The following is a 55,998-nucleotide window of genomic DNA, read 5'->3' as shown; positions in this document are numbered from 1 at the left end:
CTCTTTTTATTGTTGCAGGTACGATGGCGCAGAGTGTAGGGAGTGCATTAAGGCTTGTGAAACGCTAATATTTGTCAGGTGAATTCAAAAATTTTGCAGGCAGAAAATGTGGTCCGAATACTCGCTTGAAGTTGTCGATGCTGTCGCCCGTAACGGCAGCTTTAGCGCCGCAGCGCAGGAACTGCACCGCGTACCCTCGGCCGTCAGCTATACCGTGCGTCAGCTGGAGGAGTGGCTGGCGGTACCGCTGTTCGAACGCCGTCATCGTGATGTGGAATTAACGCCGGCCGGCGTCTGGTTTTTACAGGAGGGGCGCTCTGTTATCAAAAAAATGCAGATCACCCGCCAGCAGTGCCAGCAGATAGCCAACGGCTGGCGCGGGCAGCTCTCTATTGCGGTGGATAATATCGTTAAACCCACGCGCATGCGGCAGATGATCGTTGATTTCTATCGTCATTTTGATGACGTCGAACTGATTGTTTTTCAGGAGGTGTTCAACGGCGTCTGGGATGCGCTCGCCGACGGTCGCGTGGAGCTGGCCATCGGCGCGACGCGCTCAATTCCGGTAGGGGGCCGCTACGCCTTTCGCGATATGGGAATGCTGAGCTGGGACTGCGTCGTCGCGAGCCACCATCCGCTGGCCAAAATGGCCGGGCCTCTGAGCGATGACGTCCTGCGCAACTGGCCGTCGCTGGTCAGGGAGGATACCTCGCGCTCGCTGCCGAAGCGGACCACCTGGCTGCTGGATAACCAGAAGAGGGTGGTGGTGCCGGACTGGGATGCCTCAGAAACCTGTCTCTCCGCCGGACTGTGCGTCGGTATGGTACCCGGGCATTTAGCGCGCCCGTGGCTTGATAGCGGCGCATGGACGGCGCTGGAGCTGGAGAACCCCTTCCCGGACGCCGCATGCTGCCTGACGTGGCAGCAAAGCGATGCCTCGCCGGCGCTGCTATGGCTGCTGGATTACCTTGGCGATAGCGAAACGCTAAACCGGGAGTGGCTGCGGGCGCCGGAATGACCGACGCCGCGGGAAAGGTTAACGGCGATAATCAACAAACGGGCCATCGGCCACGGAACGGCGCTCGACCAGGCGAGGGTGGACTTCAATCGACTGCGAGATTTCACGCTTATTAACGATGCGGTCCAGCAGCATGTTAAACGCCGCTTCGCCAAGAGAGTCTTTAGGCTGATGAATGGTGGTCAGCGCCGGGCTAAAGTAGCGGGCGTTGCGCACGTTATCATAACCGATCAGCGAAATATCCTGCGGCACGCGCAGACCCATTTCATCCGCCGCGCAGATGGCGCCCATCGCCATAATATCCCCGCCGCAGAAGATGGCCGTTGGGCGAGGATGCTGGCCGAGAATCTGCTGCATGGCGCGGTAGCCGGATTCCGGCTCAAAATCGCCCTGCACAATCCAGTTTTCCGGAACGCTAATCTGCGCCTCTTCCATCGCTTTCATAAAACCTGCCAGCCGGCCTGCGCCGGTGTTACGCTCCAGCGGGCCGGGGATCACGCCGATATCGCGATGCCCGCGTTCAATAAGGTAGCGCCCGGCGATATAGCCTCCTTCAAAGGCGTTATCGACAACCGAGTCGGTGAAGTCGGCTTTTGCCTCGCCCCAGTCCATTACTACCATCGGAATATGACGATACTCTTCCAGCATGCTTAACACCGACTCCGGATACTCGGAGCACATCACCAGCAGGCCGTCTACGCGTTTCTGCGCCATCATTGACAGATAGGCGCGCTGTTTCTCAGGGTCGTTCCACGCGTTGCCGAGGATCAGGGTGTAGCCCTTCTGGAAGCAGCTCTTCTCGACGGCTTCGATAATCTCAGCGAAATAGGCCGCTTCGCTGCTGGTTGCCAGCAGACCAATAGATTTGGTGTGATTGACCTTCAGGCTGCGGGCAACGGCGCTGGGGGAGTAATGCAGTTCTTTTATTGCCGCCCACACCGCATTGCGCGTCTCTTCCGCAACGAATCGGGTTTTGTTAATCACATGTGACACTGTTGTAGTGGAAACGTTTGCGCGCTTCGCTACATCTTTAATAGTTGCCATTACTTCTCACTCCAGACCTTGACCTGATCGTCTGTTTATCGGTACGTAAACGTTTGCCTGTACACACCCTGGCGCCAAAATTGAGCATGGCATCACGTCGGGAAAACGACACAGAACGACAGGAAGGGGTCAATGGCCGATACGCTTTCAAATTAGCGTGGGATTTTGTCCGATCTTGGGGCAAAGGGGAAGAGCAAAAATGTGCATCACTCTAAATCTCGGAAGATTTTTACGCTATTCTGTGTAAAAATGAGCAAGCTCACTTTTCATGTGGGGATAATCAGGGGGAAAAATTGATGGATACAAATTTAAAGTTTTCGCTGACGACGACGATTATTGTTCTTGGTTTGATTGTTGCCGCAGGTTTGACTGCAGTACTGCACTAATTATGCGATAAGGGAGGGGCCGCTCTCCCTTTCTCTCCGCCATTATTATCATTTTCGCAAAAATCTTTTGCCATTTCGTTCACTTTTGTTTTTCTGTGATTGATGTCATGCTTTTGACTTCTGATGAGATGCCGTCGCGGAAGGCGGCCTGATGGAGTCCCTGCATGAAAATCAATTTTCCCCTGCTCGCGCTGGCGATCGGTGCCTTTGGTATCGGCACAACCGAGTTCTCCCCGATGGGGCTATTACCGGTTATCGCTAAAGGCGTGGACGTTTCGATTCCGGCGGCGGGAATGCTGATTAGCGCCTATGCCATCGGCGTGATGGTCGGCGCGCCGCTGATGACTCTGCTGCTCTCCCACCGCGCGCGCAGAAATGCGCTGATCTTTCTGATGGCGATTTTTACCCTCGGTAACGTACTCTCTTCCATTGCTCCGGATTACACCACGCTGCTGCTGTCGCGCATTATTACCAGCCTTAACCACGGCGCCTTCTTCGGCCTGGGTTCGGTGGTGGCGGCGAGCGTTGTGCCAAAACACAAACAGGCCAGCGCCGTGGCGACGATGTTTATGGGGCTGACGATCGCGAATATCGGCGGCGTTCCCGCGGCGACCTGGCTGGGCGAAACCATCGGCTGGCGGATGTCGTTTCTTGCCACGGCGGGGCTGGGCGTGATTGCGATTATCGGTCTGTGGTTTTCTCTACCGAAGGGCAGCGCCGGCGAGCGCCCTGACGTCAAGCAGGAGCTTTCCGTGCTGATGCGTCCGCAGGTGCTGTCGGCGCTGCTGACGACGGTACTGGGGGCAGGGGCGATGTTCACGCTTTATACCTATATTTCTCCCGTTTTGCATACCATCACCCACGCCTCTCCGCTGTTTGTGACCGCCATGCTGGTGCTGATTGGCGTCGGCTTCTCGCTGGGTAACTACCTTGGCGGTAAGTTTGCCGACCGTTCCGTTAGCGGGACGCTGAAGGGCTTTCTGCTGCTGCTGATGGTTATCATGCTGGCGATCCCGCTGCTGGCGCAATCGCAGGTGGGCGCGGCAATCAGTATGGTGGTCTGGGGCGCGGCGACCTTTGCGGTGGTGCCGCCTTTGCAGATGCGCGTGATGCGCGTCGCCCACGAAGCGCCGGGGCTGTCATCATCGGTCAATATTGGGGCTTTTAACCTCGGAAACGCGCTGGGCGCGGCGGCGGGCGGCGCGGTGATCTCTGGCGGCCTGGGCTATGCCTTTGTCCCGGCGATGGGGGCGATTATCGCAGGCGTGGCGCTACTGCTGGTGCTGTTCAGCGGCCGGGCGCAGCCGGAAGAGGCGTTCGCCAACCGTTAATATTGCGTGAAGTCATACAATAACCGCAGAAGCTGCAAGGCTTCTGCGGTTTGCTTTTATGCAGCCAGATTAGCAGCAACAAACTTCCAGTTTACCAGCGCCCAGAAGTGCTCCAGATAGTTCGGACGGGCGTTACGGTAGTCGATGTAATAAGCGTGTTCCCAGACATCCACGGTCAGCAGCGGAGTTGCGTCGCTGGTCAGCGGCGTACCGGCGTTGCTGGTGGAGACAATAGCCAGGCTACCGTCGGCGTTTTTCACCAGCCAGGTCCAGCCTGCGCCGAAGTTTTTTACCGCTGCGTCGGTGAATTTGGCTTTGAAATCAGCGAAGCTGCCGAAGGACTTAGCAATAGCCGCCGCCAGTTCGCCTTGCGGTTCGCCGCCGGCGTTCGGCGCGAGGCAGTTCCAGTAGAAGGTGTGGTTCCAGACCTGAGCTGCGTTGTTAAAAACGCCGCCATCGGAAGAGCGCACGATCTCTTCCAGGGTTTTGCCTTCAAACGGGGTGCCTTTGATTAGGTTATTCAGGTTGGTGACGTAGGCCTGGTGGTGTTTACCGTAGTGGTATTCCAGGGTTTCTGCGGAAATGTGCGGCGCCAGGGCGTCTTTTGCATATGGTAATGCAGGTAATTCGAACGACATTGCTACTCTCCTTTTTATAGTTTGCCTGCGTAATAACCATGTATTACGCAGGGTAATAATAGTAGCAAATTAAAAGATGTGGCAAAAGAGAGAGTTACCCTGCCGCCGCAGCGACAAGGCACAATTAGCGAATGGTTTTCGGCGTCATGACGCGACGCGCGCCAACGTAGTGGCGTACCCAGTAATCGTCGCTTAATGAGGTGATCTGAATATCGCGGCCGGTACGCGGAGACTGGATAAATTTGCCGTTGCCAACGTAAACCCCGACGTGATCGGCAGTGCCGCGCCCGCGGGTGCGGAAGAAGACGAGATCCCCGCTTTGCAGCTCGCCGCGATCCACCGGACGGGCGTCGCGCAGGTGATACATCTCATTGGCGGTGCGCGGAATGTGAATTTTAACCAGGTCCTTATAGGCGTAATAGACCAGACCGCTACAATCAAACCCGGTACGCGGAGAGGTGCCGCCCCAGCGATAGGGTTTGCCAATCTGATCCATCAGCTTGGACATGGCGGTGCTTTGCGCCTTTTGTACCCGAGCTTTATGCGCGTCGGCGATGGTCAGCTGCGGCTCGTCGGCAACCGGTTTGCAGCGGGTTTTATAGCCTTTACGCACCGCGCACTTTTTCTGCACGCTTGCGGTTGCCAGCTTGCTTTCCGCTATCGACCTTGTCGAGCTGGCGCACAGTTTTTTATAGCCTTTGCGCAGAACGCATTTTTTTGTGGCGCTGGCAGTCTGGCGTGACGCGGTTGATTTGCTGCGGCTGGCGGTCGACGTTTTCTTGCTGGGGGTTTTGGCGGTGGTTTTACTTTTAGAACTGGCTGCTTTTTTCTTACGCTCTGCGGTCGTGCCCTTGGCCGGATGCGCTTTTGGCGTGGCCGAAGCGTGCGTATGCCCGGAAGCATGCGCCAGCGGCGTAAGTGAAATAGATGTGAAAAGTAATGCACAGAGCGAAATCGCGATTTTGTTAAGACGCGCCACTGAGCAATCCCCTGATTAAATTACAGACATATACAGATGCCTGACGATGAATGACAAACCGCATCGATTCTAAAGCATAAAATCGTGGAGAGTTACTACTCTTTTGTATCTAACGTCTCGTTTGGTTAACATTTGCAAAAAAATGCTTCCGTCAGCGGTACCCGCGCGTGAAAAACGCGCAACGCGTTGCCGCGTATAGCAATAAAATGATATTTTTAAGGCAACTTATGCCGACAGAAGATAAAATGTGGCAAGTGAAAAAAATGTTATTATCGGTCCTGCGCCCAGGGCGCTACAATGACAAATTACTGCCGTAAAGAAGTTTAAGGAAGCACGACAATGAGCACGACTTTAGAAAAAATCCAACGTCAAATCGCTGAAAACCCGATCCTGCTGTACATGAAAGGGTCGCCGAAGCTGCCAAGCTGCGGTTTCTCCGCTCAGGCCGTTCAGGCGCTCTCCGCCTGTGGCGAACGTTTTGCCTACGTCGATATCCTGCAAAATCCGGACATCCGCGCAGAGCTGCCGAAATACGCTAACTGGCCGACCTTCCCGCAGCTGTGGGTTGACGGTGAACTGGTCGGCGGCTGTGACATCGTGATTGAAATGTATCAGCGCGGCGAACTGCAGCAGTTGATCAAAGAAACGGCCGCGAAGTACAAGACTGACGAACCGAAAGCAGAGTAATTCGGCTGCCAATAAAAAAGCGACTTCCGGTGAAGTCGCTTTTTTTATCGCTTACTCTTCGGCCATGGGTAATGGCCAGCCGCCAAGGCGCTTCCAGCGGTTGACGATTTCGCAGAACAGTTGGGCGGTTTGCTGGGTATCGTAAAGCGCCGAGTGTGCCTGGGTACCATCAAATGCCATTCCCGCGGCAATGCAGGCTTTCGACAGCACCGTTTGACCCAGCGCCAGGCCGCTCAGAGCCGCGGTATCGAAGGTCACGAACGGATGAAAGGGGTTACGTTTCAGGCCAGCCCGCTCTGCCGCCGCCATGGTAAAGCTGTGATCGAAGGTGGCGTTATGCGCGACCATAATCGCGCGGCTGCAGTCGCTCTCTTTCATTCCCTTGCGGACCATTTTAAAAATCGCGTGCAGCGCATCGTATTCGCTCACCGCGCCGCGCTCGGGATCGTTAGGGTTAATACCGTTAAAAGCCAGCGCTTCGGGCTGCAGGTTGGCGCCTTCAAAAGGCTCAACATGAAAATGCAGCGTTTCGTCCGGCATCAGCCAGCCTTCCTCATCCATTTTCAACGTAATAGCGGCGATCTCCAGCAGGGCGTCGGTTTTGGCATTAAACCCGGCGGTTTCAACATCGATTACCACAGGATAAAAACCGCGAAAACGGTCGCACAGACCATTAAGTTGAACGTTCTCGGACATCAGATTCTCTTAGCTGGAAAAAAGTAGCGCGCATTATGGCAAATTTTGCCGCGGCTTGCAGCAGGAAGGGGATAAAACAGCAGGCACCGCGGGTGCCCGCAGCCGATTAGTTGCCGAGGCCTTTTCCGGCGTCTTTCTCTTCAATCAGTTCAATTTTATAGCCATCCGGATCTTCGACGAAGGCGATGACGGTGGTGCCGCCTTTGACCGGGCCGGCTTCACGGGTCACGTTGCCGCCGTTCTGGCGGATACGCTCGCAGGCTTCGGCCGCGTTTTCAACGCTGAGCGCGATATGGCCATAAGCGCTGCCGAGATCGTACTTATCAACGCCCCAGTTATAGGTCAGCTCAATCACGGCGGTATCGCTCTCTTCGCCGTAACCCACGAATGCCAGCGAGTATTTATACTCAGTGTTTTCGCTGGTGCGCAGCAGTTTCATGCCCAGCACGTTGGTGTAAAACTCAATAGAACGTTGCAGGTCGCCAACGCGCAGCATGGTGTGAAGTAAGCGCATAATGTCCCCTATGCAGTTTATTTTGATACATCAGAGCGTTGAGTATAGCGGCGATAACCCGCCGCTATCAATGGAGGGATTACAGGGTAGGGTAATCGGTATAACCTTCCGCGCCGCCGCCGTAGAAGCTTTCCGGACGCTGCGGATTCAGCGCGGCCTTCTTCTGCAGGCGCGCGACCAGATCCGGGTTGGCAATATAGTCGCGACCGAAGGCCACGGCATCGATCAGGCCTTTACCGATCAGATCGTTTGCCTTTTCCACCGTGTAGGCGCCAGCGCCGATAATAGCGCCCGGGAAGCGGTCGCGGACTTTCTGACGGAATTCATCGCTGTACGGTTGGCCGCCAGCCCAGTCCGGCTCGGACATATGCAGGTAAGCAATACCGCGTTTGGCCAGCGCTTCGATGAGATAGAGCGCGTCGGCTTCTTCATTCGGGCCATTATCGACGTTCTGGAAGCTGCCGATAGGCGAGACGCGAATCCCGATACGGTCGGCGCTCCACTCTTTACTCGCCGCATCAACCACTTCCAGCACCAGGCGAGCGCGATTTTCCACGCTGCCGCCGTACTGGTCAGTACGATGGTTGGAAGAAGGGGAAAGGAACTGGTGCAGCAGGTAGCCGTGCGCGGAGTGCAGTTCGACAAGGTCAAAGCCGGCATCGCGGGCGTTGCCTACCGCCTGGCGGAAATCATCAACGATCCCCGGGATCTCGGCGGTTTCGAGCGCGCGCGGCATCGAGGTGTCTACGCGAATAGCGTGGCCGTTTTCATCACGCAGCGAGGTACGGGTGCCCGCGCTAATGGCCGATGGCGCAACCGGCGCGGCGCCACCCGGCTGGATGCTGCTGTGCGAAATGCGCCCGGTGTGCCACAGCTGAACGGCAATACGCCCGTTTTCCGCGTGTACGCCGGCGGTAATTTTTTTCCATGCGGCAATCTGCTCCGGGCTGTGCAGGCCCGGTGCGCCCGCGTAGCCTTTAGCCTGAGCGGAGATCTGGGTGGCTTCGGAAATAATCAGGCCGGAGCTGGCGCGCTGGCGATAGTATTCGCCCATCAGCGGGGTAGGAATATCGCCCGGTTCAATGCTGCGCAGACGCGTCAGCGGAGCCATAAACACGCGATTCGGTACGGTTACCGCACCCACTTTCAACGGGGTAAACAACTTTGATTCTGACATAATGACTCCTGAGTAGACCGGTCGTCTTGAAACGGGGTAAATAAAAACGCCTGTTAAACGGCAGGCGCAGCAATAATACGTTTGGCGTGGGCAAGGGCGCTTTCCAGCGGCGTTGCGCTACGCGTAATTTTAGCCTGCAGATTCGCCCCCAGCCACAGGGAGTAAAGCACCTGCGAAAGCGTTAAGGCGTCGCCCTCAAACGCAAGGCTGCCCTCCTGACGGCCTTTCTCCAGCGCATCGCCGAGGAGAACGATGATCTGGCTGGCGCCTTTATCCATCGCGGTGCGCATATCTTCCGACAGATCGCAGACCTCTGCCGACAGCTTCACCGTCAGACAGCCGCTGATGATGCCCTGCTGGCAAAACTGCGTCAGCGTATGCTGATAGTAGGCCAGGAGGCGGTCGCGATAGTTCCCCTCGCCGTGGTCAAAATGATCGACCAGGCGCTGAAGATATCCGGCGTAGTGATGGTCGAGCAGCGCAACGCCAAAGGCTTCTTTAGAGCGAAAATAGTGATAGAAAGAGCCTTTCGGCACCTCCGCTGTTTTCAGCAGTTCGCTCAGACCCATACCGGTAAACCCCCGATGCATGCAGAGCTGCTCGCCGGTGGCCAGGATATGTTCGCGGGTGTTACATTCACTGTGCTTGTTCATGGCGCTCACTGTAATAGACCGATTGGTCTAATGCAAGTCATAATTAAAAATGCCGCCTGGCGCAGAGGCTGATGAACAAAATTTGCGTACGGCGGATGAAACGTCTTCAATAAAGAAAGAGATGAGCGGCAGGAGAGGCGAAGTGGCTGAACAACTGGAATTCTTCCCGGTACAGAGTCCGTGCCGGGGGATTTGTCAGTCTGATGAACGCGGCTACTGTCGGGGGTGTATGCGTAGCCGCGACGAGCGTTTCAACTGGCAGAAAATGAGCGATGCGCAAAAGCAGGATGTTTTGCGTCTGTGCCGTCAGCGGCTACTGCGCAAATTACGCGCAGCTAAGCAGGATAGTGCGGAAGAACCGCAGCAACCCTCACTGTTTTAAGCCTAAAATTGCGTATACTCAGGGCACTTTTTTATTGAGGAAGCTGTTATGGTTCAGCGTATTGCTATGGCTCCGCAGGGGCCGGAATTCTCTCGTTTTGTGATGGGCTACTGGCGTCTGATGGACTGGAATATGTCCGCTCAGGCGCTGGTGGGCTTTGTTGAGCAACACCTGGATCTGGGCATTACCACCATCGATCATGCCGATATTTACGGTGACTATCGCTGCGAGGCTGCGTTTGGCGAAGCGCTAAAGCTGGCGCCGCATCTGCGCAGCAGGATGGAAATTGTCACCAAGTGCGGGATTGCCACGAAAGCGCGGGCGGAAAACACCATCGGCCACTATATTACCGACCGCGACCATATTGTTCTCAGCGCGGAGCAGTCGCTGCGTAACCTTGCCACCGACCATATTGACCTGCTGCTGATTCATCGTCCGGACCCGCTGATGGATGCGGATGAAGTGGCGGAAGCCTTCCTGGCCCTTCACCATAGCGGCAAGGTTCGTCACTTCGGCGTATCGAACTTTACCCCCGCCCAGTTTACCCTGCTGCAGTCGCGCCTGCCGTTTACCCTGGCGACCAACCAGGTGGAAATTTCTCCGGTTCATCAGCCGCTGCTGCTTGACGGTACGCTGGATCAGCTTCAGCAACTGCGTATTCGCCCGATGGCATGGTCCTGCCTCGGCGGCGGTCGTTTGTTTAACGACGACAGCTTCCAGCCGCTGCGCGATGAGCTGGCGCGCGTTGCTCAGGAGCTGAATGCGGAGAGCATTGAGCAGGTGGTGTATGCCTGGATCCTGCGCCTGCCGTCGCAGCCGTTGCCGATTATTGGCTCAGGGAAAATGGAGCGCGTGCGTTCCGCGGTGGTGGCCGAAAAGCTGAAGATGTCCCGCCAGCAGTGGTTCCGTATCCGCAAAGCGGCGTTAGGCTACGACGTTCCGTAAACCCCATCACCTCCGCAATGGCCTACACTTAGTAGCGACAGAGCCATTAAGGAGGTGTTATGCAACGATGTATTCTCGCCATACTTACCCTGGCCGCGTGCGCAGGCGCGCAGGCGGCCAGTGAAAGCGTCGATATCAATCTTGTCACCAGCCAGAGCGTCGGTCAGGCTATCGGTAGCGTTAAAATCAGCGAAACCGCGAAAGGCCTGGAATTTACGCCAGACCTGAAGGCGCTGCCTCCCGGCGAGCACGGCTTCCATATCCACGCCAACGGCAGCTGCCAGCCCGCGATTAAAGAGGGTAAAGCCGTCGCCGCTGGCGCGGCAGGCGGGCACTACGATCCGCAAAAAACCGGTAAGCATGAAGGTCCCGACGGCGCCGGTCACCTCGGCGATCTGCCGTTCCTGGTGGTCAATAACGATGGTAAAGCAACCCAGCCGGTGGTCGCGCCACGCTTAAAAACGCTGGATGAGGTTAAAGGGAAGGCGCTGATGATTCACGTGGGGGGCGACAATATGTCCGATAGCCCGCAGCCCCTTGGCGGCGGCGGCGAGCGGTTCGCCTGCGGCGTGATTAAGTAGTTCTTTCCGTTAAGGAGCCGGCAATGGGCGCCTGTTCCAGCTGCGACAGCGCGCACCACAGTCGCCAGATAACCGCCGCCAGCTCTTTGGCTGCCGGCTGGTGGTGGTGATTAAGCGCGTCGCAGATGCGCTGCAGCTCCTGCAGCGTCGAGGCGAGTGGCCGCTGCTGTACCCCGCGCTCGCTCATCACATCCCGCAGCAGGCTGATGCATAAATCGCGCACCTGCGATAGCGGGTCGGAACGGGTTTCCCACTCGCGAAGCTGCCACACCACGTGGGAACAGTTGAGCAAAACCACGCCCCAGCGCAGCAGCCAGCGGCGCGCCAGCGCATCCTGGCTATTGCTGAGCTGGCTGATGTGGTGATAAACCAGCGATTCAAATTCATGCTCGCTATGCTGCGGGCGGCGGCTTAGCTGGTCGACAAAGTGACGCCGTAACGCACGGATATGACGGCGGCTTTTACGCGCGTCTGAACCCGGGCTGATGATGGCGAACGCCAGCCAGGCAAGGCCGACGCCGATGATTTTGCCCAGATTATCGTTAAGAAACGATGCGTAGTCGTAGACCGGCGGGTTGGTCACCGAAATAAACGACCCCATAAATACAATCAGCTGCCCCCACAGTCCGGCGAGCTTAGGCATCTGGAGTTTCAGCAGCTGCATGGTGGTCAGCAGGGGAAACAGAAACAGCAGGAACTGCCATAAATCGGTTATCTGCACCATCAGGCCAAACTTCACCACAAAGCTAAAGAGTGAAAGCAGGATCAGGGTACGCATCAGCAGCGTTAGTGACTTAAACGGCGAAGGAGAGACCGAATAGAGCACGCAGCAGATCGCCGCCAGGGTCAGAGCTGCGGCGCAGGCCTGCCATTGGGTGCTAATTCCCCAGGCGCCGACCATCACCAGCGCGCAAAAAGTGCGTACGCCGTTCCATAAGGCTTCGGCCTGATCGGTATGGCGAGCCAGCGCTGGCGCGGAAGGTACGTTAAATTCGGTTATCGCGCTGGCGTTTTCGATGCGCCTGAGCCAGCGGCTGCTCTCCAGATAGAGACGACAGAAGTAGCGCAGACGCTTCCAGAAGGCGATATGCCGGTAGTCAGCGTCCGCGGGGGGCGCCAGCGGAGCGATGATGCGGGCAACGCTCAGGGCGTCGGCGTTGGCATGAGATAACTCGTTGAGCAACGACTCCAGTATCTCGCGGGTGCGGGCGGGCGCGGTGGGCCAGTTGAGCAGCATTCGCCGCAGGCTCGAAATCACGCTGGTCATTCGCAGCTGTTGATGCAGCAGGTAGTTCAGCAGCGGGTTTTGCCGACGAAAGCGATAGTGGCTCCAGAAGGCCTGAATGCGCAGCAGATTCATGGTCAGGATTTGCCCGATCACGCTCTCGTGCGCGGTGCGAATGGCATCGGTCGTTTCCGGCACCCACAGCAGGCTGGCGTGTTCCAGCAGGCGCGCATGCATGTTTTTCAGCGCCGTCAGCAGCGTAGCGCCATCGGAGGTGCTCGGTAAGATCATCATCATCAGCCCGCCGCACAAAATACCGACGATGACTTCGCAGACGCGCGACTGGGCGATGGTCCACAGTTCGTTCGCGTCGGTGATATTGATAACCGGGAACGCGATAATCGCGCAGGTATAGCCCGCAAGCTGGAAAGCGTAGGCGACGTTATTGGTAAACATCGCGCAGGCCCACGTGCAGAGGGCTATCCACGCCGAAATGCTGAACAGAAACAGCCACGGATCGTTGAGCGTATGCCCGGCCAGCAGCAGCGCCGCGCAGGCGCCGAGCAGGCTGCCGGCAATACGCCCGAAGCTTTTGCTGATCACCCCGCCGACGGTGGGAAAACTGACCACCGCGGCGGAGGTCATCGCCCAGTAGGGTTCGTCAAGATTCAGCCAGTAGGCGACGCTCAGCGCCAGGCACATGGCAATCCCGTTACGCAAGGCATAGCGCCACTGCGGACGGCTGGCCTTAATCCACGGGAGCGAGCGCCACGTCAGAGCCTGCAGCTTCATTATTGCGCGCCGATGGCTACGGTGCAGGTGGTACCGGAGACCAGGATGGTATCCGGCGGCAAATGATCAAACTCAATACGCACCGGCACGCGCTGGGCAAGTCGGACCCACGGAATATTCGGTTTAATGTTCGCCACCAGATCGCCGCCGCTCTCCACGCTCTGGTCGACGATGGCGCGTCCGATGCTGCTCACGTGACCCTGTAACTTCTGCTTGCTGCTATAAAGAATGATCTGCGCGCTGTCGCCGGGACGGATATTGCGCAGTTTCGTTTCTTCAAAATAACCCACCACGTAGAAGGAGCGGCTGTCCACGAGGGCGAAAACCGGGTGGCCAACGGCGGCGTAGTCGCCAACCCGGGTTGAGAGATTGGTGACCCAGCCGTCAACCGGCGCTTTTATTTCCGTCTGCGTGAGCTGCCATTGGGCGTGATCGAGGGTTGCCTGCGCCACGCCAACCACGGCCTTAGCGGCTTCGAGGTTGGTCGTGGCGGTATTCAGCGCGGTGTTGGCGTTTTCTAAATCTTCTGCCGAGATAAAGTTCTGTGAAAGATGACGCCGACGGCTGGCATCGCTGGCGGCTTTTTTCTGTTCTGCCTGCGCGCGGGCGACTTCCGCTTTGGCTTTAGCAAGCTGCGCCCGGGCGTTGAGCAGGGCGATTTTATAAGGCGTGTCATCGATTCTGAACAGCACGTCTCCCGCTTTAACCAGCTGGTTGTCGCGCACGTTGAGCTGCAGGATGCTGCCGGAAACCTGGGGCGTGACGCCAACCTGCTCGGCGCGGACCTTGCCGTCGCGGGTCCACGGGGATTGCGTGTAGTAATTCCAGACCAGCCAGGCGGCAATAATAGCCAGCGCGGCGACCAGCAGCGTGGATAAGTATTTTAGTTTCTTCATGTAATGAACATTACCAGATAGTCAGTAAAACCAGCGCCAGACAGACGGAGAGCGCAAAGAAGGAGAGGTCCATTAGCAGGGGATGCCAAATCTCGCCTGCATACATCCAGTCCCGCAGCTGGCGGTGGATAATCAACCAGATAAAAAAGCCCAGCAAAACGGCTTTAAAGACGGGAGGGAAATAGACAGAAGCGCCGAACACCAGGTCCTGGAGCGACAATCCGGCAGTGTTAAGACTCAGTTTCACAAGCAAAAATCCTTTGCCGTTGCAGGAAGAATGTTCAGGTTATGCGATTATTCACATTGTAAATCATTGTTCTGATTTTAGTGAATCGGGTAATTCATTTGTTTTGGTAATTTAAATGCTGCACACTATTCTAAAATCAGTATAATAACTTAGCAAGCTAATTATAAGGAGATGAAATTGGAATCGCCACTTGGTTCTGATCTGGCACGTTTGGTGCGCGTCTGGCGCGCGCTAATCGACCATCGCCTGAAACCTCTGGAGTTAACGCAGACGCACTGGGTCACGCTGCATAACATTCACCAGCTGCCGCCTGAACAGTCGCAGATTCAGCTGGCGAAAGCCATTGGTATTGAGCAGCCGTCGCTGGTTCGCACGCTCGACCAGCTGGAGGAGAAAGGGCTTATTTCTCGCCAGACCTGTGCTAACGATCGGCGGGCAAAACGTATCAAGCTTACCGAAAAAGCCGAGCCTCTGATCAACGAAATGGAAGAGGTTATCGGCAAAACGCGTGATGAGATTCTGGCCGGCGTATCTAAGGAAGAGGTGGAAACGCTGCTTAATTTGATTCGTAAACTTGAACACAATATTCTCGATCTCCAGGCAAAAGATTGACCTTAGCGAGGCCTTGAGGACTCTCAAGGCCTCTTTTTTATTTATTCACGCCAGACCACTACGCGGTTACGCCCGCTGTTTTTCGCTTCATACATCGCGGTATCCGCGCGCTTAACGCACTCTTCTGCCGAAACGTGCGCATCCTGCGTGGTGAACACGCCCATACTGATGGTCATTCTCTCCGGTAATCCCTCCTGCTTCTCGCTGACCGACAGGCGGATACGTTCGGCGATTGCCAGCGCTTCGTTGGCGCCGATATTCACCAGCAGCACGGCAAACTCTTCCCCGCCGATACGCGCGGCAGCGTCGTCCTGGCGCACGTTGTTCTGCAACACGCTGGCAGCAAACTGAATCACCTTATCTCCCTGCACGTGACCGTAGGTGTCGTTGATGCGCTTAAAGCGATCGAGGTCGCAGACGATGACCGACAGCGGCTGTGAAGCGGAAGCCTTCGACAACCGCTGGGTCAGGGTGTCATAGAAATAGCTGCGGTTATACAGCCGGGTCAGGGGATCGCGAATCGAGTTCTGGTAAGAGCGGACGTATCTTTCGTTTGATTCACGATAGAGTATAAAAACGTCACCAAGCAGAATTAAAATCAGAAACAGGGTGCTCAGCGTTTCAAAAAGCCGCGCCTGGTTCCAGGAGTGAGCGTTACCGCTAACCGTGGAGAGCAGCACCAGCAGCGTAAAGATATAGGCGGTACAAAAAAAAGCGCCGCTGTACCAGAATATATTACGCAGCCGAGTCAGGCCGATCAGTAAAATCAGCGTTAATGACCATATGATAATTAATAGCCAGCCAATTCGATTATGCCATAGTGGCGTAAAGGTGTAGGTTAGATTGTCAATGAATTCAATGCTTAGCAACGGCGAGTTGCTTGAATGAACCCACGATAATATGAGCGTTGCGGTGATAAAAATAAAACAACTACTGAGCACCGCGCCGTGAATTTTTCTTGAGTGGCCGGTAATATGTCGGATGCGATATAAAATAATTGAGGTTATAAATAAAACAGCCATCATTACGTTGCGGAAAAAATAAAAAATCAGCGCGTCATTTTGATTGATCTCGCGCCCCTGAGCGCAGACCAGCCAGTCGGGATAGCTGCCTATCGTTCCCAGCATCAGCAGGGCCGAGCAGGTAAACGCGAAGGCTATCGGGGCCAGGTACAGCTGTTTTTTATCACACAGATATTTCATGCCCATAAAGCAGGCAATCATAATATGAAAACCCATCAGTGAAATAGTTAGCACAGGGAAAAGCATGGATGATGTTGTAGAAATACGATGAATTAATGAGGTGGTAATAAAATTAACCACAGCAATAGAAAGACTGCACGCGATAGCGTAAATAAATATCCGGTAGGGTAAGCTTTTTATATTAACGCGCATAGTCAACATCCCTGAAAAATGCGAAGGTAAAACGACAGAATTGCCGCAATGTTTAAATAATACTGGCTGGAGAATACTTGATGGTGACGGGCGGAATATTGCGCGGGCGCAAATTAGTGCATGTATAAAAGAAAAATATAAATATATATGAATTATTTATTTACGCTGGGAAAATAATACGTATTTTATATCAATAAGCGGCCCGTCCGGGCCGCAGAGAGAAGATTTAGCGCGGGGAGACCGTCACCTGGCTGCCGCTGCCGGCAATGGCTACGCGCTGGCCGACGGAGAACGGCGTGCTGCCTTGCTTCTGCACTACCATGATGGTGTTACCGTCATCTTTGCGGATTTCCAGCTCAACGCCCTGAGTTTTGTTCATCGCGCCCTGTACGCCCTGACCGGCTACGCCGCCGGCGACAGCGCCTGCCGCCGTTGCGAGGGAGCGACCCGTGCCGCCGCCAATGGTGTTACCGAGGAAGCCGCCGAGCACCGCGCCGCCGATAGCGCCGATGGCGTTGCTGTCATCTCCGCCCTGAATCTGCACCGCGCGGGTATGCACAATGGTGCCGTAGGTCACGCTCTGGACCTGTTTGGCTTCAGATGCGGAGTAAACATCGCCGGACAGGCCGCTGCTGCTGACGCAGCCTGCAAGCGTAAAACCAATCATCGAGACAGCCAAAACACGTAAAATCATTTATGAATCTCCTGTTCACCAAGAAGCGTTCTGTTGAACTTCCTTGTAGCCAATTATATGGCATTTAAGCGTCTGCTGGCATAGCAGATGCAACGACTATACAAAAAATAATAATCAGAGTCGTCTCAACCTAAACTAAACACAAGTTCTTTACCCTAAGAACCGGCAGCGCTGCTTGTATTGTTAAAAAGTATTATAGCAGCGTAGCTTTGCCCCCTCGTTTATGATGGAGTGTGGGGATATACGAGAGTCATGGAATGAAGGAAAGCGTATGAAATCAGGCCGCTTTATCGGCGTTATGTCCGGCACCAGCCTTGATGGTGTTGATGTTGTTCTCGCAGCAATTAATGAAAATCTGGTTGCCCAGCAGGCCAGCCTGACCTATCCCATCCCCATCGCGATTAAAGAAGATATCCTGGCCATCTGCCAGGGGCAGCCGCTGACTCTCTCGCAGCTGGGGCGGCTCGATACGCGCCTGGGACGGCTATTTGCCGATGCGGTTCTGGCATTGATGGCTCAGGAAAAGCTTAAGGCGGCGGACATCATCGCTATCGGCTGCCACGGCCAAACGGTCTGGCATGAGCCAGCAGGCGATGCGCCGCATACTCTGCAGATTGGCGACAATAACCAGATTGCCGCGCATACCGGCGTGACGGTGGTCGGGGACTTTCGCCGTCGCGATATGGCGCTCGGCGGGCAGGGCGCGCCGCTGGTCCCGGCGTTCCACCACGCGCTGCTGGCGCACCCGGTTGAGCGTCGAATGGTTCTCAACATTGGCGGGATCGCCAACCTCTCTTTGCTGGCGCCAGGTCTGCCGGTGCGCGGCTACGACACCGGCCCGGGCAACATGCTGATGGATGCGTGGGTCTGGCGTCAGTGCGGTAAACCCTTCGATAAAGACGCACAGTGGGCCAGCGAGGGTAAAATTGTGCTGCCGTTGCTGCAGGATATGCTAAGCGATCCGTGGTTTGCGCTGCCGGCGCCAAAGAGCACCGGTCGTGAATACTTTAACTACGGCTGGCTGTCGCAGCATCTGGCGCGTTATCCGGGGCTTCGCGCCCAGGACGTTCAGGCGACCCTTGCGGAGCTGACCGCCGTCAGCATCAGTGAACAGGTGCTGCTCAGCGGGGGATGTGAACGTCTGTTGGTATGCGGCGGCGGGGCGCGCAATCCGCTTCTGATGGCCCGTCTGGCGGCGCTGCTGCCGGGAACCGAGGTATCGACGACCGATGAGGCGGGGATCAGCGGTGATGATATGGAGGCGCTGGCTTTCGCATGGCTGGCGTGGCGGACGCTTGCCGGACTACCCGGCAATCTCCCTTCCGTGACCGGCGCGTCGCAAGCTTCCGTGCTTGGTGCGATTTTTCCGGCCAATCCGCCGCAAAATCAGAGTTAACTGAAATCACCCGCGCCGGTTTCTTCGTAAACTGGACAGCGTTGAGGGAGGGCGTTATGCCTTCCCGGACCGGGAAAGTCGAAGGCAAATTGATGAAAAAAATTCTTATTCTTGCTGTACCTTTTATGCTGGCGGGCTGTAGCTATTACAACCAGTTTGTCGAGCGGATGAATACGGACACCCTCGAGTATCAGTGTGACCAGAAACCGTTGACCGTCCATCTCAATCATACTCGCCAGCAGGTCAGCTTTATTTACGATAATCAGCAGCTCAATTTACAGCAGGGGCTCTCCGCCTCTGGCGCGCGCTATACCGATGGCGTTTACGTTTTCTGGTCGAAGGGCGATAGCGCCACCGTCTATAAACGGGACCGTATCGTGCTGGAAAACTGTCAGCTGCAAACCGCCAAACGTTGAGATTTCAGCCATGGGGGCGCACAATAACGCTACCCTTTGATTATTTTCTCAATTGCCATGTCTGATAACGACGAATTGCAGCAAATCGCGCACCTGCGCCGTGAGTATACCCGTGGTGGCCTGCGCCGCCACGATCTTCCCGCCGAACCTCTGGCACTCTTTGAGCGCTGGCTGCGTCAGGCCTGTGACGCAAAGCTCGCTGACCCAACGGCGATGGTTGTCGCGACCGTCGATGAAAACTCGCAGCCTTACCAGCGCATCGTGTTGCTCAAGCACTACGATGAGAAAGGCCTGGTGTTCTATACCAACCTCGGCAGCCGCAAAGCCCATCAGATTGAAAAAAATCCCCGCATCAGCCTGCTTTTCCCATGGCATATGCTGGAGCGTCAGGTGATGGTTATCGGTAAAGCGGAACGTCTTTCAACGCTGGAAGTGGTGAAATATTTCCATAGCCGTCCGCGCGATAGTCAGATTGGCGCATGGGTGTCGCAGCAGTCCAGCCGTATCTCGGCGCGCGGCATCCTTGAGAGTAAGTTCCTCGAGCTTAAGCAAAAATTCCAGCAGGGCGAAGTGCCGCTGCCGAGCTTCTGGGGCGGATTCCGCGTCAGTATCGAACAGATGGAGTTCTGGCAGGGCGGCGAGCATCGTCTGCACGATCGTTTTCTCTACCAGCGGCAAAACGGCGGCTGGCAAATCGACCGACTGGCGCCATAAAGGACGCAAAAATGTTGTGTTAAGCGCTGGTGCATCGTGGCCCGGCGCTTTATTCTATACGCTTCATTTTTCAAGCTGCATCTTTGTTAGCTGCGCCTGCCTGGCTCTGTCGCTTACCTGAGTAAGTTCCCTGGGCTTTCACATGCTTGCCGCGGCGACGCAGCTTGAATAATTTTGCGTAGATATTTTTTTCGCGTCTGGCGAAAAGTCGTGTACCGGCAGAGGTGCAGTCGTTTTATAGATGGAGAATTTGATGGCAAGCAGTAACTTGATTAAACAATTGCAGGAGCGGGGGCTGATAGCCCAGGTGACGGACGAAGAAGCGTTAGCAGAGCGACTGGCGCAAGGCCCGATCGCGCTCTATTGCGGCTTCGATCCCACCGCTGACAGCTTGCATTTGGGGCATCTTGTTCCATTGTTATGCCTGAAACGCTTCCAGATGGCCGGCCATAAACCGGTTGCCCTGGTGGGCGGCGCGACCGGTCTGATTGGCGACCCGAGCTTTAAAGCCGCGGAGCGTAAACTGAACACTGAAGATACCGTGCAGGAGTGGGTAGATAAAATTCGCAAACAGGTCGCGCCTTTCCTCGACTTTGATTGCGGTGAAAATTCTGCCATTGCCGCCAACAACTACGACTGGTTTGGCAGCATGAACGTGCTGACTTTCCTGCGTGATATCGGCAAGCACTTCTCGGTAAACCAGATGATCAACAAAGAAGCGGTGAGGCAGCGTCTGAACCGTGACGACCAGGGCATCTCTTTTACCGAGTTCTCCTACAACCTGCTGCAGGGTTACGACTTTGCCTGCCTGAACAAGCTGCACGGCGTGGCGCTGCAAATCGGCGGTTCTGACCAGTGGGGCAACATTACCTCCGGTATCGACCTGACCCGTCGTCTGCACCAGAACCAGGTCTTTGGCCTGACCGTTCCGCTGATCACCAAGGCGGACGGCACGAAATTCGGTAAAACCGAAGGCGGCGCAGTGTGGCTGGATCCGAAGAAAACCAGTCCGTACAAGTTCTACCAGTTCTGGATCAACACCGCGGATGCCGACGTTTATCGCTTCCTGAAGTTCTTCACTTTTATGGACATGGCTGAAATCAATGCCCTGGAAGAAGAAGACAAAAACAGCGGTAAAGCACCGCGCGCCCAGTATGTGCTGGCCGAACAGGTGACCCGCCTGGTGCACGGTGAAGAAGGTCTGGTGGCGGCAAAACGCATTACCGAGAGCCTGTTCAACGGTAACCTGAGCGATTTGAGCGAAGCCGATTTCGAACAGCTGGCGCAGGATGGCGTGCCGATGATCGAAATGGATAAAGGCGCCGATCTGATGCAGGCGCTGGTGGATTCTGAACTGCAGCCGTCCCGCGGTCAGGCGCGTAAAACCATCGCATCCAATGCGGTGACCATCAACGGCGAAAAACAGTCCGACCCGGAATACGTATTTGTTGATGCCGACCGTCTCTTTGGTCGCTACACCTTACTGCGTCGCGGTAAGAAAAATTACTGTCTGGTCTGCTGGAAGTAATTGCGTAAAGGCAGGGGCGTGGGAAACCGCGCCCCTTATTTTTTGCTCTCAGGTAATCAAGATGAAGAATATCCTCGCCATCCAGTCCCACGTTGTGTTTGGCCATGCGGGCAACAGCGCCGCTGAATTTCCGATGCGCCGCCTTGGCGCCAACGTCTGGCCGCTTAATACCGTACAATTCTCCAACCATACCCAATACGGAAAGTGGACCGGCTGCGTGATGCCGCCAGCGCATCTGACGGAAATTGTTCAGGGGATTGCCGATATTAACCAGCTGCAGCGCTGTGACGCGGTATTAAGCGGATACCTGGGATCGGCGGAACAGGGCGAACATATTCTTGGCATCGTGCGTCAGGTGAAAAGCGCCAATCCGGCCGCGAAATATTTCTGCGATCCGGTCATGGGGCACCCTGAAAAGGGCTGTATCGTAGCGCCCGGCGTCGCGGAGTTTCATGTACGCTATGCGCTGCCGGCGAGCGATATTATTGCGCCAAACCTGGTTGAGCTGGAGATCCTCTGCGGGCATCCGGTGGCGAACGTTAACGAAGCGGTGCTGGCCGCGCGCGAGCTGATTGCACAGGGGCCGGAAGTGGTGCTGGTGAAGCATCTTTCGCGGGCCGGGCTGAGTATGGATCGTTTTGAAATGCTGCTGGTCACCGCGCAGGAAGCCTGGCACATCAGCCGTCCGCTGGTGGATTTTGGCATGCGCCAGCCGGTGGGCGTCGGCGATGTCACCAGCGGGCTGCTGCTGGTTAAGCTGCTGCAGGGCGCGGGACTGCGCGATGCGCTGGAGCACGTGACCGCCGCGGTGTATGAAATCATGCTGGCGACAAAAAATATGCAGGAGTATGAGCTACAGGTTGTGGCGGCTCAGGATCGCATCGCGCAGCCGGAGCACTACTTCAGCGCCACGCAGCTTTAAGAGGCGTGAGAACAACTTGCCCGACCTGCGTCGGGCAAGCATCGGCTTCACTTCAGCCCTTCAGCCTCGAGGGCGGCGGCTACCGCAGGCCGCGCGGCAACGCGCTTCATCCAGGCCGCAATATTGCTATAGCCTTCCATATCCAGCTTCACGGCGTACGCCCAGCGCAGCACGGTAAACAGGTAGCCATCGGCGATAGTGAAACGGTGCCCGTTAATCCACTCTTTATCTTCCAGGCATTCGTTCACGTACTGCATTTTTTTGTCCAGCAGCGCGCGAGCGACAGGTTTGTAATCCTCCGGCGTATCCGGGCGAAACAGCGGAGTAAAACCTTTATGCAGCTCCGTCGCCACGTAGTTTAGCCACTCCAGCGTCTGATAGCGGGCGATGCTTCCCACCGGCGCCAGCAGCTGGCGGTCCGGCACGCGATCGGCGATATATTGCATAATGGCCACGCCTTCCGTCAGCAGCACATCATCGTCCAGCAGCAGCGCCGGTACCTGACCCTTCGGGTTGATCTGCAGATAATCATCCCCGTTTTCGAGACGTTTTTTCATCACGTCAACGCCCTGCAGGGTGAAGTCCAGCCCGCTTTCGCGTAGCGCGATATGCGAAGCAAGAGAACAAGCGCCGGATTTGTAGAACAGTTTCATCGGTAACTCCTCGTGGCTGCGGTTTCCTGTATGTTAGTCCGCCCAGGGGTAAAAAAAAACCGCTAACAGCGCGTTAGCGGTTTAAATTTATGGGTTTTCCCGGGGAGCTTAAGCCGTAGCGGTATCGCTGGCTTTTGCCGTTTTATCGTCGTCCTGGGTCATACGGTTCAGCTTCGGCGCCGTCATGAGCATCAGGATGGCGATAATGCCGGTGGCGACACCGATATGCAGGAACACGCGACCGTAAACTTCCAGCGACATCAGCGGGTCAGTCACGTTATCCGGCACCGCCATCATGTTCGCCACGTAGCCGCCGATCAGGTTGGCGCCAGCGGTAGTCAGGAACCAGCTACCCATAATGAAGCCCATCAGGCGCTGCGGAACCAGCTGTGCCACCATCGCCAGACCCAGACCGGAAATCATCAGTTCACCGATACTCTGCAGGCCGTAGCTGATCACCAGCCAGCTGACGTTTACGATGCCCGCATCGCTGGCGAACTTAGCGCCCAGCGGCAGGACAAGGAAGGCGCCGGAGCACAGGACCATACCAATAGCAAACTTCATCGGCATCGGCAGGGTATCGCCCATCTTGTTATAAATGGCGGCCAGAATCGGGCTACCGATAATGATCCAGAAAGGGTTCAGCGCCTGGTACTGCTCAGGCTCGAAAGCGATGCCCAGCAGAGAGTGTTCAACGTTGCGAATCGCAAAGAAGTTGAGGGAGGTTGGCATCTGGCTGTACAGAACGAAGAAGATAATCGCCTGCAGCATCAGGATGAAAGCGACGATCATTTTGCGACGGGCCGCGCCCTGCATCGCGAAGGCTTCTTTAGCGAAAATAACGATGATGCCCAGCGCAACCACGCCCAGCGCCATACGTGCAATACCCTGGTTGTGCAGCAGCCAGGTTGCAATCGCGATGAGAACCACCACGCCAACGATAGTCGCCAGCAGCTTGCCTATCTGCAGCGGGGCGAAGTCAGGCTTCGAGCCGTACTGTTTAACCCAGCGCTGGCAGAAAGTGAAGTTGACGATGGTGATCACCAGGCCGACAAAGCTCAGGGCGAAAGCGACGCTCCAGCCGAACTTCGCCGCCAGCCATGGCGTGGCCAGCATAGAGAAGAAAGAACCGATGTTGATGGACATGTAGTACATGGTAAATGCACCGTCCAGACGCGGGTCGTTCTTTTCATAGCAGGTTGAGAGCAGGGAAGAGGGGTTAGCCTTAAACAGGCCGTTACCGACGGCAATCGTCGCCATACCTATATATACGATGCCTGCATCGTGCCCTGACCACGCCACCAGGCCGTAGCCGATAGCCAGAACGATTGCGCCGAGCATGATGACGCGCTTAGTGCCAAGCACCTTGTCGCCCAGCCAGCCGCCAATCGCCACCAGACCGTAGACCAGGGCGCTAAAGGAGGAGAACAGAGTAATAGAGTCCGCTTCTGACATACCCAGCTGTTTAACCAGGTAAACGGCCATGATCCCTTGCAGGCCGTAGAAACCAAAACGTTCCCACAGCTCAATAGAGAAGATGAGATAGAACGAACGTGGTTGTTTGAAAGCGTTTAAACTTACGCTTTCTGTTGGTTTATTGTTTGCAGTCGACACAAATACCTCTTTTTTTACATCCCATATTAACGGGGGGTGTTCGGGGCGCAATCTTCTCAGACCGCCGCCTTTATAGTTATTCTGGAGGGAAAACGGCAGGTAATGTTCACTATCCTGCCCCTTCAGGCAATAGCTTTGCAATAATCTGTTACACATATTCCATGCGGCATAATACACCGCCTACTCAAATGTTATTCAGAGTTAAATTTCAAGGTTTAGCCAAAGGGAGAGTTTTTATCTGTTGGAATCCGAAGTTTTTCGCATAATGGCGATATGTTCGGCTGTATGCGCTTGCATCCAGTGATATAGCCCGTAATCCTAAAAATTGATGGGTTATTGTTTTGGTATTTAACTTAAGGGTATTTGAATCAGCAGGTTTGCACGCAAAAGCGTTAACATTAAATCAACAATAAATTGACCAGGTGATCTCGATCACAAATGTATAGAAATTTTGCCTCTAAAAAAAATGAATAAGCTGGCCGATGATTATATAACCGCATAATCACCCGCAACAGCGCGAAAATGATGGCGTGAATGTCGATGAAGGCGGGGGAAAAGCAGCGTCATCACCCTGATGGATAATGACGCGATGCGTGTTCAGAGATCGACCTTCTCTTTGTACTCGCAAAGGTCTTCTATCAGGCAGGAGCCGCAGCGCGGTTTGCGGGCAATACAGGTATAACGACCGTGCAGGATTAACCAGTGATGGCAGTCGACTTTAAATTCCGCTGGAACCACCTTTAACAGCTTTTCTTCGACCTGTTCAACGTTCTTACCGGGCGCGAATTGTGTCCGATTGCAAACGCGGAAGATATGCGTATCGACGGCGATTGTCGGCCAGCCGAAGGCGGTGTTGAGTACCACGTTCGCGGTTTTACGGCCGACGCCGGGAAGCGCCTCAAGGGCCGCCCGATCTTCCGGCACTTCACCATTGTGCTGCTCAAGCAGGATACGACAGGTCTTGATGACGTTTTCTGCTTTGCTGTTAAACAGGCCAATGGTCTTGATATACGACTTCACGCCCTCAACGCCCAGCGCCAGCATGGCCGCCGGCGTGTTGGCGACCGGGTAGAGTTTTGCCGTCGCTTTGTTGACGCTGACGTCGGTGGCCTGCGCCGAGAGCAGGACGGCGATCAATAATTCAAACGGCGAGTGAAAATTCAGCTCCGTAGTGGGGTGCGGGTTGTTATCCCTGAGCCTGGTGAGGATCTCCAGGCGTTTACTCTTATTCATTCCAGGCTTTTCCCGTCACATCAGACGGCGCAACGACATCGGCTTGTACCGCTTTAGCTTTGCGCTGTTTGCTACGTTCATCGATAAGGTATTTTACCGCCAACATCATGCCGAGGCCAATAAATGCCCCCGGCGGCAGCATCGCCAGCAGAAACGGCGTATCGGTATGAAATACTTCAATGCGCAGAACTTTAGCCCAGCTGCCGAGCAGGCTATCGGCACCGTCAAACAGGGTACCGTTGCCGAGAATTTCCCGCATTGAGCCGAGCACAAACATCGCGCAGGTGGCCCCCATACCGATGGAAAAACCATCCAGCGCCGACAGCGCCGGGCCTTTTTTCGCGGCAAAGGCCTCAGCGCGCCCAACCACGATACAGTTGGTGACAATCAGCGGGATAAAGATCCCCAGAGACTGATAGAGGCCGAACGCGTAGGCGTTGATCAGCATCTGCACGACGCTCACCACCGAAGCGATGATCATGACGTAAATCGGAATACGGATTTCCGCCGGCGTCCAGCGGCGCAGGCTGGAAATAGTCAGGTTCGTCAGGGTGAGCACCAGCGTCGTCGCCAGCCCAAGGCCAAGGGCGTTGGTGGCGGTCGAGGTCACGGCGAGTAGGGGACACATCCCCAGCAGCTGAACCAGCGCGGAGTTGTTTTTCCACAACCCCTGAACAATAACGTCTTTTACTTCGCTCATGATTTAGTCTCCACAGGGAGTGAATGCGGAAATCTGCGCGGGCAGCGTTTGTGCGTACAGGCCGGCGCGCTTGACGGCATTGACCACCGCGCGCGGGGTAATGGTGGCCCCGGTAAACTGGTCGAAGTCGCCGCCGTCTTTTTTCACGGCCCAGTGGCTGTCGTTTTGCCCATGAATCACTTTACCGGCAAAGAGGGTGATCCAGTCGGAAATTCTGAGTTCGATTTTATCGCCCAGCCCCGGCGTCTCATGATGTTCGGTGACGCGGGTACCCAGCACGGTACCTTTCAAATCGGCGGCCACCAGCAACTGAATGGCCCCGGAATAGCCGTCCGGTGCGGTGGCTTCCATCACCGCAGCCACCGGTTTTTCGCCATCCTGAGCGATCCAAACCTTGTGCTGGCCTTTTCCCAGCGCCGGGGCGGTAACTTGATAACAGCTTTTCAGCAAGTCGTTGTTATAAAGATTAGCCGGCATAACCTGGTCAAATAAGGCTTTTTGCTGCTGGGCAGCCTGGTCTTCAATGGTGCTTTTGGTCAGCTCGTTAATCGCGGCCGTCAGCCCGGTAGACCCCGCCGCAAAGAGGGCCAGCGTGATGCCGTGTTTACGCATGCTTTGTAACATGTTCGGGTCCTCAGCGGTGGCCGTACGCGCGCGGGCGCGTATAGTAATCGATCAAGGGAACGGTAATATTGGCCAGCAGAACGGCAAAGGCCACGCCATCCGGATAGCCGCCAAAGCTGCGAATTAGCCATACCAGTAATCCCGCCAACGCGCCGAAGATCAGGCGTCCGCGATTGGTGGTGGAGGCGGTTACCGGATCCGTCAGAATAAAGAACGCGCCCAGCATGGTGGCGCCGGACAGCAGATGAATCTGCGGCGAGGCGAGGCTTTCCGGGGAGAACAGCCATCCGAGGGTAGCACAAACGGCAAGGCTCAGCAGAAAACTGACCGGAATATGCCAGCGAATGGCTTTCTGCCATAACAGGAACAGACCACCCGCCAGATACGCCACGTTAACCCACTGCCAGCCGAGGCCGGCGAGCGCGCCGCCGTAGACAGGATACTGGAGAATCTCTTCAACCGCGTGACCGGCATGAAGCGAGGTTTTGAAGGTATCCAGCGGCGTGGCCTGGCTGATACCGTCAATGCCCATTCGCAGGCTGTTCATGTCTCCACCGCTCGCCGTGTGGCCAGTGAAAATCATCCGCAGCGCGTCGCTAAACCCGGGAACATTGGCGGCTATCTCATGCGGTGGGAGCCACGAAGTCATCTGGACCGGGAAGGAGATGAGCAGTACGACATAGCCGATCATCGCCGGGTTAAAAGGATTATGACCCAGACCACCGTAGAGCTGTTTAGCGATGATCACCGCGAACGCGGTCCCCAGCACCACCATCCACCAGGGAGCAAAAGGCGGAATACTGATGGCCAGCAGCAGGCCGGTCAGCAGCGCGGAGTTATCGGCGAGGATCGCGGGAATATTTTGTTTGCGCAGTTTAAGGATGGCCGCTTCGGCTCCCCACGCCGTGATGGCGGCAAGGATAATTTGCAGCACGGTACCCCAGCCGAAAAACCAGGTCTGAACCGCGATGCCGGGCACGGCGGCGAGCAGCACCAGCAGCATAATCCGCGAAGTCTGGCGCTGATTGTGGGTATAAGGGGAACTTGCGATTCTGAAAACCATTTAATCCTCGTTAACTGCCTGCCGGGATGCTTTCCGGGCCTGAACGCGGGCGATTGCTTCAGCGACTGCCGCTTTGCGGGCGTCATCATTGGCTGCCGACGGGGGAACTGCTTGTTGCTGTTGTTCTGCTTTACGCGCTTTAGCCCGGGCGATGGCGGCCTCGACGGCGGCCTTGCGCGGGTCAACGGCGGCGGGCTGCTCCGCTGGGGCGTCTTCTGCCGAAGCGGCCTGCTGTTGGGCTTTACGCGCTTTGGCGCGGGCGATGGCGGCCTCAACGGCAGCTTTGCGCGGGTCAACGGCGGTGGGCTGCTCTGCTGCGGCGTCTTCCGCAGGAACCGCCTGCTGTTGGGCTTTACGCGCTTTGGCGCGGGCGATGGCGGCCTCAACGGCGGCTTTGCGCGGGTCAACGGCGGCAGGCTGCTCTGCTGCGGCGTCTTCCGCAGGAACCACCTGCTGTTCGACTTTGCGCGCTTTGGCGCGGGTGATGGCGGCCTCGACGGCGGCCTTGCGCGGGTCAACGGCGGCGTCGGATGACGGCCCGGCGACGTTGCTTTGTGCCTGTTGCTGCGCTTTGCGTGCCCGGGCCTCGGCCTTACGGGCTTCCCGGGCGGCAATGGCTTCGCTGTTATCCGGTTTGGCGCCGGAGAGCACGATAATCGGCTGCGCCGCGTCACGCTGCTTTTCCCGTACCCGGGCAAGGGCGGCGTTAATCGCGTCCTGATCTTTCGCCGCGGGCTGGACCGCGGCCTGCTTATGCCGTTCCAGACGCGCGGCTTTATCGCGCTCAAGACGCGCCTGACGGGCCTCAAAGCGTAATTTCGCCTCCGCCGCGCGTTTCTCTTCCTGAGCAAGCGCGTAAATCTCCGCTTTTTCCTGGCGGAAGTACTGCACCAGCGGGATATTGCTTGGGCAGACCCAGGCGCAGGCGCCGCACTCAATGCAATCCGCCAGGTTATGGCTGGTGGCTTTGTCGTGCTGCTGGCCTTTGCTGAACCAATAAAGCTGCTGCGGCAGAAGATCGGCCGGGCAGGCGTCCGCGCAGGCGCTGCAGCGGATGCAGCCTTTTTCCTCTTCCGGCTCGCCCATTTCGCTCGCCGACGGCGCCAGCAGGCAGTTGGTGATTTTCACGACCGGCACGTCGAGCCACGGCAGGGTGAAGCCCATCAGCGGCCCGCCCATAATTACCATAGGATCGCCGCTCGGACAGAAACCGGCATCGTTGAGCAGATGGCTGACCGGAGTGCCGAGGCGCGCCCAGACGTTGCCCGGACGCGAGATCGCTTCCCCGGTCAGGGTGACGACGCGTTCAGTCAGCGGCTCGCCGTCGATTACCGCGCGTTTCACCGCATAGGCGGTGCCGACGTTCTGCATCAGCACGCCGATGTCAGAGGAGCGTCCGCCGTGAGGCACCTGCTTGCCGGTGAGGATCTGCGTCAGCTGTTTCGCGCCGCCGGAGGGATATTTCGTGGGGATCACGCGCAGGGAAATACCGTGCGTGTCGGCTAATACCGCGCGCAGCATCGAAATCGCCTGCGGTTTATTATCCTCGATGCCGATCAGTACCTGAGCAGGCTGCAGAATATGGGCAAGGATGCGAATACCCTCGACGATCTGCGCCGCACAATCCTGCATCAGACGGTCGTCGGCGGTAATATAGGGTTCGCACTCGGCGGCGTTGATAATGAGTGTGTCGATTTTGTCGCCGCCGCCGCGCAGCTTGGTGCCGGTCGGGAAACCCGCGCCGCCCAGTCCGGCCACGCCAAACTGGTGAATACGCTCAATCAGCGCTTCGCGGGATTTATTCTGGTAATCGTTCCAGCCATCGCGTTCAATCCAGCGGTCTTCGCCATCGGCATCAATAATCACGCTCATTTCCGCCAGCGCGGAAGGGTGGGCGGTAGAGTGGGGGGCAATGGCCGCCACCGTACCGGACGTCGGGGCGTGCACCGGCAGCATTCTGCCCCAGCCGCGCGTTAACGGCTGGCCGCGCAGGACGCGATCGCCAGGCTGAACGCAGAGCTCACCTTCCGCGCCAATATGCTGTTTTAGCGGAATGACAAAACGCTGCGGCAGTGAAACCTGACGCAGCGGGGTACCGTTGGACTGGGTTTTCATTTCTGGCGGATGGATGCCGCCGTTGAAGTCCCAGACTTTATCTTTGCGAAAAGCGGAAAATAACTTAAACATGTTGTTCCACGGGAATAATGCGTACCGGGATGGTCTGAAGATCCCATTTCCAGGTTTCTGTCGTCGGCGCCACCGGGCGCAGTTCAATACATTGCGTCGGACAAGGCGCGACGCAAAGATTACAGCCGGTACAGAGATCGCTCATCACCGTATGCATGGCGCGCGTGGCGCCGACGATGGCATCGACGGGACAGGCCTGAATGCATTTTGTGCAGCCGATGCAGTTCGCCTCGTCGATCGCCGCCAGCATTCGCGCCGGTTCGGCTTCCTGCGCATCGCCGTCTGTCGGCTGCGGATCGACGTTCAATAGCTCGGCGATTTTCAGCATCACCGCTTCGCCGCCGGGGGCGCAGCAGTTGATTTTCTCGCCCTGGGTCCCCACCGCTTCAGCGTAGGGACGACAGCCAGGGTAGCCGCACTGGCCGCACTGGCTCTGCGGAAGCAGGGCATCAATTTTTTCCACCACCGGGTCATCTTCCACCTCAAAGCGGCGGGAGGCGTACCCCAGAATTAAGCCGAAAATTAGCCCCAGCAGGCTAATGGCGACCACGGCTATCCAGACAGCGTTCATTACAACTTCACCAAACCACTAAAGCCCATAAAAGCAAGGGACATTAAACCTGCGGTGACCAGCGCAATCGCGTTACCGCGAAACGGCGCGGGAACATCCGCTACCACCAGTCGCTCGCGAATGGAGGCGAAAAGCACCATAACCAGCGAAAAACCGACCGCGGCGGCAAAACCGTACAGCGCCGATTGCAGGAAATTATGCCCAAGGTTAATGTTGAGCAGCGCCACGCCGAGCACCGCGCAGTTGGTGGTGATCAGCGGCAGGAAGATGCCCAGCAGGCGATACAGCGCCGGGCTGGTTTTACGCACGACCATTTCGGTAAACTGCACCACCACGGCGATGACCAGGATAAAGGCCAGCGTACGTAAATAGACCAGATCCAGCGGGATAAGGATCCAGGTATCAATTAACCAGGCGCAAATAGAGGCCAGCGTCATCACAAACGTGGTGGCGAGCCCCATCCCCATAGCGGCTTCCAGCTTTTTGGAAACCCCCATAAACGGGCACAGTCCAAGAAACTTCACCAGCACGAAGTTGTTAACCAGGACAGTGCCAACAAAGAGCAGTAAATAATCAGCCATCATTCGACCTGAAATAGAAAAAGCCGTCTATTATCGAATAAATCGATACCGGCGACAACAGGTTAACTGTGTGGTTATTACGGATTCACAAAGGTCCGCTTAACCCGTTGAGAACGCCTGAAATAGGGCGCAAGCAGCGCTGCGGCGAGGAGAGGGAAAAGCAGCTGGCGCAGCGCGAGCGCGTCGGAAATCGGGGAAAAGGCAAAGGCTTTTACCGCCAGCAGAAGCGTGATCAGCAGCCAGATAATGTAGTGCTTCGGTACCCCTTTCCGCCGTTTAAAGAAGGCGATGGTCAACCACAGCGTGTAGTACCACATGGCGATCGCAAACGCTAACGAGGCGATCCACAGGGCGAGATGTTCGATACTCATCGCGCTCAGCAATGTGTAAGTCTGGGAAGACATCAGGGCATCAGCAAAAAACAGCAGCGACAATGAGGCGCTAAGCAGGGCTACCAGGAGCCATGCCAGCGGTGCCAGAAGCCATCCGCCAATACGTTCCACAGAGTCAGAAGACATTATTACTCCAAAATTCAACGCCAGTTATAAATAAAAGCAGGGCGGAAGTATAAGCAACTGGCGTGAATGATGACAGTCTTTATTGCACGTAGCGCCAGACGGACTTGGGCACTTCGCCGATGTTGAACAATTTGCCGCCAGAAACCAGCTCCGCCCGGCGATGGTCGGCCGCGCGATACATGTTGACGATCTCTTCGTTATCGGTCAGGGAATAGTTAAGGTGATCAAAAAGTTTTTCCAGACTTTCCAGCGAACTGATTTTACGAAATTTTAATAAGTAGTCCTGAACGGTCATTTGCGTATCCATTTTATAATCGGAATAAATTAAGTTGAATATACCCATACTGAGTAAACCTGTTCTCAACCGGCAGTTCCTTTCTAAGATAAACTGTATGCAATTATTTCGGTTGTAAATACCGGTGACAAGAACAGATGATGTTTCCGGCCTGGTAAAAAGAAATTTAAGCGTATTCCAGAACTGAATCAGGCGCCGGAAGGCGCCTGGGAGAGAAGATTAACGCTGTTCGCCTCGGCTGGCAATAACGTTTTGGTACCAGAAAAAACTCTTTTTCCGTTTACGCGCCAGATTTTGCTGGTGATCGACATAAACGAATCCGTATTGTTTTTTATAACCGTTCAGCCAGCTCAAAAGATCAATAAAGGACCAGGGGTAGTAGCCGCGCACGTCGGCGCCCTGTTCCAGCGCTTTTTCCAGCGCGGTAATATGGCTACTGAGATAGTCAATCCGCGGGTCGTCGACGATTTCGCCATTGATAATCGGGTCTATTGCCCCCAGGCCGTTTTCGGTGATGTAGATCGGAATATCACCGTAGCGCGCTTTAATCATCATGATCCCGTCGGTTAAGCCCTGAGGCCAAATTTCCCAGCCCCATTCGGTATAGGTGCTTTGCGGGTTGCGCACGAAGTAGAAGAGCCCATCCACGCCCGGCTCGCCGCCGGTCGGTACTTCTGGAGGCTGCGCCGACACGGTTTCACGGCGATAGTAGTTCAGGCCGATAAAGTCACAGCGGTTGTCACGCAGCAGCGCGTCGTCTCCCGGTTCAAAGACCGGAACCCCCCACAGCGCCCGGGTCTGCTGCAGTAGCTCTGCGGGATAGCCGCCTTTTAATACCGGATCGTAGAGCCAGTGGGTATGGATGGCGTCCGCCATCTCTGTCGCCCGTTTATCTTCCTCACTGTCGGTTAATGCGGTGTGCGGCTGCAGCACGTTGACAAACCCTATCTCCCCCGCCACGCCCATTTCACGAAACGCTTTCACGGCCAGCGCATGGGCGATAAATACGTGGTGGCAGGCCTGAATGGCGCGCGCCGGATCGCGCACCGCAGGAGGATGGAGGCCGTTAATGTAACCGTGGCCGATAAAGACGATAGTCTCGTTAAAGGTTGCCCACAGTTTGACCCGGGAGCCAAAACGTTGATAGCACAGACGAGCGTACTCAGCGAAGGCTTCCGCGGTACTACGCGCCTCCCAGCCTCCTTCATCCTGCAGCGCCTGGGGAAGATCCCAGTGGTACAGGGTAATCATCGGTTCAATGTTATGCGCCAGCAGTTCGTCAATCAGGTCGCTGTAGAATTGGACGCCAGCCTCGTTCACTTCACCGCGGCCGCCAGGCAGCAGGCGGGGCCAGGAAATAGAAAAGCGATAGCTTTGCAAACCCATTTCCGCCATCAGCGCTACGTCTTCGCGAAAACGATGGTAGTGGTCAACGGCGACGTCACCGGTCGTCCCCTGATAGGTGGTGCCCGGAAGGTGGGAATAAATATCCCAGATAGAAGGGCCTTTGCCGTCGGCATCGTGACCGCCTTCAACCTGCCAGGCCGCGGTCGCGGCGCCCCATAAAAAGTATTGCGGGAATTTGGACATGAAGAAACTCCTTATCGATTGATAAAGAGAGTGTAATAAAGGCGTATGCAACTATGCAACCGGTTTCAGAAACCGGTTGCATAGTTGCGAAGCGGGTCACTGTTTATTTCGACAGCGGCTTCGTCTGAACAGCATCAACGGCAGGCGGGGACTGGTAGTTATCAATATGATGAGCGATAACTAAAAGCAGGGCCGAAACGCCCAAAACAATCCAGCCAATAAGTTCTACAATACGGTTAAAAACGTTTTCCATAACTCTACGGCAAATGGTGAAACCAGACTGAAATGGTACTCAACGACTGAAGTAACGCAAGTGTTACATGATCTTAGCTGCACAAATGGCGTAAAGCTGAGCAACCGTGCAGGGGCAAACGCGTCGAAGATGCGTTCAGAATCGCGGTGTTAGTGCGGCTGCGACATTTCGTTAAGGGGGCAGGAAAATGAGTGATCCTATCCGGGTAGGTTTAATCGGGTACGGCTATGCGAGCAAAACCTTTCATGCGCCGCTGGTCAGCGGTACGCCGGGGATGACGCTGGCGGCGGTCTCGAGCAGCGATGAAACGAAAGTGCTGGCCGACTGGCCTGCGGTGAAGGTGGTGACCGCGCCGCAGGCGCTCTTCAGCGACCCCGATATCGATCTGGTGGTGATCCCCACGCCCAATGATACCCATTTCCCGCTGGCGAAAGCCGCGCTGGAAGCGGGCAAGCATGTAGTGGTGGATAAACCGTTTACCGTGACACTGTCACAGGCGCGCGAGCTTGAGGCCATTGCCAAAAGCGAGGGGCGACTGCTGTCCGTGTTCCATAACCGCCGCTGGGACAGCGATTTTCTGACGGTGAAGTCGCTGATTAACGAAGGCCTGTTAGGTGAAGTCGGCTATTTTGAGTCGCATTTCGACCGCTATCGACCGCAGGTACGGCAACGCTGGCGCGAGCAAGGTGGGCCGGGCAGCGGCATCTGGTACGATCTTGCCCCGCATCTGCTGGACCAGGTGGTAAATCTCTTCGGTCTGCCGGTGAGTATGCAGGTCGACCTGGCTCAGCTACGGCCAGGCTCCCAGTCCACAGACTATTTTCATGCGGTGTTGGCCTGGCCGCAGCGTCGCGTGGTGCTGCACGGAACCCTGGTGGCCGCGGCGGAAACGGCGCGCTTTATCATCCACGGTTCGCGGGGAAGCTATGTGAAATACGGCCTTGATCCGCAGGAAGAACGGTTGAAAAGCGGCGAGCGCCTGCCTCAGGAGGATTGGGGGTACGATATGCGCGACGGGCTGCTGACGCGCGCCGAAGGCGAGGAAATCACCGAGGAGTCGTGGCTGACGCTACCGGGCAACTATCCGGCCTATTACGCCGCCATTCGCGATGCGCTTAACGGCATCGGCGTTAACCCGGTTCCGGCAAGCCAGGCGATTCAGATTATGGAACTGATTGAGCTTGGGCTGGAGTCGGCCAGGCATCGGGCGACGCTGTGCCTGAATTAGGCCGACCTGACGAAACGCGCTGGCCAGGCGCTGATTGAGCTTCCCCCGTGCTGGCACGGGGGAGAAACATCAAGCCTGCTGCACGCGCTGGATCAGCGCCGCTTTTTCCCGGGCACTTAAAAAGGCGAGCTCCAGACCGTTTCTCTGCGCCTGGCGAATTTGCTCGCGGCTTAAACCGGCAGCCGGGGCGGCGACGGTGTATTCGTGGATAATATCGACGCCCTGAACGGCGGGGTCGTCGGTATTGATGCAGGCCAGTACGCCGTGTTCAAGGAATGTTTTCAGCGGATGCTCGGCCAGGGATGGCACGGTGCTGGTCTGAATATTAGAGGTCAGGCAGGACTCAATCCCGATTCGCTGCGCGGCGAGATAATCCATCAGCGCCGGATCCTGCACCGCCTTTACGCCGTGGCCGATACGCTCGGCGCCCAGTTCGCGAATCGCCTGCCAGATGCTTTCCGGGCCAGCGGCTTCGCCCGCATGTACGGTGATGCGCCAGCCCGCATCGCGCGCGCGGCTGAAGTGATCCATAAACAGATTTCCCGGGAAGCCGAGCTCATCCCCGGCGAGGTCGAGGGCGGTGATGCCATCGCGATGGGCGAGCAGGGCCGCAAGCTCCTCTTCGCAGGCCGCTTCGCCAAAGGTGCGGCTCAGAATGCCGATCAGGCGGGCCTCAACGTTAAAGTCGCGGCTGCCTTCTTTAACGCCGGCGATCACCGCTTCGACCACGCCCGCGACCGGCAGCTGGTGGGTCATCGCCATATAGCGCGGAGAGAAACGCAGTTCAACGTAGTGCAGGCCGTTGCGTGCGGCATCTTCGAGGTTTTCATAAGCGACGCGGCGGCAGGCTTCCAGCGAGGCCAGCACCTTTACGCCCCAGTCAAGCTTAGCGAGGAAGCTGACCAGGTCAGGCTCATTGCTGGTGACCTGTACATGAGGACGTAATGTGTCGAGGGTATCTGCCGGAAGGGCGAGGTTGTACTGGCGGCCAAGATCGAGAATGGTTTGGGCCCGGATATTACCATCAAGGTGGCGATGGATGTCGGTTAATGGCAAAGTTAAATCAATCATGGTCGCACTCTTTTTTTAGTTAAAGTGCGCGTCATTGTACATCAGAACGATAAATGGTTAAAAGCGGAGAAAATTACCGAACAATACAAGGAAAAATGGTGAGGGAAGGGAAGATTGCCCTCTTAAAGGGAGCAATGACGAAATCGCTCATAGCAAAACGCTATTAATCATAGACAATCAGTATTTAATTTCGCGCCCGAAATTTTCTATAGTCTCAGGCGCTGGTTTTCCTGCAATGAATGGCAGGCAATTTTAAAAAGGACTCTGGGAATATGATCTTCACGTTAAAAAAAATCGCGGTACCGCTGGTTGTCGCAGGCTCGCTGCTGCTGGCCGCCTGCAAACCTGGCGAGCAGGACCCCAACCACATCAAAGTGGGCATAAGCGCAGGCGTTGACCAGGAAGTCTGGGCGGTGGCGCAAAAAGTGGCGAAAGAGAAGTACAATCTCGACGTTGAGGTGGTGACGTTTAATGATTTCGTCCTGCCCAACGAGGCGCTGAATAACGGCGATCTTGATGCTAACGCTTTCCAGCATAAGCCCTATCTGGACAAACAGATCCAGGAGCGCGGCTATAAGCTGGTTCAGGTTGGCACCACGTTCGTTTATCCGATAGCGGCCTATTCGAAGAAAATCACGTCGGTCGCTCAGCTGCCCGATGGCGCGCAGGTGGCGGTCCCCAACGATCCAACTAACCTCGGCCGCTCTCTGCTACTGCTACAAAAGCAGGGGCTGATTACGCTGAAGGACGGCGTAGGTCTGCTGCCCACCTCGCTGGATATTATCAACAACCCGAAAAAGCTGAAAATCGTCGAAATTGAAGCGCCGCAGCTCACACGCGCGCTGGACGACCAGCAGATAACCATGGCGATTATCAATACCACCTTCTCAAGCCAGGTCGGGCTGTCGCCGTCGCGCAACGGCCTGTTCGTGGAAAGCAAAGATTCCCCTTACGTGAATATTTTCGCCAGTCGTATCGAAAATAAAGACAGCGAAAAGGTGAAAAATCTGGTGAAGGCCTACCAGAGCGATGAGGTAGCCGCGGCAGCAGAGCAGCTTTACAAAGGCGATGCGGTTAAGGGCTGGTAATCATTGACGTTTTCAGGCCCGTGACGCGCGGGCTAGCGCATGTGATGCGGAAGACAGCCGGTAGCCCACTACCGGCTTTTTTCTGGCTATTTTTGAATCAAATAGCGGATGGTTGGCCCATCCTGCTGAATGTCGAGCACGGTGTAGCCGTGGTTTTTGGCATCCAGCGGGATGTTGTTAATCGACTGCGGACAGTCGCTGACCACTTCCAGAATCTCGCCTTTCTTCAGCGAAGGCATGGCTTCGAGCGTGGCGATGGCCGGATAGGGGCAGGGTTCGCCAACCATATCGAGGCGATAATCGGGGACCAGAGTTTTCATGCGCTTTCCTTAACGGTCGAGGGGGCGAGAGACTGGCGGCGGAAAAACCGTTTTTCCCAGCCAATCACCAGAACCAGCGCGATCAGCAGCAGGAGATAGGTCACCAGCAGGCCGCCGAATGGCCCGAAGGTCGCCAGCAGGTTGATTTTATCCCAGCTTGTGGCCAGCGCCGGAGAGAGTCCGTCCCAGTAGTAGGCGAGGATCGTTGAACCGATAACGTTGCCCAGCCCGACCCACCAGTAGTGCACCTGACCTTCCACCGCGCGGTACATCCAGCCGGTTTCGCAGCCGCCCGCCAGGACGATGCCAAAGCCAAACAGCAGGCCGCCGATAACCGCGTTGGGCCCCGCCCACATGATTTTCGGCTCCATACCCAGCTGCACGTAGCTGAAGATCCCAATAGCGCTGGCGGCCATGCCGAAAATAATCGCCTTCGCCATATTGGTACGTCCGGTGATCCACATATCGCGAAAGGCGGAGGTGAAGCAGATCTGCGCCCGTTCGATGAGCAGGCCAAATCCGACGCCAAACAGCAGCGCCAGGCCGAGCTTCGGCCGATCGGCCGCGGTGAGCAGGCCCCAGGCGATCATGGCGAAAAAGACCACCATGCCGAGACGGAACCGGCGCCGCGCCTGGTCAGGTTTTTGCGTCAGCGGCGAGGCCTGGGACACTTTCTGCATTTTTACCGGAATACGGAAGATGGGCAGTAAGGTAAAGCGCGCGCCGAACCAGGTTCCGATAGCGGTAGCGATGGCAAAGAACCAGGCGTGCAGAGAAAACTGTGGGATACCGGTAAAAAAGGCGGCCAGATTGCAGCCCATCGCCAGACGGGCGCCGAAACCGGCGATGATTCCCCCGGCGACGGCCTGCAGAATGCGGATCCGGCTGCGGGGGAAGCGCAGCTTGACGTTATTCGCCCACAGCGCGGCGGCGAAACAGCCGCCAAACATGCCGATGATCATCATGCCGTCGATACGGGTGAGCGGGGTGCCCTCGAGATGAATGAGTTTATAGTAGCCCCACTCTTCGCTGTGCACGCCGACGAGCTGCAGCAATTGCCCACCCCAGCGGGTGAATTCGCCGGTGACGGCCCAGAAGGTGCCGGTAATGCCGAAGTAGTAGGTTGAGAGAATACCCGCGGCGATAACGGCGGGGACGGGCGACCAGAATTTAATCAGCCACGCCTGTTTGAACTGTTGCCATGTCATGAAGATGCCTCTGAACTCAGAAGGTATATTACCCGTAGCGGGTAGAAGAGGGGCGATAATACGCTGCTTATTAATGTAAAACGCTCGATGGGATCAAATTGAACGATAAAGAGAATATCAAAGGCCACGCTTGGGTGGCCTTTTACGCCTGCGGATCCGCGGTCAGATATTAGATGACGGATATTGCGATTAATTAAAGCCCAGGCGAATAAGGTTTAGCGGGCAATATAACCCCTGATGTCCGTCTATTTCCACGCAGTCCGCCCGGCGGAGCTGCTCCGCCGTTTTACCCTCGGCGTGGATGGCTTTGATGACGCCCGTCGCGCCGCTGTCGGCCACCATAACCATGCTGCCGGTAGCGATAGCGTTACGGTTACGATCGTAGGTGTTCATATTTTTCCTCCTGGTGAATATTTTGACGGGAATTAAAAACGGCATTTAAATACACCTTTGTGAAATAGCGTTTTTTGAGTCTCGTCAAAATATCGTTTTATTGTGCCGGGAGGACGGATGAGTGAGCGGAGAGTCAGCGGTAGCGGACAGGCCGCTACCGCGTTGGCGGCCAGCGAAAACAGTTAGCGCAGCGAGCCCAGGGCGGCAATTAATCCCTGCACGCCTTTTTCCAGCTTTTCACGTGGGCAGCCGGCATTCAGGCGGACAAAACCCTTACCCTCATCGCCGTAGGTCTCCCCTGGCATAATGGCGACCTTCTGTTCCTCAATAAGTGCTTTTTGCAGGGCGCGGTCGTCCACCGCCAGCGGGCGCAGGTCAATCCACGCCAGGTAAGTCGCCTGCGGCGGCTGCCAGTTTAGCTCGGGAAACGCCTGATTCAGTTCGCGCGCGATGTAGCGCATATTCTCCTGCAGATAGCCGCGCAGGGCATCCAGCCAGGCGGCGCCCTCGCGATAGGCGGCGATATGCGCCACCAGCGCCGGTACGGAAGGGGAAGAGAGGCCATCGCGGGCCTTAAGCGCGTGCAAATAGCTTTCGCGCGCCGCGGGATCGTCAATCAGCCCGTATGCGCCGGTAAACGCCGGAATGTTGAAGCTTTTCGATCCGGAGGTGAACAATGCCCAGGGGCTGCGCGCCACCTCGCACCACGGGGTGTGCTGGTGTTCGTCCCACACCATGTCCATGTGGATCTCGTCGCTAATCACCTTTACGCCGTGCTTCTCGCACAGCCGCGCCATGGTTTCCAGCTCTTCGCGGGTCCATACCTTGCCGGTGGGGTTATGCGGACTGCACAGCAGCAGCACGGTATTACGCGGCTGAGCCAGTACCCGTTCCAGCTGCGCCATATCGCAGCGCCACTGATGGTTGTCGAGGGAGAGCGGAACCGCCGCGACGCGCCGCTGGTTGCCTTCAATGGTTTTATAAAAGGCATCGTAGGCCGGAGTGTGTACCACAATACCGTCACCCGCTGCCGACCACTGACGAATCATCTCCGCCACCATATAGATAACCGACGGCCCGTAAACAATTGCTTCGCGGTCGATTGGGCTATGAAAACGGCTGGCGAACCAGTGGCTCACCGCGCCGAGGAATTCATCGTTTTTCCAGCGGCTGTAGCCAAAAACGCCGTGGGCCAGGCGTTTGCTAACGGCATCGATGATGCAGGGGGCGGTGGCGAAATCCATGTCGGAGATCGTAAAGGGCAGCAGGTCGGCCGCGCCAAAACGGTCGGCGACGTAATCCCACTGGGTGCACCAGGTGCCGTGACGGTCGACCGGCGTTGAAAAATCAAACATCTGCACTTCCTTCATCATGTCCCCCTCCTGTACGGAGGGGGCGGAGCCTATGCCTCGACGGTATTCATCAGGACAGCCATTTCATCTTTCACCGACTGCACCTGCGGGCCAATCACCACCTGCAGGTTGTGCTGGTTAAGCTGCACCACGCCGATGGCGCGATTCGCTTTCAGCGCGGCGCTGTCGACTTTGCTCATATCGTTAACCGACAGACGCAGGCGGGTAATGCAGTTATCGAGCGAAACGATATTTTCCGCGCCGCCGAGCGCCGCCAGAATCGCCGGAACGTTATAGCCTGATTTTCCGGTCACGCCGGTGACGGCCTTTTCGAAAGCGCTATTGGTTTCAATATCGCGTCCCGGGGTTTTCAGGTTAAAGCGGGTGATAGCGAAACGGAAGATACCGTAGTAAACCGCAAACCAGATGGCCGCGACTACCGGTACCAGATACCACTTGGTTGACAGACCGTGCAGAATGCCGAACACCACAAAGTCGATAACGTTGCCGTCGGTGTTGCCGATAGTCACCCCCAGAATGGCCATTATGGTAAAGCCCAGTCCGGTGAGGAGCGCGTGGATAACGTACAGCACCGGGGCGACGAACAGGAATAAAAATTCCAGCGGCTCGGTCGTGCCGCCTACCACGCAGGCGATAACGCCGGAAATCAGCAGCCCCTTAATTTTATGGCGGTTTTCCGGGCGAGCGCAGTGGTACATCGCCAGCGCCGCTCCCGGCAGGCCGCCGAGGAAGGCCGGCATTTTGCCTTGCGAGAGGAAACGGGTCGCGCTTTCGGAGAAGCCGTGGGTGGTTGGGCAACTGAGCTGGGCCTGGAAAATCGTCAGCGCGCCGCTGACGCTATGGCCGCAAACGTCCATGGTTCCCCCCGCCTCGGTAAAGCGGATCAGCGCCACCAGAATATGGTGCAGGCCGAAAGGCAGCAGCAGGCGCTCTCCGGTACCGAAAATCATCGGTCCGAAATCTCCCGCGCTATTGATGACGTGGCCGAGGGCATTGATCCCCATGGCGAAGACGGGCCAGATCAGCGGAATGACCAGACCGACCAGGCCGAGAACCACGGTTGTGATAATCGGTACAAAGCGGGTGCCGCCAAAAAAGGCCAGCGCGTCGGGCAGGCGGATATTGTGAAAACGCTCATGCAGCATCCAGACGATGATCCCGGCGATCACCGCGCCGAGGATCCCGGTGTCGATCGATTGAATGCCGATAATATTCTGGATGTTGTTCGCTTTGAGGACGGCGGCATCGGTGGTCGGCAGAATGCCTTTGGCCGTCAGCCAGAAGTTAACCGCCAGATTCATCACGGCATAGCCGACAAAACCGGCAAACGCGGCGACGCCTTTGTTTTCCCGGGCCAGTCCTAGCGGAATAGCGATACAGAACATCACCGGCAAAAAGCTGAAGGCGAAGGAGCCGACTTTGCCCATCCAGATGAATACGGCCTGCAGCAGCGGCACGTCCAGCCACGGCAGGAGCGTCAGGACATCATGGCTGCTCAGAGAGCTGCCGATCCCCAGCATGATCCCGCAAAAGGAGAGCAACGCCACGGGTAACATGAAGGTTTTCCCTAACTGCTGGAAAAACTCCCATAGGGTAATTTTGGTTGCTGTTTTCGCCGTCATAACACGAATCCTGGTTCTTTAAGTTATCGGTAGGATGTAACGCCACGGAAAGATAAAACGTTTTACCAAATTTTAGTGCGATAAAAATCACATATTCCGGCGATAATAACGTTTATAAAGAGAGTATCTTGATAAAACGTTTTATCGACAGCCAAAGGGAGTCGGCCTGCAGTTATGGCTATCGCGAAAAAAATCACCATTAATGATGTCGCCCAGGCGGCGGGCGTGTCGGTCAGTACGGTATCGCTGGTGCTGAGCGGCAAAGGGCGTATTTCGTCGGCCACCGGCGAGCGCGTCAATCATGCCATTGAACAGCTGGGCTTCGTGCGCAACCGCCAGGCGGCGTCGCTGCGCGGCGGCCAGAGCGGCGTTATTGGCCTGATCGTCAGCGACTTATCGAAGCCTTTCTACGCGGAGATGACCGCCGGATTGACCGACGCGCTTGAGTCGCAGGGCAGAATGGTGTTTCTCACCCTGGGGGGGCACAGCGGTGAAAAAATGCTCCAGCGTTTTGATACCCTGGTGGCGCAAGGGGTCGACGGCGTGGTGATTGCCGGGGCGATCGACCAGGGAGCGGAGCTGCGCGATCGCGCGGCGCAAGCTGGAATGCCGCTGGTGTTTGCTTCCCGCGCCAGCTATCTCGACGATGTCGACCTGATCCGCCCGGATAATATGCAGGCGGCGCAGATTGTCACCGAGCACCTGATCCGCCGCGGCCATCAGCGCATTGCCTGGCTGGGAGGGCAGAGCTCGTCCCTGACGCGCGCCGAACGGGTAGGCGGCTACTGCGCCACCCTGCTGAAGTATGGCCTGCCGTTTCATAGCGAGTGGGTGTTGGAGTGCGAGTCGAGCCAGAAGCAGGCGGCAGAGGCGATGGCGGCGCTGCTGCGGCAAAACCCAACGATTAGCGCGGTGCTGTGCTACAACAGCGTGATTGCCACCGGGGCGTGGTTTGGGCTGATGCGCGCCGGGCGCCAGAGCGGCGAAGCTGGCGTCGAAAGCTATTTTGAACAGCGGGTCGCGCTGGCGGCTTTTGCGGAGTTACCCGAGGAGGCGCTGGACGATCTGCCGCTGACCTGGGTGACGACGCCCGCCCGGGAGCTGGGACAAAGCCTCGCGGAGTGTATTTTACGGCGTATGGAAGAGGGACAGGGCGCGGCGAGAAACCAGATTATTTCTCCCCGGCTGATTACCCGAAAATAGCCCCTGGGCAGGGGCTATGTGCCGTTTATTGCTGCGGCGCGGCGGGTGGCACCACGTCTTGCGGCGCGTCATCTTGCGGCTGAGTTTCCTGCGGCGCTGCGGGTTCAGAGACGGCGGGAAGCGCTAAACCGAACATTCCGGCAAACTCATCCAGCGGCATTTTCTGTCCGTTCAGCGTAACCTGGCCGTCAGCGTACTGCAGACTTGAGGTAATGGCGTTATCTTCCATGGTGGTGATGCGGAACATCTGCCCCATCGCCGCCAGGCCTTTCACCTGCTGATCCGCAAGCTTAGCGGCGTCGGCGGGCTGATAGCCTTCCAGCCCGGCAATCTGGGTCATAAACGCCGTCGCCATATCCACCGGGATCACCAGTTTGCCGTCGAGCGATTTAACGCTACGATCCACTTCATCCGCCAGCGTCTGCGGCGGGGTGGTGGTCAGCGACGGGTCTTTGAGCAGAATCGAAAGATTCAGGGTGGTTTCCCCCTTCGCATTGCGCCAGCTCAGCGGCGAAATGGTCAGAGACGGGCTGCCTTTCAGCATCATCGGCAGCGCGCTAAAGAAGGTTTGCGTTAACGCCTGCTGATAGAGCTCAGGATTCTGCGCCAGCTGCGGATCCGCCATCAGCGCCTGCGCTTCAGCGTTGTATTTTTGGCTGAACTGATGGAAGGCTTCGCCATCGATATTGTCCAGCTTCAGCGTCAGCCGGCCGCTACCGATATCCTGATTTTGCAGCTTGAGGCTGTTGACCGTGTAGTCCAGCTGGCTGTTAATACCTTTACCGTCGGCAGTCAGCGACGAATTGCCGTCAATTTTCATCCCTTCGAACAGCGCCAGCTCTTTGCCTTCAACGCCAATCGCCAGCTTGTCCAGCGAGATAGCCTGTTTACCGATACGCTCGTTGAAGCTGGCCATTTCGGTAGAGCCGTCGGTTTTCAGGTTATTAAAGGTGAGCTGAACTTTCTGGTTGTACTCGTTAACCGCGTTAATCTGCCCGCTACCGGCTTCGCCGCTCAGGCTGAGGGTTTTTCCTTCGCGGTCAGCGTCCAGCTGGAACTGTCCGCCGCTGAAGGTCACCTTCTCATCGCCTTTCGCGTAATCAAGCGGGTTGAGCACAATAGCGGATGTGTTGTCGCCGCTATAAGCGATACGGGTATCAATGGTGAACGGCGTTTCGCCTTTAGCGATGTCGAACAGCGCCTTGCTGGCGTCGTTATTGGTCAGGGTGGTTTTGACGGACGCCATCGCCGGGGCGAGGTTAAAGGATTTGAGCGAAGCCAGCGGGAAAGGGCCGTGATCGACGACTTCATCAAACACCAGCGACTGTCCGGCGGCAAGCCAGCGGGGCGCTTTGCCGGCAGCAGGCTTCAGCACCAGCTGTAAATGGCTGCGGAACAGTCCGCGCTGATAGCCCTGATACGTCAGCTCCACGCCAGCCTGCGGCGCGCTGCTTTGCAGCTGAGCATTAGCCTGCTGCACCATGTCGGCAATGCGGCTTTCCAGCTGCTTCCCCGTATACCACGCGCCGCCCGTCCAGACGACGCCCAGCGCAATGATAACTCCTGCTGCGACCAGCGATTTTTTCATAGCATTTGTCCATAAATGAAACCAGGCGGATCGGGCCGCCTGGTTGTGTTGTCATGATGGGTGAAAGTCTAGCAACTGTGGCTAAAAAGTTCAGTAACTTACTGGAGCTTATTAAACACGCGCGCCACGCGGCCGCGGCCGCTAACCTGCACCGGTGATTCATTACAGCCGATAAACGCGGATTCACCCGGCTTCAGCGTCAGGCGCTGTTCGCCTTTGGCAATCGTCGCCTCACCCTCGACGCAGAACAGGATCGCCGCGCTCTGCTGGGCGATGGTTGACGCCTGCGCTGACAGGTCGTGCAGCGAGAAGGCAAAATCGTCAACCGGGATGGGGAAGTCCAGCTCCGCGCCGTGAATTACCGGCTGGGTCAGCAGTTGGCCCGCGGGTTTTGGCTCAAATTTGACGTTCGCCACCAGTTCCGGAATATCGATATATTTCGGCGTCAGGCCCGCGCGAAGCACGTTGTCAGAGTTGGCCATCACTTCCAGCGCCACGCCCTGCAGGTAGGCGTGCGGGGTTTCCGCAAACAGGAACATCGCCTCGCCGGGATTCAGTTTGACCACGTTGAGCAGCAGCGGAGAGAAGAGGCCGCTATCGTCCGGGTAGAACTCGGCGATCAGGCGGATAGTCTGCCAGGGCTCACCCTGCTCGCTGTCCAGCGCCGCCTGCAGCGCCCGTAAGGCGTGCGCTTTTTCATCGCCTTTCATATTCAGCAGGCTGGCGAACAGTTGGCTCAGATGCCCGGCATCAGGCTGCGCAAGGAACTGGGCAATCGCCGGATGCGCATCGGCAACCGGCTGCAGCAGGGTGACGATTTCGGCAAACTCGCGGAAGGCGTTCATGGCGAGGAACGGCGTTAAGGCGAAAACCAGCTCCGGCTTGTGGTTCGGATCTTTATAGTTACGTTCGGCGGCATCAAGCGGGATCCCGGCAGCGTTCTCTTTGGCAAAACCGATTTCCGAGGCCTGCTTGTTGGGGTGGACCTGGATAGAGAGCGGCTGCGCGGCGCACAGAACTTTGAACAGGAACGGCAGTTCGCCAAAACGCTCGGCGACTTTCGCGCCAAGCAGGGTTGCTTTATCGCTTTCGATCGCGTCGCGCAGAGAGCGCGGCGCCCCGCTATTATCCACAATCTGCGAGCTGCTCTTGGGATGGGCGCCCATCCACAGCTCCGCCATCGGCAGGTTGTCCGGGTTAGCAATCCCATAAAGTTCGGTTAAGGCGGTATGGCTTCCCCAGGCGTAGTTTTGCACTGAGTTAATGAGCTTTTGCATTCTCAATCCCTGTTTCCACTTAATAGTCATGGCACTATTAAACCAGCAATCGACCGATAAGCAACCGGCGCGAAGAAAAAGTCGTCCTTGTCTCAGTTTTTGTTAAAAAATTGTGTAAAATCGATCGACTCGCTTTTCCACGGGCAAATGGAGTGTCTGCCTGAAATATAATCAGCTAAGCAGTAAGTGAGAGCACAATGTCGAATAAACCGTTTGTATATCAGGATCCTTTTCCACTGAAAAAGGACGATACCGAGTACTACCTCCTCAGCAGCGATTACGTCTCCGTCGCCGAATTCGCCGGCCAGGAAGTTCTGAAAGTTGAACCTCAGGCGCTAACTTTACTGGCACAACACGCTTTCCACGACGCCTCCTTTATGCTTCGCCCGGCGCACCAGCAGCAGGTGGCCGATATTCTCAACGACCCGGAAGCCAGCGAAAACGATAAGTACGTGGCGCTGCAGTTTCTGCGCAACTCGGATATCGCCGCCAAAGGCGTGCTGCCGACCTGCCAGGATACCGGTACCGCGATTATTACCGGCAAAAAAGGCCAGCGCGTGTGGACCGGCGGCGGCGATGAAGCCGCGCTGGCGCAGGGCGTTTATAACACCTATATCCAGGATAACCTGCGCTATTCGCAGAACGCGCCGCTGGATATGTATAAAGAGGTCAACACCGGCACTAACCTGCCTGCGCAGATCGATCTTTACGCCACCGACGGCGAGGAGTACAAATTCCTCTGCATCGCCAAAGGCGGCGGCTCGGCGAATAAAACCTACCTGTACCAGGAAACCAAAGCGTTAATTACCCCGGCGAAGCTGAAAAACTATCTCGTCGAAAAGATGCGCACTCTGGGAACCGCCGCCTGCCCGCCGTACCATATTGCTTTCGTCATTGGCGGCACCTCGGCGGAGTCCACCCTGAAAACCGTTAAGCTGGCCTCAACCAAGTACTACGACGGCCTGCCGACCGAAGGCAACGAACACGGTCAGGCCTTCCGCGATATTCAGCTGGAACAGGAACTGCTGGTGGAGGCGCAAAACCTCGGTCTCGGCGCGCAGTTCGGCGGCAAATACTTCGCCCACGATATCCGCGTCGTGCGCCTGCCGCGCCACGGCGCCTCCTGCCCCGTGGGTATGGGCGTCTCCTGCTCGGCGGATCGCAATATCAAAGCCAAGATCAATCGCCAGGGGATCTGGATTGAGAAACTGGAGAGCAATCCGGGCAAATATATTCCCGAGCATCTTCGTCAGGCCGGCGAGGGCGAGGCGGTCAAGGTCAACCTCAACCAGCCGATGAGCGATATTCTGGCGCTGCTGTCGCAGTACCCGGTGTCGACCCGCCTGTCGCTGAGCGGGACGATTATCGTGGCCCGCGATATCGCCCACGCAAAGCTGAAAGAGCTCATCGACAGCGGTGAGGCGTTGCCGCAGTACGTCAAAGACCACCCGATCTACTACGCGGGCCCGGCGAAAACGCCGGACGGCTACGCGTCCGGCTCCCTTGGCCCGACTACCGCTGGCCGCATGGACTCCTACGTCGACCTGCTGCAGGCGCACGGGGCGAGTAAAATCATGTTAGCCAAAGGCAACCGCAGCCAGCAGGTGACCGACGCCTGTCATAAACACGGCGGTTTCTACCTCGGCAGCATCGGCGGCCCGGCGGCGGTACTGGCGCAGCAGAGTATCCGCAGCCTCGAGTGCGTGGCGTACCCGGAGCTGGGTATGGAAGCCATCTGGAAAATTGAAGTCGAAGACTTCCCGGCGTTTATCCTCGTGGATGACAAAGGCAACGACTTCTTCCAGCAAATCCAGAGCTCGCAGTGCGCCCGCTGCGTGAAATGATTTCAGCCGCCCTTCGGGGCGGTTTTTTTTATGCCGCTTAGCGGCACGAACCACCAAAACAACTTATAAATCTGACCCATACTTTACCCTTTGAGCAGGTGAGCTTTGTCGCTATTACGCACGTTGAATCCAAGGAGAAAGTCATGACAACGCATCGCAGTGAAAAAGACTCAATGGGCGCCATCGATGTGCCTGCCGACAAGCTATGGGGCGCGCAAACCCAGCGCTCGCTGGAGCATTTTCGTATTTCGACGGAAAAAATGCCGGCCGAGCTTATTTATGCGCTGGCGCTGACCAAGCGCGCAGCGGCGAAGGTGAATAACGATCTCGGCCTTCTGGCCGCGGAGAAAGCGCAAGCGATTATTCAGGCCGCGGACGAAGTGCTGGCAGGCAAACATCCGGACGAGTTTCCGCTGGCTATCTGGCAAACCGGCTCCGGCACGCAAAGCAACATGAATATGAATGAGGTACTGGCCAATCGCGCGAGTGAACTGCTGGGCGGGGCGCGCGGGATGGAGCGTAAGATTCACCCCAACGATGATGTCAACAAGAGCCAGAGCTCTAACGACGTGTTCCCGACGGCGATGCACGTGGCGGCGATGATTGCCCTGCGGGAGAAGCTGATCCCGCAGCTCAACGTGCTGAAGCAGACCCTGAACAATAAAGCCGTTGCCTTCAGCGATATTGTCAAAATCGGCCGCACCCATCTGCAGGATGCGACGCCGCTGACCCTCGGTCAGGAGATCTCCGGCTGGGTAGCCATGCTGGAGCACAATTTAAAACATCTCGACCATAGCCTGCCGCATCTGGCCGAGCTGGCGCTGGGCGGGACGGCGGTGGGAACCGGGCTCAATACCCATCCGGAATATGCGGTACGCGTCGCCGCCGAGCTGGCGGCCTTAAGCGGCCAGCCGTTTGTCACCGCGCCGAACAAGTTTGAAGCGCTGGCGACCGTTGATGCGCTGGTGCACGCGCACGGGGCGCTGAAAGGGCTGGCCGCTTCGCTGATGAAAATTGCCAACGATGTGCGCTGGCTGGCCTCCGGCCCGCGCTGTGGGATTGGCGAAATTGCGATCCCGGAAAATGAACCGGGTTCGTCGATTATGCCTGGCAAGGTGAACCCGACCCAGTGCGAAGCCCTGACCATGCTGTGCTGTCAGGTGATGGGCAACGATGTCGCGGTGAATATCGGCGGCGCATCGGGCAACTTTGAGCTCAACGTCTATCGCCCGATGGTGATCCACAACTTCCTGCAATCGGTGCGGCTGCTGGCTGACGGGATGGCGAGCTTTAACGAGCACTGCGCGGAAGGCATTGAGCCGAACCGTGAACGCATCAGCCAGTTGCTGAATGAGTCGCTGATGCTGGTAACCGCGCTGAATACCCATATCGGCTATGACAAAGCGGCGGAAATTGCCAAAAAGGCCCATAAAGAGGGGTTAACCCTGAAAGCGTCGGCGCTGGCGCTCGGCTACCTTACGGAAGCCGAGTTTGACCGCTGGGTGCGCCCGGAAGAGATGGTGGGCAGTATGTCTACTCGCTAGCCAGCCACAGGTGCAGCCGCGGAATCAGTAGCCTGAGCGACTGCGCCTGCGGTTTGTAGCGATACTGCACGTTATCGGCGTCATAGTTCAGGAGTTCACCGAGGTCCGGCACGCTGACGCCCTTGGTGCCGGATATCAGCGCAATCATCGGTCCCGGACAGGCGTATTGCACCTGTTTTTGTTCCCCGCTGTACCAGACCCTGGCGATGGGCTGCACCTTCACCGGCCGCTTTATTTTCAGCTTTGCCCGCTGCGGCAGGGCGGCAATATCCTGATACTCTCGCTCCAGCTTGCTTTGCCACTGCTCGCGGGTCCACGGCGGAACCGCCCGGGGCGACTGAAGGCTTTTTTCCAGCTGCATGAGTACCCGATCGCGGGTGAGATTTTTAATCACGTGCTTATTGGCCCAGCCGAAGCGGATGGTGCTCGGATCGAGGAGGGGAGTTAGCGTGCGATAGGCGCTCAGCGTAATCAGCCCCGGCAGGTGGCGATGGACCCACTCAAACCGCGCGGCGGCAGGCAGGCCGGAATCCACGGTGATAATCTTCTCGAAGCGCGCTTTGAGGGCGTTGATATGGGTGATTTTGTCTAAGAGTTCAGCCTGTTCGCGGGCGTCAGTTTGCAGACAAATCGCGCCGGGTAAACGCACGGCGGCTTTGCTGCTGCGGGTTTCCGACTGCTGCTGGATAAACAGATGACTATAGTGCCTGAGCGCCATCTCCAGCGCGGTTTTGCCGGTGTGCTGAACCACGTTGATGCTCTCCAGCGGCTGGTGTTCTGCGTCTTTACTCACCGGCGGCAGCTCAAAGACGCGGGCGGCCAGCAGGCGGCACTGGCTCAGGGCGTGTTTTAACGCCTGTAGTTCATGCTCGAGCTGGCGAAAGGTGTCGTTCAGACGTTCAACAAGGTCATAGCTGGCCATATTCCCCACCTTAGTTACAACATACTTAGCGATTTTTTAACTATAGCAGGCCTCAGCTTTTGCGCAAAGGCGTATCAGGCGGAGGTAAAATCCGGCAACTGATGATAGACCGGCCAGCTAAAGCAAAAACAGGCCCCGCCCAGCGAACTCGCTTCGCAATGCACTTCCCCGGCCATTGCCTGGGCGATGCTGTGGACGATAGCTAAACCGAGGCCACAGCCGCCGGTCGCGCGATCGCGGCTCGGGTCGAGGCGTACGAAAGGCTCGAACACTCGCTCACGTTCATCAGGCGCAATTCCGGGGCCATCATCTTCGACCCGCAGCGTCGCGCGCGAAGCCTGCAGCGTCAGGCTGATCTGAATACGCTGGTTACTGTAGCGCAGGGCATTATTCACCAGATTATCCAGCACCCGTTCCATTAAGCGCATATCCAGCGCGCCGTAACTCCCGGCCACGACGTCGGTTAGCGCAATCTCGCGCTGGGGATTAACCGTCTGAATATCTTCCACGTGATCGCGGATCCACGCCGGGAAATTGGGGGTCGTCAGCTTCAGTTCGTTCTGCGGGCGGTCAAGCCGCGCGTAGGTCAGAAGTTCTTCAATCAGCGCCTCCAACTGCCCGATATCGCGGTTCAACGCCTGCGATTCGGCTTCGGTGAGGTTCTCACTCATTTCCAGGCGATAGCGCAGGCGCACCAGCGGGGTCCGCAGTTCATGGGCGATGCCATCGATCAGCTGTTTTTTGCTGGCGATAAGCGCGTTGATGTTATCGGCCATCTGATTAAACGCCACCCCCAGCCGCGCGAAGCTGGACATGCTGTCGAAATGAATGCGTTCAGTAAGATGTCCGTCGCCGAAGCGCTGGGCGGCGGTCTCAATACGCAGCATCTCCTGCCAGTGAGGACGCATCCAGATAAAGACCGGAAAGGCCAGCGAGATGGCGATAAAAGCCATCAGGGCCAGATCGAGCAGGCGCATCTCATGCAAAAAATAGAGATACGGCACCGGACCGACGGAGAGCACGTAGTGGCTGCGCGGGATCCGCTGGATAAAGGTGTACTGATCGTCGAGGGCGACGATATCCCCGGCGCGCAGATGCTGCATCGAGTTTTCCGAGAGCTTGAATTTGCTGATGGGCTCGATATGCAGATCGAAAGAGAGATTGAGGTCCAGCTCTTTGAGCGTTTTGCTCCAGTCGCGCGGCGGGATCTCCCGCAGCTCGCTGCGCATCAGATACAGCGAACTTTTCATCAGGTCGTCCAGCGATTGACGCCCTGCGCGTTCGGCGGTGAATTTGTACACCAGGCCCACCATCATGGTCATGACCAGGAAGCAGACGAACAGCAGGAGGTAAAACTGCACAAACAGCTTTTTCATTAAATCTCACTCAAAATCAAAAGGTTAAATTCCTGCTTTTACCTGCAGGGGCACTGCGGGGGCATTTATCCAGGCGCAATCTACGTGAAAAACCCTTGTTGCGTTTTATGCCCATTTGATTTGCTATGAAAGCAGGGTTCGCTGCGGCTGACAACATCCAGCACGCATAAGTATGATGGTGTGGGTTGAAGCCAAATCAGAGAAGAATGTAATGTACCGCGGTCGGCGCCGATGTGCGAAGCGTTCTCTGTTTTAATCCGTTTTATTCCACCCTCATCCCGCCAGGCTGAACAGGCGTACTTAAAGGAGAATAAAAGCATGCATCTTGAACGACACAGCATTGAACGCGTCGGATGGTTAAGGGCTGCTGTACTCGGGGCTAACGATGGTATTGTTTCGACAGCGAGCCTTGTTCTTGGCGTTGCGTCTGCTAATACGGGCTCTTCCGGGGTTTTACTGGCGGGCATTGCCGGGCTGGTCGCGGGGGCGATGTCGATGGCCGCGGGGGAATATGTTTCCGTCTCATCTCAGGCCGACACGGAAAACGCGGCTCTCGCTCAGGAAAAGAGGGAACTGGAAACAGATTATCAGGGAGAAGTACGCGAGCTGACTTTACTTTATGTGCAACGCGGACTCGAGCCAGAGCTTGCCCAAAAGGTTGCCGAACAACTCATGGTGAAAGATGCTCTGGACACGCATGCCCGCGAGGAGCTGGGACTGACGGATACCAATTCTGCGCGCCCCCTGCAGGCTGCCGTTTTCTCGGCGCTGAGTTTTTCCGCTGGCGCAACGTTGCCTTTAGTCGTTGCATGGCTTTCTCCAGCAACGCTGGTTTTTCTCTTTGTTATTCTCTCCTCCCTTTTTTCACTGGCTGCTCTTGGCTATATATCTTCAATTGTCAGCAGAGCCTCCCCTCTCAGGGCGATCGGCAGAATTACTTCCTGGAGCACCCTGGCGATGTTTTCGTCTATAGGAATAGGTCATCTTGCCGGGCAGGTATTGTTTTAATAGATTGCTTAACTCGCAGAAAAGAGAAATATCTGGCGTGTGGTGGGCTGAAAAATGAGTGATTTGTATCGCGTGCGCGGGACTTATTCCTAACCCATTGTCATTTTTCCAGGCGCACTTCCGGCGCGGAACGAACATTCACTCGCGCACAGGCAGTGGTCAGGGAGGCAAAAGATTTAAATCTTTAGTGCGGCAAGGATGGCGGTCTCCATTTTCTCCGGGGTGGTGAACGGCGCGAAACGCGTGAGAGGGGTGCCGTCGCGACCGATCAAGAACTTCGTGAAGTTCCATTTGATCCGCCCGCCCAGCACGCCGGGTAACTCATCTTTCAGGTAACGAAACAGCGGGTGCGCGCCGGCACCGTTGACCTCCACTTTCTCGAACATCGGGAAGCTCACACCGTAATTGACCCTACAGGTCTGCTCGATGTCATCGACGCCGCCGGGCTCCTGCTTACCAAACTGGTTGCAGGGGAAACCAAGCACTATCAGCCCCTGAGCAGCGTATTTCGCGTAGAGCGCTTCCAGCCCTGCATATTGCGGCGTGAAGCCACAGTGGCTGGCGGTATTGACTACCAGAACGAGCTTGCCAGCATAGTCAGCCATTGAGATGGGCTGGCCGTGCAGGCTGGTGGCAGTCAATTGGTAAAAGGTAGTCATATCGTGTTCCTCAGTGCAGCGCCCGTTGCGCGTCTTTATCGCTGGATTGGTTCATATACTGAAAGAACATTGAAAAGAGTCGTTCGTCTCAGGATTTCTTTCCCAGGTCTGCCTTTCTGGCGCGATACCATGCGGCAAAATCAACGGAGACCATCGGCCGGGCAAAAAAATATCCCTGAACCTCATCGCAGCCCAGGCTGCGTAAAATCTCAACCGTTTCGAGATCCTCGACGCCTTCGGCAAGAACGACGTAATCGAGCTGCTTGAGGAGCCTGATAACGTTGTGCACAATAATGCGGCTGGCTTTCTCATGGACTATATGCCTCACAATAGACCGGTCGAGTTTGATGATGTCCAGCGGGATTTGCCGCAGGTAATTAATGTTGCTGTATCCCGATCCAAAGTCATCCAGAGAAATTTTAAACCCGCGTTTTTTGAGCATGTCCAGTCCGTTCAGCGCGGCCGGACTTTCAAGCATCTTCTCAGTCTCCAGACACTCCACCCCCAGCAGGGCTGGGTCAAGACACGCCTCCCGCAGTTTCTGCTCAAGCTCCTCAGCGAAATCGGGTCGAGAAAAATCGCTGGCGGCGAGATTAATTGAGACGGGAAGAGAAAGCCCCCGATCCCGCCAGTCACTCAACTGCGCGATAGTATGATCGATAACCCAGGCCGAGAGTTCGCGCATCAGGCTAGTCTTTTCGACCAGCGGAATAAATTCACCCGGCAGCACTTCGCCATTGATAGGATGCTTCCATCTTATCAAGGCTTCAGCGCCCGTCACGTCTCCCGTCGTCAGCGAAATTTTTGGCTGAAAGACCAGATATAACCCCTGGTTTCCCTGCAGCGTTTGCCTGAGTTCGGTGAGCAGGCTGAAATCTCGCTTCTTGCGGATGTCCAGTGCGTCATTATAGGTCGTAAAACGGAGCCCCTGGCTTATCGCTTCATGCAGTGCGCTCACCGCGCGCCGCAGAATTTCATTTGGCGTCATGTCGCTATCGCAAATACCGGAGTCACCCATGTGAATATTCAAATCCAGGGGAACGTCCGGGCCGATCCTGGCCTGGGTTCCCTGAAGCCGTAGTGCTATACCCTCCAATGACAGCGCCATGGGTTCCGGGGTGAAAAAGGCAAAGCGTCCCACCGCCACGGCGTAAAGTTTGCTCGCCATGGGCAGGCGCGCCTGCAGCGCGACGGTCATGTCACGAAGCAAATTCTCTACCGCCAGCATCCCCAATGAGCGGGCCATCTCGTAGGCAAATGGCATATCAATGCAGTCAATAATGACCAGCCTGAAAGTACCCTCCGCCGACACCTCAATGTCCTTGAGCAGGCGCTGCCGATTGGGTAAAAGCGTGACGACGTCGATATACCCCACTGAGTGCCAGGAGGCTAAGAAATCCGATATCAGCTCGGCCAGAGTCTTAAAAATAGCGATCTGCTCATCTGAAAGTGTCCTGGGTTGCGTATCTAAGATACTCAAGGTACCCACGGTCACTCCATCGCGGGTTTTCAGCGGGCATCCTGCATAAAAGCGAATGAATGGCGCTTCTCTGACCGCCCGATCGCGATGAAAGATCGGGTGCTGATGCGTATCAGGACAAAGGAGAGTCTCACCCTGTTTCAGGGTCTGTTCGCAAAATGCTCCGCCCAGGCTGGTGTCCGTGGGGGCGATATTCTGAGCGGATTTGATGTACTGCTTTTCATCGTCAAGGATTGACACAAAACTCATTGGCATTTTTAGCAACTGGCAGACCAGATGAGTGTATTTTTTTAACGCTTCGTCTCGCCCTTCGTCCGCGTTTTTTAACAGGTCAATCGCCGCGCGTCTTTTGCTTTCATCGCTGCTGAGATCGTTCAACATATAGATGCTCCCGTGCAGTAGATATTGCGGTCATCCCAACCCACTGAAGGTGTGAATCTCTATACTCACGACGGGTGTCGATACTGGCCAGGCGCCAGCGCTATCACTCCACAGTAGAATGTTTTCCGTTGATTGTCTGCAAAGAGTATCACCCGCCCGGCAAGTCGTGAGGCGCGCCGCGCGGTGAAGCGCGGGTTTTGCGTGGGAAAAGCAATTTCACCCCCTGTTTTAAAAATAATTAACAGGAGGTTGAATTGGCTCTGACGGCTAACTCCGCACAAACAGCTATTCCATCGCCATATGCCAAAATTAATTGTCCCAGGCGTGCGGGGCGAACAGGTAACCTTTATTGCGTACCGTTTTGATACGATATGGCTCAGTCGCATTATCGAGAAGCTTTTTACGCAGCCGCGAGATGGCGACATCGACGCTGCGGTCCATACCATCGTAGCTGACGCCGCGCAGATTTTTTAATAACGCGTCCCGATCCATAATTTGTCCAGCATGGGTCGCTAACTCCCACAGGAGATCGAAATCCGCAGTGGATAAGGCGACGCTTTCGCCGCCGAGCATCACCTGTCTATTCACCGGGTCGATACTCAGGGAGCCAAAAGCGATCGCTTTATGCGGGGTGAGCGAGGAGGGGACGCTGCCGTCCGGCACG

General features: G+C 56.5%; 57 protein-coding genes and 1 pseudogene (1 of these 58 cut by a window edge). 19 read left to right on the top strand and 39 right to left on the bottom strand.

Annotation, left to right across the window (positions count from 1 at the left end; all coding sequences use genetic code 11):
* The first annotated feature begins 106 nt into the window (after window positions 1-106).
* Window positions 107-1,018 carry a DNA-binding transcriptional activator PunR gene (punR, locus tag ABLU88_RS06650; protein WP_004851483.1) on the top strand — a complete coding sequence of 304 codons (912 nt, stop codon included), beginning with the start codon at window positions 107-109 and terminating at the stop codon, window positions 1,016-1,018.
* A gap of 18 nt (window positions 1,019-1,036) precedes the next feature.
* Here the strand turns inward: punR and purR are convergent, their stop codons facing one another.
* The gene (purR, locus tag ABLU88_RS06645) at window positions 1,037-2,062 is read right to left on the bottom strand and encodes an HTH-type transcriptional repressor PurR (RefSeq protein WP_004851481.1); all 1,026 of its coding nucleotides are present in this window, start codon (window positions 2,060-2,062) and stop codon (window positions 1,037-1,039) included.
* Between the two features lie 296 nt (window positions 2,063-2,358).
* On the opposite strand from purR, the gene ABLU88_RS06640 reads away from it, so the two are divergent.
* Both ABLU88_RS06640 and ABLU88_RS06635 read left to right on the top strand, forming a co-directional pair.
* Window positions 2,359-2,448 (top strand): YnhF family membrane protein, encoded by a 90-nt coding sequence (locus ABLU88_RS06640; protein WP_049082851.1) that lies wholly within the window; start codon window positions 2,359-2,361, stop codon window positions 2,446-2,448.
* Between the two features lie 164 nt (window positions 2,449-2,612).
* The gene (locus tag ABLU88_RS06635; RefSeq protein ID WP_116280968.1) at window positions 2,613-3,779 is read left to right on the top strand and encodes an MFS transporter; all 1,167 of its coding nucleotides are present in this window, start codon (window positions 2,613-2,615) and stop codon (window positions 3,777-3,779) included.
* Between the two features lie 56 nt (window positions 3,780-3,835).
* Here ABLU88_RS06635 and sodB read toward each other — a convergent pair whose 3' ends face one another.
* Both sodB and ABLU88_RS06625 read right to left on the bottom strand, forming a co-directional pair.
* Entirely contained in the window at window positions 3,836-4,417 is a 582-nt protein-coding gene (gene sodB, locus ABLU88_RS06630) for a superoxide dismutase [Fe] (protein WP_004851476.1), read from the bottom strand.
* 124 nt (window positions 4,418-4,541) lie between these two features.
* On the bottom strand, window positions 4,542-5,396 hold the full coding sequence (locus ABLU88_RS06625) for a C40 family peptidase (protein WP_049082853.1): 855 nt from the start codon (window positions 5,394-5,396) through the stop codon (window positions 4,542-4,544).
* A gap of 339 nt (window positions 5,397-5,735) precedes the next feature.
* Here ABLU88_RS06625 and grxD point away from each other — a divergent pair, with 339 nt between their 5' ends.
* A complete protein-coding gene (gene grxD / locus ABLU88_RS06620) occupies window positions 5,736-6,083 on the top strand; it encodes a monothiol glutaredoxin 4 (RefSeq protein ID WP_004102692.1) in 348 nt (115 codons plus the stop codon).
* A 51-nt stretch (window positions 6,084-6,134) separates the two neighbouring features.
* Here the strand turns inward: grxD and rnt are convergent, their stop codons facing one another.
* From rnt to ABLU88_RS06600, 4 genes are all read right to left on the bottom strand, one after another.
* Window positions 6,135-6,779 (bottom strand): ribonuclease T, encoded by a 645-nt coding sequence (rnt, locus tag ABLU88_RS06615; protein ID WP_004851472.1) that lies wholly within the window; start codon window positions 6,777-6,779, stop codon window positions 6,135-6,137.
* 106 nt (window positions 6,780-6,885) lie between these two features.
* Window positions 6,886-7,293, bottom strand: a complete 408-nt coding sequence (gloA, locus tag ABLU88_RS06610) for a lactoylglutathione lyase (RefSeq protein ID WP_004119471.1) — start codon at window positions 7,291-7,293, stop codon at window positions 6,886-6,888.
* 79 nt (window positions 7,294-7,372) lie between these two features.
* Window positions 7,373-8,470, bottom strand: coding sequence for an alkene reductase (locus tag ABLU88_RS06605; RefSeq protein WP_004851469.1), 1,098 nt, complete (start codon window positions 8,468-8,470; stop codon window positions 7,373-7,375).
* A 53-nt stretch (window positions 8,471-8,523) separates the two neighbouring features.
* Window positions 8,524-9,123, bottom strand: coding sequence for a TetR/AcrR family transcriptional regulator (locus tag ABLU88_RS06600; RefSeq protein ID WP_025105836.1), 600 nt, complete (start codon window positions 9,121-9,123; stop codon window positions 8,524-8,526).
* 121 nt (window positions 9,124-9,244) lie between these two features.
* Here ABLU88_RS06600 and ABLU88_RS06595 point away from each other — a divergent pair, with 121 nt between their 5' ends.
* Genes ABLU88_RS06595 through sodC form a run of 3 tightly spaced genes read left to right on the top strand, consistent with a single transcriptional unit; the run spans window position 9,245 to window position 11,031 of the window.
* Window positions 9,245-9,505 carry a DUF1289 domain-containing protein gene (locus tag ABLU88_RS06595; protein WP_162140793.1) on the top strand — a complete coding sequence of 87 codons (261 nt, stop codon included), beginning with the start codon at window positions 9,245-9,247 and terminating at the stop codon, window positions 9,503-9,505.
* A 48-nt stretch (window positions 9,506-9,553) separates the two neighbouring features.
* Window positions 9,554-10,450, top strand: coding sequence for an aldo/keto reductase family oxidoreductase (locus ABLU88_RS06590; RefSeq protein WP_032748921.1), 897 nt, complete (start codon window positions 9,554-9,556; stop codon window positions 10,448-10,450).
* Between the two features lie 59 nt (window positions 10,451-10,509).
* Window positions 10,510-11,031: a superoxide dismutase [Cu-Zn] SodC gene (gene sodC, locus ABLU88_RS06585; protein ID WP_004119475.1), complete on the top strand. Its 522-nt coding sequence runs from the start codon at window positions 10,510-10,512 to the stop codon at window positions 11,029-11,031.
* Here sodC and ABLU88_RS06580 read toward each other — a convergent pair.
* The 3 genes from ABLU88_RS06580 to ABLU88_RS06570 are packed head-to-tail and all read right to left on the bottom strand — an operon-like array spanning window position 11,024 to window position 14,191.
* Entirely contained in the window at window positions 11,024-13,048 is a 2,025-nt protein-coding gene (locus ABLU88_RS06580; RefSeq protein WP_348836236.1) for an FUSC family protein, read from the bottom strand. The genes sodC and ABLU88_RS06580 overlap by 8 nt on opposite strands.
* Window positions 13,048-13,944 carry an HlyD family secretion protein gene (locus ABLU88_RS06575; RefSeq protein ID WP_014229597.1) on the bottom strand — a complete coding sequence of 299 codons (897 nt, stop codon included), beginning with the start codon at window positions 13,942-13,944 and terminating at the stop codon, window positions 13,048-13,050. Before ABLU88_RS06575 ends, ABLU88_RS06580 begins: the two co-directional genes overlap by 1 nt.
* Before the next feature lie 10 nt (window positions 13,945-13,954).
* Window positions 13,955-14,191 carry a DUF1656 domain-containing protein gene (locus ABLU88_RS06570; RefSeq protein ID WP_004851455.1) on the bottom strand — a complete coding sequence of 79 codons (237 nt, stop codon included), beginning with the start codon at window positions 14,189-14,191 and terminating at the stop codon, window positions 13,955-13,957.
* A gap of 171 nt (window positions 14,192-14,362) precedes the next feature.
* On the opposite strand from ABLU88_RS06570, the gene slyA reads away from it, so the two are divergent.
* A complete protein-coding gene (slyA, locus tag ABLU88_RS06565) occupies window positions 14,363-14,803 on the top strand; it encodes a transcriptional regulator SlyA (RefSeq protein ID WP_016810099.1) in 441 nt (146 codons plus the stop codon).
* A gap of 41 nt (window positions 14,804-14,844) precedes the next feature.
* Here slyA and ABLU88_RS06560 read toward each other — a convergent pair whose 3' ends face one another.
* Window positions 14,845-16,197, bottom strand: a complete 1,353-nt coding sequence (locus tag ABLU88_RS06560; RefSeq protein ID WP_064357277.1) for a GGDEF domain-containing protein — start codon at window positions 16,195-16,197, stop codon at window positions 14,845-14,847.
* A 226-nt stretch (window positions 16,198-16,423) separates the two neighbouring features.
* On the bottom strand, window positions 16,424-16,891 hold the full coding sequence (slyB, locus tag ABLU88_RS06555) for an outer membrane lipoprotein SlyB (RefSeq protein WP_004851450.1): 468 nt from the start codon (window positions 16,889-16,891) through the stop codon (window positions 16,424-16,426).
* A gap of 271 nt (window positions 16,892-17,162) precedes the next feature.
* Between slyB and anmK the strand changes: the two genes are divergently transcribed.
* The 5 genes from anmK to pdxY all read left to right on the top strand — a co-directional run bounded on the left by anmK (window position 17,163) and on the right by pdxY (window position 21,867).
* A complete protein-coding gene (gene anmK, locus ABLU88_RS06550) occupies window positions 17,163-18,287 on the top strand; it encodes an anhydro-N-acetylmuramic acid kinase (RefSeq protein ID WP_032748924.1) in 1,125 nt (374 codons plus the stop codon).
* A 92-nt stretch (window positions 18,288-18,379) separates the two neighbouring features.
* Complete coding sequence (mliC, locus tag ABLU88_RS06545) at window positions 18,380-18,703, top strand: C-type lysozyme inhibitor (RefSeq protein WP_014229593.1); 324 nt, start codon at window positions 18,380-18,382, stop codon at window positions 18,701-18,703.
* 57 nt (window positions 18,704-18,760) lie between these two features.
* Entirely contained in the window at window positions 18,761-19,417 is a 657-nt protein-coding gene (gene pdxH, locus ABLU88_RS06540; RefSeq protein ID WP_004851446.1) for a pyridoxamine 5'-phosphate oxidase, read from the top strand.
* A 253-nt stretch (window positions 19,418-19,670) separates the two neighbouring features.
* Window positions 19,671-20,945 carry a tyrosine--tRNA ligase gene (gene tyrS / locus ABLU88_RS06535; RefSeq protein ID WP_348836235.1) on the top strand — a complete coding sequence of 425 codons (1,275 nt, stop codon included), beginning with the start codon at window positions 19,671-19,673 and terminating at the stop codon, window positions 20,943-20,945.
* Between the two features lie 61 nt (window positions 20,946-21,006).
* Window positions 21,007-21,867: a pyridoxal kinase PdxY gene (gene pdxY / locus ABLU88_RS06530; RefSeq protein ID WP_009654806.1), complete on the top strand. Its 861-nt coding sequence runs from the start codon at window positions 21,007-21,009 to the stop codon at window positions 21,865-21,867.
* Window positions 21,868-21,914: 47 nt separating this feature from the next.
* Here pdxY and gstA read toward each other — a convergent pair whose 3' ends face one another.
* The 13 genes from gstA to blr all read right to left on the bottom strand — a co-directional run bounded on the left by gstA (window position 21,915) and on the right by blr (window position 33,749).
* The gene (gene gstA / locus ABLU88_RS06525; protein ID WP_004851441.1) at window positions 21,915-22,520 is read right to left on the bottom strand and encodes a glutathione transferase GstA; all 606 of its coding nucleotides are present in this window, start codon (window positions 22,518-22,520) and stop codon (window positions 21,915-21,917) included.
* A gap of 108 nt (window positions 22,521-22,628) precedes the next feature.
* Entirely contained in the window at window positions 22,629-24,134 is a 1,506-nt protein-coding gene (dtpA, locus tag ABLU88_RS06520) for a dipeptide/tripeptide permease DtpA (RefSeq protein WP_032748929.1), read from the bottom strand.
* 597 nt (window positions 24,135-24,731) lie between these two features.
* A complete protein-coding gene (nth, locus tag ABLU88_RS06515) occupies window positions 24,732-25,367 on the bottom strand; it encodes an endonuclease III (protein ID WP_004851438.1) in 636 nt (211 codons plus the stop codon).
* Window positions 25,360-26,067, bottom strand: coding sequence for an electron transport complex subunit E (locus ABLU88_RS06510; RefSeq protein ID WP_004851436.1), 708 nt, complete (start codon window positions 26,065-26,067; stop codon window positions 25,360-25,362). The genes nth and ABLU88_RS06510 overlap by 8 nt, the downstream gene beginning before the upstream one ends.
* 3 nt (window positions 26,068-26,070) lie before the next feature.
* Entirely contained in the window at window positions 26,071-26,691 is a 621-nt protein-coding gene (gene rsxG / locus ABLU88_RS06505; protein WP_196546650.1) for an electron transport complex subunit RsxG, read from the bottom strand.
* Between the two features lie 10 nt (window positions 26,692-26,701).
* Complete coding sequence (rsxD, locus tag ABLU88_RS06500; protein ID WP_014229590.1) at window positions 26,702-27,754, bottom strand: electron transport complex subunit RsxD; 1,053 nt, start codon at window positions 27,752-27,754, stop codon at window positions 26,702-26,704.
* Complete coding sequence (gene rsxC, locus ABLU88_RS06495; RefSeq protein WP_348836234.1) at window positions 27,755-29,941, bottom strand: electron transport complex subunit RsxC; 2,187 nt, start codon at window positions 29,939-29,941, stop codon at window positions 27,755-27,757.
* Window positions 29,934-30,512 (bottom strand): electron transport complex subunit RsxB, encoded by a 579-nt coding sequence (gene rsxB / locus ABLU88_RS06490; RefSeq protein WP_196546647.1) that lies wholly within the window; start codon window positions 30,510-30,512, stop codon window positions 29,934-29,936. The genes rsxC and rsxB overlap by 8 nt, the downstream gene beginning before the upstream one ends.
* Window positions 30,512-31,093: an electron transport complex subunit RsxA gene (gene rsxA, locus ABLU88_RS06485; protein ID WP_004102633.1), complete on the bottom strand. Its 582-nt coding sequence runs from the start codon at window positions 31,091-31,093 to the stop codon at window positions 30,512-30,514. The genes rsxB and rsxA overlap by 1 nt, the downstream gene beginning before the upstream one ends.
* A gap of 77 nt (window positions 31,094-31,170) precedes the next feature.
* Window positions 31,171-31,611: a DUF2569 domain-containing protein gene (locus ABLU88_RS06480; RefSeq protein WP_004851426.1), complete on the bottom strand. Its 441-nt coding sequence runs from the start codon at window positions 31,609-31,611 to the stop codon at window positions 31,171-31,173.
* Window positions 31,612-31,690: 79 nt separating this feature from the next.
* Window positions 31,691-31,906: a transcription modulator YdgT gene (gene ydgT, locus ABLU88_RS06475; RefSeq protein WP_004134363.1), complete on the bottom strand. Its 216-nt coding sequence runs from the start codon at window positions 31,904-31,906 to the stop codon at window positions 31,691-31,693.
* Between the two features lie 219 nt (window positions 31,907-32,125).
* Entirely contained in the window at window positions 32,126-33,496 is a 1,371-nt protein-coding gene (locus tag ABLU88_RS06470) for a GH1 family beta-glucosidase (RefSeq protein WP_348836233.1), read from the bottom strand.
* Between the two features lie 103 nt (window positions 33,497-33,599).
* A complete protein-coding gene (gene blr, locus ABLU88_RS06465) occupies window positions 33,600-33,749 on the bottom strand; it encodes a division septum protein Blr (protein WP_014229585.1) in 150 nt (49 codons plus the stop codon).
* A gap of 187 nt (window positions 33,750-33,936) precedes the next feature.
* On the opposite strand from blr, the gene ABLU88_RS06460 reads away from it, so the two are divergent.
* The gene (locus ABLU88_RS06460) at window positions 33,937-34,977 is read left to right on the top strand and encodes an oxidoreductase (protein ID WP_014838658.1); all 1,041 of its coding nucleotides are present in this window, start codon (window positions 33,937-33,939) and stop codon (window positions 34,975-34,977) included.
* Between the two features lie 69 nt (window positions 34,978-35,046).
* Here the strand turns inward: ABLU88_RS06460 and add are convergent, their stop codons facing one another.
* Complete coding sequence (gene add, locus ABLU88_RS06455) at window positions 35,047-36,048, bottom strand: adenosine deaminase (RefSeq protein ID WP_348836232.1); 1,002 nt, start codon at window positions 36,046-36,048, stop codon at window positions 35,047-35,049.
* A 272-nt stretch (window positions 36,049-36,320) separates the two neighbouring features.
* On the opposite strand from add, the gene metQ reads away from it, so the two are divergent.
* On the top strand, window positions 36,321-37,136 hold the full coding sequence (metQ, locus tag ABLU88_RS06450) for a methionine ABC transporter substrate-binding lipoprotein MetQ (RefSeq protein ID WP_348836231.1): 816 nt from the start codon (window positions 36,321-36,323) through the stop codon (window positions 37,134-37,136).
* Window positions 37,137-37,222: 86 nt separating this feature from the next.
* On the opposite strand, the gene yedF is transcribed toward metQ, so the two are convergent.
* The 5 genes from yedF to malX all read right to left on the bottom strand — a co-directional run bounded on the left by yedF (window position 37,223) and on the right by malX (window position 42,052).
* Window positions 37,223-37,456 (bottom strand): sulfurtransferase-like selenium metabolism protein YedF, encoded by a 234-nt coding sequence (gene yedF / locus ABLU88_RS06445; protein WP_004102619.1) that lies wholly within the window; start codon window positions 37,454-37,456, stop codon window positions 37,223-37,225.
* Window positions 37,453-38,664 (bottom strand): selenium metabolism membrane protein YedE/FdhT, encoded by a 1,212-nt coding sequence (yedE, locus tag ABLU88_RS06440; protein ID WP_160740466.1) that lies wholly within the window; start codon window positions 38,662-38,664, stop codon window positions 37,453-37,455. The genes yedF and yedE overlap by 4 nt, the downstream gene beginning before the upstream one ends.
* Before the next feature lie 189 nt (window positions 38,665-38,853).
* Window positions 38,854-39,057, bottom strand: coding sequence for a putative selenium delivery protein YdfZ (gene ydfZ, locus ABLU88_RS06435; protein ID WP_004851411.1), 204 nt, complete (start codon window positions 39,055-39,057; stop codon window positions 38,854-38,856).
* 182 nt (window positions 39,058-39,239) lie between these two features.
* Window positions 39,240-40,412, bottom strand: a complete 1,173-nt coding sequence (locus ABLU88_RS06430; protein ID WP_348836239.1) for a MalY/PatB family protein — start codon at window positions 40,410-40,412, stop codon at window positions 39,240-39,242.
* 47 nt (window positions 40,413-40,459) lie between these two features.
* A complete protein-coding gene (gene malX, locus ABLU88_RS06425) occupies window positions 40,460-42,052 on the bottom strand; it encodes a maltose/glucose-specific PTS transporter subunit IIBC (protein WP_049071483.1) in 1,593 nt (530 codons plus the stop codon).
* Between the two features lie 174 nt (window positions 42,053-42,226).
* On the opposite strand from malX, the gene ABLU88_RS06420 reads away from it, so the two are divergent.
* Window positions 42,227-43,255 carry a Mal regulon transcriptional regulator MalI gene (locus ABLU88_RS06420; protein ID WP_348836230.1) on the top strand — a complete coding sequence of 343 codons (1,029 nt, stop codon included), beginning with the start codon at window positions 42,227-42,229 and terminating at the stop codon, window positions 43,253-43,255.
* A 25-nt stretch (window positions 43,256-43,280) separates the two neighbouring features.
* Here ABLU88_RS06420 and ABLU88_RS06415 read toward each other — a convergent pair whose 3' ends face one another.
* Both ABLU88_RS06415 and manA read right to left on the bottom strand, forming a co-directional pair.
* Window positions 43,281-44,843 carry a YdgA family protein gene (locus tag ABLU88_RS06415; protein ID WP_014838654.1) on the bottom strand — a complete coding sequence of 521 codons (1,563 nt, stop codon included), beginning with the start codon at window positions 44,841-44,843 and terminating at the stop codon, window positions 43,281-43,283.
* Window positions 44,844-44,941: 98 nt separating this feature from the next.
* Complete coding sequence (gene manA, locus ABLU88_RS06410) at window positions 44,942-46,120, bottom strand: mannose-6-phosphate isomerase (RefSeq protein WP_025105820.1); 1,179 nt, start codon at window positions 46,118-46,120, stop codon at window positions 44,942-44,944.
* A gap of 197 nt (window positions 46,121-46,317) precedes the next feature.
* Here manA and fumA point away from each other — a divergent pair, with 197 nt between their 5' ends.
* Window positions 46,318-47,964 (top strand): class I fumarate hydratase FumA, encoded by a 1,647-nt coding sequence (fumA, locus tag ABLU88_RS06405; protein WP_014229578.1) that lies wholly within the window; start codon window positions 46,318-46,320, stop codon window positions 47,962-47,964.
* A gap of 143 nt (window positions 47,965-48,107) precedes the next feature.
* Window positions 48,108-49,508, top strand: coding sequence for a class II fumarate hydratase (fumC, locus tag ABLU88_RS06400; protein ID WP_025105818.1), 1,401 nt, complete (start codon window positions 48,108-48,110; stop codon window positions 49,506-49,508).
* On the opposite strand, the gene tus is transcribed toward fumC, so the two are convergent.
* From tus to ABLU88_RS06385, 3 genes and pseudogenes are all read right to left on the bottom strand, one after another.
* On the bottom strand, window positions 49,498-50,430 hold the full coding sequence (gene tus / locus ABLU88_RS06395; protein WP_014229577.1) for a DNA replication terminus site-binding protein: 933 nt from the start codon (window positions 50,428-50,430) through the stop codon (window positions 49,498-49,500). The two genes, fumC and tus, sit on opposite strands and share 11 nt — an antisense overlap.
* A gap of 74 nt (window positions 50,431-50,504) precedes the next feature.
* Entirely contained in the window at window positions 50,505-51,806 is a 1,302-nt protein-coding gene (gene rstB, locus ABLU88_RS06390; protein WP_014229576.1) for a two-component system sensor histidine kinase RstB, read from the bottom strand.
* Window positions 51,807-51,915: 109 nt separating this feature from the next.
* Window positions 51,916-51,993: pseudogene (locus ABLU88_RS06385) on the bottom strand (hypothetical protein); the annotation flags it as partial.
* 131 nt (window positions 51,994-52,124) lie between these two features.
* Here ABLU88_RS06385 and ABLU88_RS06380 point away from each other — a divergent pair.
* Window positions 52,125-52,814, top strand: a complete 690-nt coding sequence (locus ABLU88_RS06380) for a VIT family protein (RefSeq protein WP_348836229.1) — start codon at window positions 52,125-52,127, stop codon at window positions 52,812-52,814.
* 176 nt (window positions 52,815-52,990) lie between these two features.
* Here the strand turns inward: ABLU88_RS06380 and ABLU88_RS06375 are convergent, their stop codons facing one another.
* From ABLU88_RS06375 to rstA, 3 genes are all read right to left on the bottom strand, one after another.
* Window positions 52,991-53,473 (bottom strand): glutathione peroxidase, encoded by a 483-nt coding sequence (locus tag ABLU88_RS06375; RefSeq protein WP_032692799.1) that lies wholly within the window; start codon window positions 53,471-53,473, stop codon window positions 52,991-52,993.
* 88 nt (window positions 53,474-53,561) lie between these two features.
* A complete protein-coding gene (locus ABLU88_RS06370; protein WP_348836228.1) occupies window positions 53,562-55,334 on the bottom strand; it encodes an EAL domain-containing protein in 1,773 nt (590 codons plus the stop codon).
* Between the two features lie 309 nt (window positions 55,335-55,643).
* On the bottom strand, window positions 55,644-55,998 hold the 3' portion of the coding sequence (gene rstA, locus ABLU88_RS06365) for a two-component system response regulator RstA (protein ID WP_004851385.1). 362 nt of this gene lie beyond the right edge of the window; only the last 355 of its 717 coding nucleotides appear in the window; its start codon lies off the right edge, out of view; it ends in the stop codon at window positions 55,644-55,646.

This window comes from Klebsiella sp. GW_Kp182, from assembly GCF_040062275.1.
Classification (GTDB): Bacteria; Pseudomonadota; Gammaproteobacteria; order Enterobacterales; family Enterobacteriaceae; genus Klebsiella; species Klebsiella michiganensis.
Note: the sequence above shows the minus strand (reverse complement) of the source record. Positions and strands in the feature narration are given on the sequence as shown.

Coding starts and splice junctions, on each gene's coding strand:
- punR (WP_004851483.1), top strand. CDS start 107: ATGTGGTCCGAATACTCGCTTGAAGTTGTCGATGCTGTCGCCCGTAAC.
- purR (WP_004851481.1), bottom strand. CDS start 2,062: ATGGCAACTATTAAAGATGTAGCGAAGCGCGCAAACGTTTCCACTACA.
- ABLU88_RS06640 (WP_049082851.1), top strand. CDS start 2,359: ATGGATACAAATTTAAAGTTTTCGCTGACGACGACGATTATTGTTCTT.
- ABLU88_RS06635 (WP_116280968.1), top strand. CDS start 2,613: ATGAAAATCAATTTTCCCCTGCTCGCGCTGGCGATCGGTGCCTTTGGT.
- sodB (WP_004851476.1), bottom strand. CDS start 4,417: ATGTCGTTCGAATTACCTGCATTACCATATGCAAAAGACGCCCTGGCG.
- grxD (WP_004102692.1), top strand. CDS start 5,736: ATGAGCACGACTTTAGAAAAAATCCAACGTCAAATCGCTGAAAACCCG.
- rnt (WP_004851472.1), bottom strand. CDS start 6,779: ATGTCCGAGAACGTTCAACTTAATGGTCTGTGCGACCGTTTTCGCGGT.
- gloA (WP_004119471.1), bottom strand. CDS start 7,293: ATGCGCTTACTTCACACCATGCTGCGCGTTGGCGACCTGCAACGTTCT.
- ABLU88_RS06605 (WP_004851469.1), bottom strand. CDS start 8,470: ATGTCAGAATCAAAGTTGTTTACCCCGTTGAAAGTGGGTGCGGTAACC.
- ABLU88_RS06600 (WP_025105836.1), bottom strand. CDS start 9,123: ATGAACAAGCACAGTGAATGTAACACCCGCGAACATATCCTGGCCACC.
- ABLU88_RS06595 (WP_162140793.1), top strand. CDS start 9,245: ATGAGCGGCAGGAGAGGCGAAGTGGCTGAACAACTGGAATTCTTCCCG.
- ABLU88_RS06590 (WP_032748921.1), top strand. CDS start 9,554: ATGGTTCAGCGTATTGCTATGGCTCCGCAGGGGCCGGAATTCTCTCGT.
- sodC (WP_004119475.1), top strand. CDS start 10,510: ATGCAACGATGTATTCTCGCCATACTTACCCTGGCCGCGTGCGCAGGC.
- ABLU88_RS06580 (WP_348836236.1), bottom strand. CDS start 13,048: ATGAAGCTGCAGGCTCTGACGTGGCGCTCGCTCCCGTGGATTAAGGCC.
- ABLU88_RS06575 (WP_014229597.1), bottom strand. CDS start 13,944: ATGAAGAAACTAAAATACTTATCCACGCTGCTGGTCGCCGCGCTGGCT.
- slyA (WP_016810099.1), top strand. CDS start 14,363: ATGAAATTGGAATCGCCACTTGGTTCTGATCTGGCACGTTTGGTGCGC.
- ABLU88_RS06560 (WP_064357277.1), bottom strand. CDS start 16,197: ATGCGCGTTAATATAAAAAGCTTACCCTACCGGATATTTATTTACGCT.
- slyB (WP_004851450.1), bottom strand. CDS start 16,891: ATGATTTTACGTGTTTTGGCTGTCTCGATGATTGGTTTTACGCTTGCA.
- anmK (WP_032748924.1), top strand. CDS start 17,163: ATGAAATCAGGCCGCTTTATCGGCGTTATGTCCGGCACCAGCCTTGAT.
- mliC (WP_014229593.1), top strand. CDS start 18,380: ATGAAAAAAATTCTTATTCTTGCTGTACCTTTTATGCTGGCGGGCTGT.
- pdxH (WP_004851446.1), top strand. CDS start 18,761: ATGTCTGATAACGACGAATTGCAGCAAATCGCGCACCTGCGCCGTGAG.
- tyrS (WP_348836235.1), top strand. CDS start 19,671: ATGGCAAGCAGTAACTTGATTAAACAATTGCAGGAGCGGGGGCTGATA.
- pdxY (WP_009654806.1), top strand. CDS start 21,007: ATGAAGAATATCCTCGCCATCCAGTCCCACGTTGTGTTTGGCCATGCG.
- gstA (WP_004851441.1), bottom strand. CDS start 22,520: ATGAAACTGTTCTACAAATCCGGCGCTTGTTCTCTTGCTTCGCATATC.
- nth (WP_004851438.1), bottom strand. CDS start 25,367: ATGAATAAGAGTAAACGCCTGGAGATCCTCACCAGGCTCAGGGATAAC.
- ABLU88_RS06510 (WP_004851436.1), bottom strand. CDS start 26,067: ATGAGCGAAGTAAAAGACGTTATTGTTCAGGGGTTGTGGAAAAACAAC.
- rsxG (WP_196546650.1), bottom strand. CDS start 26,691: ATGTTACAAAGCATGCGTAAACACGGCATCACGCTGGCCCTCTTTGCG.
- rsxD (WP_014229590.1), bottom strand. CDS start 27,754: ATGGTTTTCAGAATCGCAAGTTCCCCTTATACCCACAATCAGCGCCAG.
- rsxC (WP_348836234.1), bottom strand. CDS start 29,941: ATGTTTAAGTTATTTTCCGCTTTTCGCAAAGATAAAGTCTGGGACTTC.
- rsxB (WP_196546647.1), bottom strand. CDS start 30,512: ATGAACGCTGTCTGGATAGCCGTGGTCGCCATTAGCCTGCTGGGGCTA.
- rsxA (WP_004102633.1), bottom strand. CDS start 31,093: ATGGCTGATTATTTACTGCTCTTTGTTGGCACTGTCCTGGTTAACAAC.
- ABLU88_RS06480 (WP_004851426.1), bottom strand. CDS start 31,611: ATGTCTTCTGACTCTGTGGAACGTATTGGCGGATGGCTTCTGGCACCG.
- ydgT (WP_004134363.1), bottom strand. CDS start 31,906: ATGACCGTTCAGGACTACTTATTAAAATTTCGTAAAATCAGTTCGCTG.
- ABLU88_RS06470 (WP_348836233.1), bottom strand. CDS start 33,496: ATGTCCAAATTCCCGCAATACTTTTTATGGGGCGCCGCGACCGCGGCC.
- blr (WP_014229585.1), bottom strand. CDS start 33,749: ATGGAAAACGTTTTTAACCGTATTGTAGAACTTATTGGCTGGATTGTT.
- ABLU88_RS06460 (WP_014838658.1), top strand. CDS start 33,937: ATGAGTGATCCTATCCGGGTAGGTTTAATCGGGTACGGCTATGCGAGC.
- add (WP_348836232.1), bottom strand. CDS start 36,048: ATGATTGATTTAACTTTGCCATTAACCGACATCCATCGCCACCTTGAT.
- metQ (WP_348836231.1), top strand. CDS start 36,321: ATGATCTTCACGTTAAAAAAAATCGCGGTACCGCTGGTTGTCGCAGGC.
- yedF (WP_004102619.1), bottom strand. CDS start 37,456: ATGAAAACTCTGGTCCCCGATTATCGCCTCGATATGGTTGGCGAACCC.
- yedE (WP_160740466.1), bottom strand. CDS start 38,664: ATGACATGGCAACAGTTCAAACAGGCGTGGCTGATTAAATTCTGGTCG.
- ydfZ (WP_004851411.1), bottom strand. CDS start 39,057: ATGAACACCTACGATCGTAACCGTAACGCTATCGCTACCGGCAGCATG.
- ABLU88_RS06430 (WP_348836239.1), bottom strand. CDS start 40,412: ATGTTTGATTTTTCAACGCCGGTCGACCGTCACGGCACCTGGTGCACC.
- malX (WP_049071483.1), bottom strand. CDS start 42,052: ATGACGGCGAAAACAGCAACCAAAATTACCCTATGGGAGTTTTTCCAG.
- ABLU88_RS06420 (WP_348836230.1), top strand. CDS start 42,227: ATGGCTATCGCGAAAAAAATCACCATTAATGATGTCGCCCAGGCGGCG.
- ABLU88_RS06415 (WP_014838654.1), bottom strand. CDS start 44,843: ATGAAAAAATCGCTGGTCGCAGCAGGAGTTATCATTGCGCTGGGCGTC.
- manA (WP_025105820.1), bottom strand. CDS start 46,120: ATGCAAAAGCTCATTAACTCAGTGCAAAACTACGCCTGGGGAAGCCAT.
- fumA (WP_014229578.1), top strand. CDS start 46,318: ATGTCGAATAAACCGTTTGTATATCAGGATCCTTTTCCACTGAAAAAG.
- fumC (WP_025105818.1), top strand. CDS start 48,108: ATGACAACGCATCGCAGTGAAAAAGACTCAATGGGCGCCATCGATGTG.
- tus (WP_014229577.1), bottom strand. CDS start 50,430: ATGGCCAGCTATGACCTTGTTGAACGTCTGAACGACACCTTTCGCCAG.
- rstB (WP_014229576.1), bottom strand. CDS start 51,806: ATGAAAAAGCTGTTTGTGCAGTTTTACCTCCTGCTGTTCGTCTGCTTC.
- ABLU88_RS06380 (WP_348836229.1), top strand. CDS start 52,125: ATGCATCTTGAACGACACAGCATTGAACGCGTCGGATGGTTAAGGGCT.
- ABLU88_RS06375 (WP_032692799.1), bottom strand. CDS start 53,473: ATGACTACCTTTTACCAATTGACTGCCACCAGCCTGCACGGCCAGCCC.
- ABLU88_RS06370 (WP_348836228.1), bottom strand. CDS start 55,334: ATGTTGAACGATCTCAGCAGCGATGAAAGCAAAAGACGCGCGGCGATT.